50 protein-coding genes and 1 tRNA gene (1 of these 51 cut by a window edge) are annotated in these 57,187 nt (G+C 63.3%); 28 read left to right on the forward strand and 23 right to left on the reverse strand.

Annotation, left to right across the window (positions count from 1 at the left end; translation table 11 throughout):
* A partial coding sequence (gene aceE, locus ACNQOP_RS17085; protein ID WP_416405237.1) for a pyruvate dehydrogenase (acetyl-transferring), homodimeric type occupies positions 1–1,725 on the reverse strand: 1,725 nt, incomplete at its 3' end.
* 291 nt (positions 1,726–2,016) lie between these two features.
* Here aceE and ACNQOP_RS17090 point away from each other — a divergent pair.
* The 4 genes from ACNQOP_RS17090 to ACNQOP_RS17105 all read left to right on the forward strand — a co-directional run bounded on the left by ACNQOP_RS17090 (position 2,017) and on the right by ACNQOP_RS17105 (position 6,871).
* Positions 2,017–3,579, forward strand: a complete 1,563-nt coding sequence (locus ACNQOP_RS17090) for an NCS1 family nucleobase:cation symporter-1 (RefSeq protein ID WP_416405238.1) — start codon at positions 2,017–2,019, stop codon at positions 3,577–3,579.
* Between the two features lie 92 nt (positions 3,580–3,671).
* Positions 3,672–4,430, forward strand: a complete 759-nt coding sequence (locus ACNQOP_RS17095; protein ID WP_416405239.1) for an aspartate/glutamate racemase family protein — start codon at positions 3,672–3,674, stop codon at positions 4,428–4,430.
* 32 nt (positions 4,431–4,462) lie between these two features.
* Positions 4,463–5,230, forward strand: coding sequence for an SDR family oxidoreductase (locus ACNQOP_RS17100; RefSeq protein WP_416405240.1), 768 nt, complete (start codon positions 4,463–4,465; stop codon positions 5,228–5,230).
* 153 nt (positions 5,231–5,383) lie between these two features.
* Complete coding sequence (locus ACNQOP_RS17105) at positions 5,384–6,871, forward strand: cation:dicarboxylate symporter family transporter (RefSeq protein ID WP_257370953.1); 1,488 nt, start codon at positions 5,384–5,386, stop codon at positions 6,869–6,871.
* A 46-nt stretch (positions 6,872–6,917) separates the two neighbouring features.
* On the opposite strand, the gene ACNQOP_RS17110 is transcribed toward ACNQOP_RS17105, so the two are convergent.
* Together ACNQOP_RS17110 and ACNQOP_RS17115 are read right to left on the reverse strand one after the other, a co-directional pair.
* Positions 6,918–7,322 carry a sterol carrier family protein gene (locus ACNQOP_RS17110; RefSeq protein ID WP_416405241.1) on the reverse strand — a complete coding sequence of 135 codons (405 nt, stop codon included), beginning with the start codon at positions 7,320–7,322 and terminating at the stop codon, positions 6,918–6,920.
* A 25-nt stretch (positions 7,323–7,347) separates the two neighbouring features.
* Entirely contained in the window at positions 7,348–8,364 is a 1,017-nt protein-coding gene (locus ACNQOP_RS17115) for an asparaginase (protein WP_235517436.1), read from the reverse strand.
* A 100-nt stretch (positions 8,365–8,464) separates the two neighbouring features.
* Here ACNQOP_RS17115 and purD point away from each other — a divergent pair, with 100 nt between their 5' ends.
* Positions 8,465–9,775, forward strand: coding sequence for a phosphoribosylamine--glycine ligase (purD, locus tag ACNQOP_RS17120; protein WP_257370951.1), 1,311 nt, complete (start codon positions 8,465–8,467; stop codon positions 9,773–9,775).
* 1 nt (position 9,776) lies between these two features.
* Positions 9,777–10,715 (forward strand): phosphoribosylaminoimidazolesuccinocarboxamide synthase, encoded by a 939-nt coding sequence (locus tag ACNQOP_RS17125; protein ID WP_257370950.1) that lies wholly within the window; start codon positions 9,777–9,779, stop codon positions 10,713–10,715.
* 77 nt (positions 10,716–10,792) lie between these two features.
* Here ACNQOP_RS17125 and ACNQOP_RS17130 read toward each other — a convergent pair whose 3' ends face one another.
* Complete coding sequence (locus ACNQOP_RS17130) at positions 10,793–12,067, reverse strand: helix-turn-helix domain-containing protein (protein ID WP_257370949.1); 1,275 nt, start codon at positions 12,065–12,067, stop codon at positions 10,793–10,795.
* A 126-nt stretch (positions 12,068–12,193) separates the two neighbouring features.
* Here ACNQOP_RS17130 and ACNQOP_RS17135 point away from each other — a divergent pair, with 126 nt between their 5' ends.
* The gene (locus tag ACNQOP_RS17135; RefSeq protein WP_211710492.1) at positions 12,194–12,409 is read left to right on the forward strand and encodes a hypothetical protein; all 216 of its coding nucleotides are present in this window, start codon (positions 12,194–12,196) and stop codon (positions 12,407–12,409) included.
* A 115-nt stretch (positions 12,410–12,524) separates the two neighbouring features.
* Here the strand turns inward: ACNQOP_RS17135 and ACNQOP_RS17140 are convergent.
* The 5 genes from ACNQOP_RS17140 to ACNQOP_RS17160 form a co-directional block, all read right to left on the reverse strand.
* Positions 12,525–12,601: transfer RNA gene (locus ACNQOP_RS17140), tRNA-Pro, on the reverse strand.
* Between the two features lie 98 nt (positions 12,602–12,699).
* Positions 12,700–14,532 carry an ABC transporter ATP-binding protein gene (locus tag ACNQOP_RS17145; protein ID WP_416405242.1) on the reverse strand — a complete coding sequence of 611 codons (1,833 nt, stop codon included), beginning with the start codon at positions 14,530–14,532 and terminating at the stop codon, positions 12,700–12,702.
* Positions 14,529–16,328, reverse strand: a complete 1,800-nt coding sequence (locus ACNQOP_RS17150; protein WP_416405243.1) for an ABC transporter ATP-binding protein — start codon at positions 16,326–16,328, stop codon at positions 14,529–14,531. Before ACNQOP_RS17150 ends, ACNQOP_RS17145 begins: the two co-directional genes overlap by 4 nt.
* A gap of 152 nt (positions 16,329–16,480) precedes the next feature.
* Positions 16,481–17,428: a metallophosphoesterase gene (locus ACNQOP_RS17155; protein ID WP_416405244.1), complete on the reverse strand. Its 948-nt coding sequence runs from the start codon at positions 17,426–17,428 to the stop codon at positions 16,481–16,483.
* Between the two features lie 4 nt (positions 17,429–17,432).
* Positions 17,433–19,754, reverse strand: a complete 2,322-nt coding sequence (locus tag ACNQOP_RS17160) for a transglycosylase domain-containing protein (RefSeq protein WP_257370945.1) — start codon at positions 19,752–19,754, stop codon at positions 17,433–17,435.
* On the opposite strand from ACNQOP_RS17160, the gene ACNQOP_RS17165 reads away from it, so the two are divergent.
* From ACNQOP_RS17165 to ACNQOP_RS17175, 3 genes are read left to right on the forward strand one after another with little or no spacing between them, the layout of a single operon-like run.
* Entirely contained in the window at positions 19,753–19,908 is a 156-nt protein-coding gene (locus tag ACNQOP_RS17165; protein ID WP_011775990.1) for a DUF4177 domain-containing protein, read from the forward strand. The genes ACNQOP_RS17160 and ACNQOP_RS17165 overlap by 2 nt on opposite strands.
* Before the next feature lie 2 nt (positions 19,909–19,910).
* A complete protein-coding gene (locus ACNQOP_RS17170; RefSeq protein WP_257370943.1) occupies positions 19,911–20,447 on the forward strand; it encodes a RidA family protein in 537 nt (178 codons plus the stop codon).
* A gap of 17 nt (positions 20,448–20,464) precedes the next feature.
* A complete protein-coding gene (locus tag ACNQOP_RS17175) occupies positions 20,465–21,376 on the forward strand; it encodes an NUDIX hydrolase (protein WP_257370942.1) in 912 nt (303 codons plus the stop codon).
* Between the two features lie 197 nt (positions 21,377–21,573).
* On the opposite strand, the gene ACNQOP_RS17180 is transcribed toward ACNQOP_RS17175, so the two are convergent.
* On the reverse strand, positions 21,574–22,251 hold the full coding sequence (locus tag ACNQOP_RS17180; RefSeq protein WP_011775987.1) for a Crp/Fnr family transcriptional regulator: 678 nt from the start codon (positions 22,249–22,251) through the stop codon (positions 21,574–21,576).
* Between the two features lie 233 nt (positions 22,252–22,484).
* Between ACNQOP_RS17180 and ACNQOP_RS17185 the strand changes: the two genes are divergently transcribed.
* Both ACNQOP_RS17185 and aroQ read left to right on the forward strand, forming a co-directional pair.
* Positions 22,485–23,669: a MarP family serine protease gene (locus ACNQOP_RS17185; RefSeq protein ID WP_416405245.1), complete on the forward strand. Its 1,185-nt coding sequence runs from the start codon at positions 22,485–22,487 to the stop codon at positions 23,667–23,669.
* A 130-nt stretch (positions 23,670–23,799) separates the two neighbouring features.
* Entirely contained in the window at positions 23,800–24,276 is a 477-nt protein-coding gene (gene aroQ / locus ACNQOP_RS17190) for a type II 3-dehydroquinate dehydratase (protein WP_257370940.1), read from the forward strand.
* 75 nt (positions 24,277–24,351) lie between these two features.
* Here aroQ and ACNQOP_RS17195 read toward each other — a convergent pair whose 3' ends face one another.
* From ACNQOP_RS17195 to ACNQOP_RS17210, 4 genes are all read right to left on the reverse strand, one after another.
* Positions 24,352–26,532, reverse strand: coding sequence for an alpha-galactosidase (locus ACNQOP_RS17195; protein WP_416405345.1), 2,181 nt, complete (start codon positions 26,530–26,532; stop codon positions 24,352–24,354).
* A 118-nt stretch (positions 26,533–26,650) separates the two neighbouring features.
* The gene (locus ACNQOP_RS17200; protein ID WP_257370939.1) at positions 26,651–27,991 is read right to left on the reverse strand and encodes an ABC transporter substrate-binding protein; all 1,341 of its coding nucleotides are present in this window, start codon (positions 27,989–27,991) and stop codon (positions 26,651–26,653) included.
* Positions 27,992–28,028: 37 nt separating this feature from the next.
* On the reverse strand, positions 28,029–28,940 hold the full coding sequence (locus tag ACNQOP_RS17205) for a carbohydrate ABC transporter permease (RefSeq protein ID WP_257370938.1): 912 nt from the start codon (positions 28,938–28,940) through the stop codon (positions 28,029–28,031).
* Positions 28,941–28,966: 26 nt separating this feature from the next.
* On the reverse strand, positions 28,967–29,929 hold the full coding sequence (locus tag ACNQOP_RS17210; RefSeq protein ID WP_374111542.1) for a carbohydrate ABC transporter permease: 963 nt from the start codon (positions 29,927–29,929) through the stop codon (positions 28,967–28,969).
* A 213-nt stretch (positions 29,930–30,142) separates the two neighbouring features.
* Between ACNQOP_RS17210 and ACNQOP_RS17215 the strand changes: the two genes are divergently transcribed.
* Both ACNQOP_RS17215 and ACNQOP_RS17220 read left to right on the forward strand, forming a co-directional pair.
* Positions 30,143–31,342, forward strand: a complete 1,200-nt coding sequence (locus ACNQOP_RS17215; protein WP_257370937.1) for a Gfo/Idh/MocA family protein — start codon at positions 30,143–30,145, stop codon at positions 31,340–31,342.
* A 14-nt stretch (positions 31,343–31,356) separates the two neighbouring features.
* A complete protein-coding gene (locus tag ACNQOP_RS17220) occupies positions 31,357–32,376 on the forward strand; it encodes a LacI family DNA-binding transcriptional regulator (protein WP_257370936.1) in 1,020 nt (339 codons plus the stop codon).
* 99 nt (positions 32,377–32,475) lie between these two features.
* Here ACNQOP_RS17220 and ACNQOP_RS17225 read toward each other — a convergent pair whose 3' ends face one another.
* The 4 genes from ACNQOP_RS17225 to acs all read right to left on the reverse strand — a co-directional run bounded on the left by ACNQOP_RS17225 (position 32,476) and on the right by acs (position 37,632).
* On the reverse strand, positions 32,476–33,831 hold the full coding sequence (locus tag ACNQOP_RS17225; RefSeq protein ID WP_416405346.1) for an FtsX-like permease family protein: 1,356 nt from the start codon (positions 33,829–33,831) through the stop codon (positions 32,476–32,478).
* A 7-nt stretch (positions 33,832–33,838) separates the two neighbouring features.
* The gene (locus ACNQOP_RS17230; RefSeq protein ID WP_284986255.1) at positions 33,839–34,579 is read right to left on the reverse strand and encodes an ABC transporter ATP-binding protein; all 741 of its coding nucleotides are present in this window, start codon (positions 34,577–34,579) and stop codon (positions 33,839–33,841) included.
* A gap of 91 nt (positions 34,580–34,670) precedes the next feature.
* Complete coding sequence (locus tag ACNQOP_RS17235; RefSeq protein ID WP_257370933.1) at positions 34,671–35,468, reverse strand: DeoR/GlpR family DNA-binding transcription regulator; 798 nt, start codon at positions 35,466–35,468, stop codon at positions 34,671–34,673.
* Between the two features lie 160 nt (positions 35,469–35,628).
* Positions 35,629–37,632, reverse strand: coding sequence for an acetate--CoA ligase (gene acs, locus ACNQOP_RS17240; protein ID WP_416405246.1), 2,004 nt, complete (start codon positions 37,630–37,632; stop codon positions 35,629–35,631).
* Between the two features lie 472 nt (positions 37,633–38,104).
* On the opposite strand from acs, the gene ACNQOP_RS17245 reads away from it, so the two are divergent.
* Genes ACNQOP_RS17245 through ACNQOP_RS17255 form a run of 3 tightly spaced genes read left to right on the forward strand, consistent with a single transcriptional unit; the run spans position 38,105 to position 40,961 of the window.
* The gene (locus ACNQOP_RS17245; RefSeq protein WP_416405247.1) at positions 38,105–39,481 is read left to right on the forward strand and encodes a hypothetical protein; all 1,377 of its coding nucleotides are present in this window, start codon (positions 38,105–38,107) and stop codon (positions 39,479–39,481) included.
* Between the two features lie 11 nt (positions 39,482–39,492).
* A complete protein-coding gene (nth, locus tag ACNQOP_RS17250; RefSeq protein WP_257370930.1) occupies positions 39,493–40,287 on the forward strand; it encodes an endonuclease III in 795 nt (264 codons plus the stop codon).
* On the forward strand, positions 40,284–40,961 hold the full coding sequence (locus tag ACNQOP_RS17255) for an NUDIX hydrolase (protein ID WP_257370929.1): 678 nt from the start codon (positions 40,284–40,286) through the stop codon (positions 40,959–40,961). The genes nth and ACNQOP_RS17255 overlap by 4 nt, the downstream gene beginning before the upstream one ends.
* 57 nt (positions 40,962–41,018) lie before the next feature.
* Here ACNQOP_RS17255 and ACNQOP_RS17260 read toward each other — a convergent pair whose 3' ends face one another.
* Positions 41,019–42,710: a bifunctional 3'-5' exonuclease/DNA polymerase gene (locus tag ACNQOP_RS17260; RefSeq protein WP_416405347.1), complete on the reverse strand. Its 1,692-nt coding sequence runs from the start codon at positions 42,708–42,710 to the stop codon at positions 41,019–41,021.
* A 152-nt stretch (positions 42,711–42,862) separates the two neighbouring features.
* Between ACNQOP_RS17260 and ssd the strand changes: the two genes are divergently transcribed.
* The 7 genes from ssd (at position 42,863) to ACNQOP_RS17295 (ending at position 48,029) form a co-directional block, all read left to right on the forward strand.
* The gene (gene ssd, locus ACNQOP_RS17265; protein WP_416405248.1) at positions 42,863–43,975 is read left to right on the forward strand and encodes a septum site-determining protein Ssd; all 1,113 of its coding nucleotides are present in this window, start codon (positions 42,863–42,865) and stop codon (positions 43,973–43,975) included.
* Complete coding sequence (locus tag ACNQOP_RS17270) at positions 43,972–45,234, forward strand: TadA family conjugal transfer-associated ATPase (protein WP_416405249.1); 1,263 nt, start codon at positions 43,972–43,974, stop codon at positions 45,232–45,234. The genes ssd and ACNQOP_RS17270 overlap by 4 nt, the downstream gene beginning before the upstream one ends.
* Positions 45,231–46,007: a type II secretion system F family protein gene (locus ACNQOP_RS17275; protein ID WP_416405250.1), complete on the forward strand. Its 777-nt coding sequence runs from the start codon at positions 45,231–45,233 to the stop codon at positions 46,005–46,007. The genes ACNQOP_RS17270 and ACNQOP_RS17275 overlap by 4 nt, the downstream gene beginning before the upstream one ends.
* Positions 46,008–46,120: 113 nt before the next feature.
* Entirely contained in the window at positions 46,121–46,615 is a 495-nt protein-coding gene (locus tag ACNQOP_RS17280) for a type II secretion system F family protein (protein ID WP_416405251.1), read from the forward strand.
* 306 nt (positions 46,616–46,921) lie between these two features.
* Positions 46,922–47,248, forward strand: coding sequence for a DUF4244 domain-containing protein (locus ACNQOP_RS17285; RefSeq protein ID WP_284986264.1), 327 nt, complete (start codon positions 46,922–46,924; stop codon positions 47,246–47,248).
* Positions 47,245–47,631 (forward strand): TadE family type IV pilus minor pilin, encoded by a 387-nt coding sequence (locus tag ACNQOP_RS17290; protein WP_416405252.1) that lies wholly within the window; start codon positions 47,245–47,247, stop codon positions 47,629–47,631. The genes ACNQOP_RS17285 and ACNQOP_RS17290 overlap by 4 nt, the downstream gene beginning before the upstream one ends.
* An 8-nt stretch (positions 47,632–47,639) precedes the next feature.
* Complete coding sequence (locus ACNQOP_RS17295) at positions 47,640–48,029, forward strand: Rv3654c family TadE-like protein (RefSeq protein WP_416405253.1); 390 nt, start codon at positions 47,640–47,642, stop codon at positions 48,027–48,029.
* Between the two features lie 8 nt (positions 48,030–48,037).
* Here ACNQOP_RS17295 and ACNQOP_RS17300 read toward each other — a convergent pair whose 3' ends face one another.
* Entirely contained in the window at positions 48,038–50,380 is a 2,343-nt protein-coding gene (locus ACNQOP_RS17300) for a DEAD/DEAH box helicase (protein WP_416405254.1), read from the reverse strand.
* Between the two features lie 99 nt (positions 50,381–50,479).
* Positions 50,480–51,175: a GNAT family N-acetyltransferase gene (locus tag ACNQOP_RS17305; protein ID WP_284986268.1), complete on the reverse strand. Its 696-nt coding sequence runs from the start codon at positions 51,173–51,175 to the stop codon at positions 50,480–50,482.
* Positions 51,176–51,321: 146 nt separating this feature from the next.
* Between ACNQOP_RS17305 and ACNQOP_RS17310 the strand changes: the two genes are divergently transcribed.
* Complete coding sequence (locus ACNQOP_RS17310; RefSeq protein ID WP_416405255.1) at positions 51,322–52,218, forward strand: rhodanese-related sulfurtransferase; 897 nt, start codon at positions 51,322–51,324, stop codon at positions 52,216–52,218.
* A gap of 9 nt (positions 52,219–52,227) precedes the next feature.
* Here the strand turns inward: ACNQOP_RS17310 and ACNQOP_RS17315 are convergent, their stop codons facing one another.
* Together ACNQOP_RS17315 and ACNQOP_RS17320 are read right to left on the reverse strand one after the other, a co-directional pair.
* Positions 52,228–52,752: a hypothetical protein gene (locus ACNQOP_RS17315; RefSeq protein WP_284986269.1), complete on the reverse strand. Its 525-nt coding sequence runs from the start codon at positions 52,750–52,752 to the stop codon at positions 52,228–52,230.
* Positions 52,753–52,817: 65 nt separating this feature from the next.
* Positions 52,818–53,261 carry a DUF6023 family protein gene (locus ACNQOP_RS17320; RefSeq protein WP_284986270.1) on the reverse strand — a complete coding sequence of 148 codons (444 nt, stop codon included), beginning with the start codon at positions 53,259–53,261 and terminating at the stop codon, positions 52,818–52,820.
* Between the two features lie 94 nt (positions 53,262–53,355).
* Here ACNQOP_RS17320 and ACNQOP_RS17325 point away from each other — a divergent pair, with 94 nt between their 5' ends.
* The 3 genes from ACNQOP_RS17325 to topA form a co-directional block, all read left to right on the forward strand.
* Positions 53,356–55,023 (forward strand): DUF7059 domain-containing protein, encoded by a 1,668-nt coding sequence (locus ACNQOP_RS17325; protein ID WP_284986271.1) that lies wholly within the window; start codon positions 53,356–53,358, stop codon positions 55,021–55,023.
* A complete protein-coding gene (locus ACNQOP_RS17330) occupies positions 55,020–55,721 on the forward strand; it encodes an ArsR/SmtB family transcription factor (RefSeq protein WP_284986272.1) in 702 nt (233 codons plus the stop codon). Before ACNQOP_RS17325 ends, ACNQOP_RS17330 begins: the two co-directional genes overlap by 4 nt.
* 125 nt (positions 55,722–55,846) lie before the next feature.
* A protein-coding gene (gene topA / locus ACNQOP_RS17335) for a type I DNA topoisomerase (RefSeq protein ID WP_284986273.1) crosses the window boundary here: on the forward strand, positions 55,847–57,187 show its 5' end (the start). It continues 1,383 nt past the right edge of the window; 1,341 of the gene's 2,724 nt are visible here — the first part of the coding sequence; it begins with the start codon at positions 55,847–55,849; the stop codon falls past the right edge of the window.

The raw sequence follows: 57,187 nt of genomic DNA on the forward strand, positions 1-57,187 counted from the left end.
TTTGTAGGCCAGGACGAGGTCGCGGTCCACGGAGAGGTAGTTCTGGCCTTTGGGGTTGTAGATTTTCGCGGTCGGGAAGAACGCGTCCATCCCGAAGGTCCGGGATTCGTCGGGGACGACGGGCACGAAGCGTGCGCCGAAGTTTTTGTCGCGCATGAGGTCTTTGAGGAGCCTCACGAAGGCCATGGTGGTCGCGGCTTGTTGTTTCCCGGACCCGCGTTTGGCGACGTCGTAGGACTTCGGGTCCGGGAGGGTCACGGGGGTGTGGGTGCGGCGGCGTTCGGGGACGAACCCGCCAAGCTCGGCCCGGCGTTCCATGAGGTATTGGATTTCCGGGGCGTCCATGCCGGGGTGGTAGTACGGGGGCCGGTAGAGGTCCGCGTCGAGTTGTTCGTCGCTGATGGGGATCCGGAGGTGGTCACGGAAGGCTTTGAGGTCTTCCATGGTCAGTTTCTTCATTTGGTGGGTCGCGTTGCGGCCCTCGAAGTGCGGCCCGAGTCCGTAGCCCTTGACGGTTTTGGCCAGGATCACGGTGGGTTTGCCCTTGAACTCGGTCGCTGCCTTATAGGCGGCGTAGACCTTGCGGTAGTCGTGGCCGCCGCGTTTGAGGCCCCAGATCTGTTCGTCGGTCAGGTCCGCGACCATGTCCTTGGTGGCCGGGTTCTTCCCGAAGAAGTGTTCCCGCACGAACCCGCCGGACTCGGCCTTGTAGGTCTGGTAGTCACCATCGGGGGTTTCGTTCATGATTTTCACCAACGCCCCGTCGGTGTCGGCCTCGAGCAGGGAGTCCCACTCCCGGCCCCAGACGACCTTGATCACGTTCCAGCCCGCACCGCGGAAGAACGCTTCGAGTTCCTGCATGATCTTGCCGTTACCGCGCACGGGACCGTCCAGGCGCTGGAGGTTGCAGTTGACCACGAAGTTCAGGTTGTCCAGGTTCTCGTTCGCGGCGAGCTGCAACAAACCACGGGACTCGGGCTCGTCCATTTCCCCGTCACCAAGGAACGCCCAGACCTGCTGGTCCGAGGTGTCCTTGATCCCACGGTTCTGCAGGTACCGGTTGGACTGGGCCTGGTAGATCGCGTTCATCGGGCCGATACCCATCGACACGGTCGGGAACTCCCAGAAATCAGGCATCAGGCGCGGGTGCGGGTACGAGGACAGGGCATGCCCTTCCTTGGACTTCTCCTGACGGAACCCGTCCAGATCCTCTTCGCTGAGGCGGCCTTCCATGAACGCCCGCGCGTACATCCCCGGGGACGCGTGACCCTGGAAGAACACCTGGTCCCCGCCGGAGGGGTGGTCCTTACCGCGGAAGAAGTGGTTGAACCCCACCTCATACAGGGTCGCGGCACCGGCATACGTGGAAATATGCCCGCCCACACCAATATCGGAACGCTGCGCACGATGAACCATCACCGCAGCGTTCCACCGCATATACGCCCGATACCGGCGCTCGAACTCCTCGTTCCCCGGGAACGGCGCTTCCTGGTCCACCGGGATCGTGTTCACATAATCAGTGGTCGTCACCATCGGCACACCCACCGACCGGGCACCAGCACGCTGCAACAACGAACGCATAATGAACTGCGCACGCTCAGTACCCTGCTCGGCGATCAACGCATCAAGGGACTCAATCCACTCAGCAGTCTCTTCCGGATCACGATCAGGCAGCTGGGCAGTCAACCCGCTGAGGATGTGTGAGGTCTCTTCTCCTACAGCCACGTCCAACCTCTCTTCATTGAATGTCTGGGCGCTTGCTCTGTGGGGGCGCTCAAGGAATTTCGTATTGTGAGAATAAAATTCTGCAATTCGAGATTACGTCTGTCGATGGGCAGCGTCAACACGGATCGCCTGTCCGCAACAGTCAACTGGCAATCCTGTCGCCAGGCAACCAAATGTGACCCTGCATACACCGGGAGCACCTTGACCATGAGTGACCTGCGTCATAGAGTGCTTTCACTATTCAATAACTAGTTTCCGCAATGTGGAAGCAGTACGAAGTGGAGATCCACGATGCAGACGACTTCATCAGTCGGCGTCACTGAGACTCCGGACGAACCGCAGGGTGGCCCCAACCATCGTGTGGTTGGCAATACAGAATTGTGTGCAATCGCGTCCGAAGCATCAGGCCGTACCATCAGCCCAAGCCTTTACAACATCGACCTGGCCCCCACCAAGGCCAAAGGCCGAAAGTGGACCAGCTACAGCATCTTCACCCTCTGGGCCAACGACGTCCACAGCCTGGGTAACTATGCTTTCGCCATTGGTCTTTTCTCGCTCGGATTGGGCGGGTGGCAGATCCTGGTGGCCCTGGGGATTGGTGCGGTCCTCCTCTTCGCCCTCCTGAACTTCTCCGGGTTCATGGGCCAGAAGACCGGCGTCCCTTTCCCCGTGATGAGCCGCATCAGTTTTGGCATCCGCGGTGCGCAGATTGCCAGCTTGATCCGCGGCGCCGTTGCCGTGGCGTGGTTCGGAATCCAGACATACCTGGCATCCGTCGTCCTGCGCGTCATGCTCGTTGCCATGGCGCCAGGCCTGAAGGACCTGGACAGCAACTCCATTCTGGGACTTTCCACCTTGGGCTGGTTGTCCTTTGTGGCCCTGTGGATCGTCCAGCTTGTCATCGTCAGTTTCGGCATGGAAATGATCCGTAAGTACGAGGCGTTCGCGGGTCCGGTCATCCTGGTCACCATGGCCGCCATCGCTGTGTGGGTCTTTGTCGAAGCCGGTGGAGCCATCCAGTGGTCCGGGATCAAGGGCCTTGAAGGTGGCGAGATGTGGTTGACCATCTTCGCAGGCGGAGCCCTGTGGGTTTCCATTTACGGAACCTTCGTGCTGAACTTCTGCGACTTCACCCGCTCGTCCACCACCAAGAAGTCGATCGTCAAGGGCAACTTCTGGGGTATCCCCATCAACATGCTGGTCTTCGGCGCCATTGTCGTGGTCATGGCCGGCGGGCAGTACAAGATCAACGGCACGGTCATCGAAAGCCCCTCCGATATTGTCCAGAGCATCCCCAACACGCTCCTGTTGGTGCTGGCATGCCTGGCGCTGCTGATCCTCACCGTGGCCGTGAACCTGATGGCAAACTTCGTGGCGCCGGTGTACGCACTGACCAACCTCTTCCCGCGGCACCTGAACTTCCGTAAGGCAGCCTGGGTCAGTGGCACCATCGGCTTGGTCATCCTGCCCTGGAACCTTTACAACAACCCGATCGTGATCGTGTACTTCCTGGGCGGACTTGGCGCCTTGCTCGGCCCGCTGTTCGGAGTGATCATGGCCGACTACTGGCTGGTACGCCGGGGTAAGGTCAACGTCCCCGAGCTGTACACCGATGATCCCAAGGGTGCCTACTTCTACAAGCGCGGCGTGAATCCAAGGGCCATCATCGCTTTGATCCCGGCCGCCGCCATCGCCGTTGCCATAGCGTTCATCCCGGCGCTGGCACCAGCAGCACCCTTCGCGTGGTTCATCGGAGCAGGCGTCGCCGCCCTCACGTTCTTCGCAGTTGCTGACAAGAAGCAACGTCACGACGACGTGTCCGGTGAGCCGATCGCCGTCGCAAGCACCCACTAGCAACTCAGCACCAAGGCCAGGCCCATCCTCATGGGCAGCCGGACTCCGGTCCAGTTGCCCCGGGGGTGGGCGTCGCCGTTGAAAGGATTTCCATGCGCATCCTTGTCGCAAACGTCAACACCACCCAGTCCATGACGGACTCCATCGCCGCCCAGGCGCGGGCGGCGGCTGCTCCGGGCACCGAAATCATCGGCATCACACCCCGCTTCGGCGCCGATTCCTGCGAAGGAAACTTCGAAAGCTACCTTGCAGCGATCGCCGTCATGGATGCCGTGGTCAACTATCCCGAGCCCTTCGACGCCGTCATCCAGGCCGGCTATGGCGAACACGGCCGCGAAGGCCTGCAGGAACTCCTGGACGTGCCCGTCGTCGACATCACCGAAGCCGCTGCCAGTACGGCGATGTTCCTCGGCCACAAATATTCGGTGGTCACCACCCTTGATCGCGCGGTGCCGCTGATCGAGGACCGCCTCAAGCTGGCCGGCCTGGACGCCCGCTGCGCCTCTGTCCGGGCCAGTGGCATGGCAGTGCTGGAACTCGAGGAGTACCCCGAGCGGGCCGTCGAAGCGATCGTTGGCCAGGCCGAAGAGGCCGTCCGGAATGACAAGGCCGAGGTCATCGTCCTTGGCTGCGGCGGGATGGCGGGGCTGGATGAGCAGATCCGCCAGCGGACCGGGGTTCCCGTGGTGGATGGCGTAGCCTCGGCCGTCACCATCGCCGAGTCACTGGTCCGCCTTGGCCTGTCCACGTCCAAGGTGCGAACCTACGCCACGCCGCGCCCGAAGACTGTCATAGGCTGGCCGATAACCGCAGCCCGGCATTCCACAGACCAGCCCGAAGCCGCACGCTGACGCTGCCCAAAGCATTTTCCGAAAGGCAACAAATGACTGAGTCCAGCCTGCCCGCCCACCCGAGGATCGCCGTCGTCACCGGGGCCGGTTCCGGCATAGGGCGGGCGGTCGCCCGGCTGATGCTCGCGGAGGGTTACCGGGTGGCGCTGGCCGGCCGCCGGGAGGCGCAGCTGCTTGAGACTGCGGGCGATCATCCGCACGCGCTTGCGGTTCCTTGCGACGTAACAGCGCCCGACGACGTCGCCCGCCTTTTCGCGGCGGTTCGCCAGCGCTGGGGCCGGGTTGATGTGCTGTTCAACAACGCCGGTATCTTTGGTCCTGCGGGCGACGTCGGTGAGATCAGCGTGGACGAATGGGAAGCGACCCTGCGGGTCAATGTCACCGGTTCCATGCTGTGCGCGGCTGAAGCGGTACGCACCATGAAGGCCCAGGAACCCCAAGGTGGGCGGATCATCAATAATGGTTCCATTTCGGCCCATTCGCCCAGGCCGCGGTCCGTTGCCTACACGGTCACCAAGCACGCGATGACCGGCCTCACCAAGAGCATTGAGCTCGATGGGAGGGCTTTTGGCATTACGTGCGGGCAGATCGACATCGGCAATACCCGGACCGAGATCATGGACACCATCGGCGTGGGCTCCGGTGCCCTGCAGGCCGATGGAACCCGCAAGGTGGAACCGATGTTCCCGGTGGACGACGCAGCCCGTGCCGTGCTGATGATGGCCAACATGCCGGCGTCGGCCAGTGTTGGATCCCTGGTGGTCACGGCTGCCGGCATGCCGTTCGTGGGCCGCGGCTAGCGAGTTAGGGACGCCCGTCCGCGGCCTTCCAACCGATTGTGACTTCCATAATATGGAAACTCATTTTCCCCTTGCGGAATGATGTGACCCGGCTTACATTGAAAACATCCCCCCAAAACGAGGGGCTGTTCCCAAACTGATTGGTTCAGATCAATGAAGATCCCAGACTCCGCGGCGCTGAAGGCGAGTTCGGCCCCGCAGAAGAAAAAGCGGCTGTATCAGTCGCTCTTTTTTCAAATTCTGATCGCCGTCGTCGCAGGTGTGCTCATCGGTCATTTTTGGCCGAATATCGGGTCCGCCCTCCGGCCACTGGGTGATGGATTCATTCAACTCATCAAAATGATCATTGCCCCGCTGATTTTCCTCGTGATCGTCACGGGGATCTCGGCAGTGGGCGACGTCAAGGCGGTCGGAAGGGTTGGGGTCAAGGCGCTCCTGTACTTCACCGGTGCCACGCTTTTCGCCCTCGTTTTCGGGCTCATCGTAGGAAACATCGTCCAGCCGGGTGCCGGGCTGAACATCGATCCCTCAACGCTTTCCCAGGAGGCGCTCGACGCGAAGACCGGCCACGCAGTCCCCAAGGACGCGGCCGCCTTCATCCTGGACGTCATTCCTTCAAGCGTCATCGGTGCCTTCGCCAGCAACAGCCTGCTGCAGGTCCTGTTCTTCTCCGTCTTCTTCGGCGCTGCAATCGTCGTCATCGGCCGGGAACGTTGCTTGCCGGTCATCAGCCTCATGGAGACTGTCCTGGAGCTGATCTTCAAGATCATGTCCTGGATCATGAGGGTGGCCCCGATCGGTGCCTTTGGTGCCATGGCCTTCATCATCGGCCAGTACGGCGTGGGGACCTTGGGAACGTACGCACTGTTGATCGCATCCTGCTACGGAGCGGCGATCATCTTCATCGGCTTGCTGTTCCTGGTGGCGTGGGGCTTCGCCCGGGTTCCGCTGTGGCAGTTCCTCAAGTACACCCGCGAAGAATTCCTGCTGGCGCTTGGCACGGCATCCACTGAAGCCGTGATGCCGCGCATCATGACCAAGCTGACCAACGCCGGGTGCTCCCGGGCAACCACCGGCCTGGTGGTTCCCACCGGCTACTCTTTCAACCTCGACGGCGCCGCGATCTACCTTTCGATCTCACTGCTGTTCCTGGCCCAGGCTTTCGGTCACAACCTGGACCTCGGCCAGCAGTTGGCTGCCCTTGGCGTGCTGCTCCTGACCTCCAAGGGAATGGCAGGTGTCCCGGGCTCATCCTTCCTCGCACTTTCCGCAACCGCTGCAGCCTTGGGCATCTTCCCGGTCGCCGGTGTGGCACTCCTCCTCGGCGCCGACCGCCTCATGGATTCCATGCGCGTCGTCGTCAACCTCCTCGGCAACTGTGTGGCAACGTTCGTCGTCGCCAAATGGGAGGGCCAATTCGACCGCAGCGTCATGGTCCGCGCGTTCAACGGTGAGATCACCAATGAGGACACCGCAATCATGCTCGGCAAGGAAGATGTCTTTGAGCAACAGGAACTGGAACGCATCAGCAGCGGCCAGAACCCGTCTCCGAAATTCCGTGGCGGCCCCACCTCCGATGAGATCCCGCAATTCGAGATGAGCAAGCCGGGCAAATCACAGGACCCGATCTGCCCCGACTGACGTAATAGGTGATGCCCTCCGGAAAGCTCCGGAGGGCATCCTCCATTTAAAGGGGCAGCAAGCCGGAAAGATCGGCGCGCAAGCCGGAGGCTGTCACTTTGTGTGACGACACCGCATCCGCCCACGAGATCCGGCCCGTCACCAGCGAAAGCCAGGTGTCGGCGTCGCACTCAATGACGTTCGGGGGAGTGCCTCGCGTGTGGCGGGGCCCTTCAACGCACTGGGTCACGCCGAACGGCGGCACCCGGACCTCCACCGAATTGCCGGGCGCGCGGGCGGTGACTTCCTCCAGCGAGTAGCGGACCGCCGTCGCAATCAACGTGCGCGACGGCGGCGTCCCGGCGTCGGCGGTTGTCCCACCGGCGGTTTCGGAACGTTCGACGGCGGTTTGCCAGGTTGCCAGGGCGGCGCGGCCTTCTTCGATGTTGACTCGGCGTCGTGCAACAGCCATGGGTATTTCCTTATCCTGTGCGGGTTTAGTCGAGCAGTGCGGAGACGGCATGGCCCAGGCGGATCCTGCCTACCGCACGTCCGCCGCCGAGCACCGGCTCCACTACGCGTTCCAGGACGTTGGAAACCGCGGGGATGTCCACTGCCCCGCTGACGGCAAGCAGCGTCAGCCCAACCAGGGTGGTGGCACGGAGGTTGCCGTCCAGAACCTTGACCGCCACGGTAGCGCCGGTGGGCGTTGCCAGGACAAGGACGCCCTCGGCGCCGATCTTCGCCAGGACCTCCAGTTCCTCCATGACCACCGTGTTGGACTCGCCCTTGCCCTGGACGGCCCAGGGGTAATCCAGCATGGACGTGGCGATGGTGGCTGCGCGGGCGTTGGAAGAGGAGTCGCCGGGCGACTTGGCCAGCTTGGAGTAGGCGCGCGCAAGACCGGTGAGCGACAGCGCTGCTACCGGCGCGCCGCACCCATCGATGCCCAGATGGGAGATCGTCTCTTCGCTGTATTCCTCTATGACGGAACGAACGCGCTGCTGCAGCGGGTGGTTCGGTTCGAGGTAGCTGCGGAGGTCCCAGCCGTTCTCGGTGCAAGCCCACAGGAAGGCTGCGTGCTTGCCGGAGCAATTGAAAGCGAGCTTGGATTGGCCCCGCTCGGACCGTACCAGCCAGTTACGGGCCGTCTCATCCTGCGGCCACGCCGTGGGGCAGTGCAGGTTTTCCTCGCGGACGCCGGCGGCCTTGAGCATCCCTTCCACCACATCCATGTGTTCCAGGGAGCCGGTGTGGCTACCGCACGCCACGGCCACCTGCGCGCCACGCAGCGGGACGCCGGACTGCATGGAAGCCAACGCCTGGAAAGGTTTGAGGGTGGAGCGGGCGAAAACGGGGGCATCGATGTCACCCAGCCGGGTCACTACGGAACCATCACCGGCCAGGACCACGGCAGCACCAACATGCCGGGACTCGATGAAGCCGCTGCGTTCGATCACTGCCAGTTCCACTGCGGAGTCTACGTTGAAGGTTTCGTGCGAACTCATTGGCATGCAGTAAGTCTATGGGGCGCCGTGGTTACTGGGGTTCTCTCGGGGTCCGGTGCGTGACACAGCTTAGGATGCTCGCCCTTCACAAAGTACCCTTGAAGCCGTGAAGGTACTCGTCATTGGCCCAGGCGGCCGCGAACACGCCATTGTCCGCTCTCTGCTTGAAGACCCGAACGTGTCGGAGGTCCACGCGGCCCCGGGCAACGCGGGCATCAGCAAACTCGTTCCCACCCACGCGATCGACGGGAACAACCCGGAAGCCGTGTCTGCCCTCGCCACCAAGCTGGGCGTGGACCTGGTAGTCGTAGGACCCGAGGCGCCGCTGGCTGCCGGTGTTTCAGACGCTGTACGTGAGGCCGGGATTCCGGTGTTCGGTCCCAGCAAGGAAGCGGCCCAGCTGGAGGCCTCCAAGGCTTTCGCCAAGCAGATCATGGCCGAAGCCAACGTTCCCACGGCCATGGCCCGCGTTGCCACCACCGCAGAAGAAGCCGCGGACGCCCTGGACACTTTCGGTGCGCCGCACGTGGTCAAGGACGACGGACTGGCTGCCGGCAAGGGTGTGGTTGTCACCAACGACCGCGACGAAGCACTGGCACACGCCCAGGCGTGCTTCGATGCCGGTGGAACCGTGGTCATCGAGGAATTCCTTGACGGCCCTGAAGTTTCCCTGTTCGTCCTGTGCGACGGCCGCACCACCGTTCCGTTGTCCCCGGCGCAGGATTTCAAGCGCATCTTCGACAACGACGAAGGCCCCAACACCGGCGGCATGGGTGCATACACCCCGCTTGAGTGGGCGCCCGAGGGCCTGGTCCAGGAAGTCATCGACCGCGTGGCGCAGCCCACCGTGGACGAGATGGCCCGCCGCGGCACGCCCTTCATCGGCGTGTTGTACTGCGGCCTCGCCCTGACCTCCCGTGGCACCCGCGTCATCGAATTCAACGTGCGTTTCGGCGACCCTGAAACCCAGGCGGTCCTGGCCCGCCTCAAGACCCCGCTCGGCGCGCTGCTGCTGGCAGCTGCCAAGGGCGAACTGGACACCGCCGAAGAGCTGCGCTGGTCCAAGGACACGGCAGTCGCCGTCGTGGTTGCTGCCGAAAACTATCCGGACGCGCCCCGCACGGGTGACCGGATCCGTGGCCTGAAGAAGGTTGACGAATTGGACGGCGTCCACGTGGTCCACGCCGGAACCAAGCTGGATGATGAGGGCAAGGTGGTTTCCGCTGGCGGCCGCGTCCTGGCCGTTGTGGCGCTCGGTTCCGATCTGGTGGAAGCCCGCGAAAAAGCGTACGACGGCGTGGAGCTGGTTCAGCTTGAAGGCTCGCAGTTCCGTACGGACATCGGAGGCAAGGCCGCCCGCGGCGAAATCCGGGTTCCCTTCGCGGGTACTGGAACCATCCCGAAAGTGAAGGCCTGACATGACCGATTCCCTTCCCACCGGCGGCCTGGAAACCGAGGCCCTGCAGCTTCCTGGTTGGACGCACGTCTACTCCGGCAAGGTCCGTGACCTCTACGTCCCGGCCGACGAGTCCATCACCGAAAAAGTGGGCCAGGAATGCGTCCTGGTGGTCGCCAGCGACCGCATCAGTGCTTACGACCACGTGCTGAGCAGCGAGATCCCGGACAAGGGCCGTGTTCTGACCCAGCTGAGCCTGTGGTGGTTCGACCAGCTGGACGTCGAGCACCACGTCCTCGCTTCCACCGTTGAGGGCGGCGTCCCGGCCGAGGTTGAAGGCCGTGCCATGATCTGCAAGAAGCTGGACATGTTCCCCGTGGAGTGCATCGCCCGCGGGTACCTGACAGGTTCAGGCCTGGCCGAGTACAAGGCATCCGGCACGGTGTGTGACATCCCGCTGCCCGAAGGCCTGGTTGACGGCTCGCGCTTGGAGAAGGCGCTGTTCACGCCCTCGGCCAAGGCCGAGGTTGGCGAGCACGACGAAAACATCACCTACGACGACGTCGTGGCCATGGTGGGTGACGACATCGCCGCCCGCCTGAGCGAGCTCACGTTGAAGATCTACACCCGCGCCGAGGAGATCGCACGCGAACGCGGCATCATCCTTGCCGATACCAAGGTGGAGTTCGGGATCGACGCTGCCACCGGCGTGATCACGTTGGGTGACGAGGTCCTCACCCCGGACTCTTCACGTTTCTGGGATGCATCCACGTACGCGCCGGGCCAGTCCCAGCCGTCGTATGACAAGCAGTACGTCCGAGACTGGTTGACCTCGGCGGAGTCGGGCTGGGACAAGTCCTCGGACACCCCGCCGCCGGCGTTGCCCGCCGACGTTGTTGAGCGCACCCGCGCCCGCTACGTCGAGGCCTACGAAAAGCTCACGGGCCGCACCTTCGCGTAGCCCACCCAACTGGGGGACAGCACCTGCTCTACTGAATATGCAGTAGAGCGTGTGTTGTCCCCTGGTTTTTTGGTTTATCAGGCCTGAGAATGTTCCGGGTGTGTTGCAGCGGCGCGGCGCTCGGCGAGCCGGATCTCCAGCACCGCGTCCATGGCCTGCTGAACCCGATCCGAGGCTCCGGCGGCACTGAAGTCGTGCTGGGCCTCTTCCAGGTAATGCAGTGCCTCGGTGGTTTCGCCTGCGGCTTTCAGGGACTTGCCCAGCAGCAGCGAAACCTCGCCTGCAGTGTGCCGGGCCAGGACTTTGCGGTCGGCGTAAATTTCGCGCAGTTTCTCCACCGCAGCGAGGATGTCGCCGGTCAGGTAGAGCCAGCGGGCCCTGATGAAAGCCACTTCGAGCTGGTCTGTCTTGTTGCCGCCCACGATGGACAGGGCCAGCTCCGCACGCTCGATGGCGGACAGTGTTTCCGGCTCCACAATCCCGGAGGACAACCGCACCGCGGCCGAAGCCTTATTGAACCGGGCCCACAGCTCGATGTCGTTGGCGGGGGAGAGGAGCTTGGCTGCACGCTCGTGGTGCTTGATGCCTTCCACATAGTCGTGGCGCATGAACGCTACGTTGCCCACAACCCACGCGACCTCGCCGGCAAGCTGCGACATGGAGTGCTCGTCCATGTGCTCAATCATGGCCAGGCAGTACGTCCATGCCTCGTCCAGCTTGCCGCTCTCTGCGAGGGCACCGATCAGCGCGCGGTGCGCACCAATGATGAGAGTTGAGCCCTTGGGCAGCTGCTCACACAGCTTGACCGCTTGCTTGGCATGCTCGACGGCGGTGGCCAGCTGACCTTGTCCGTGGCACACAGCGGCAAGCATCTGCCATGCGCGCACTCCCAGGCCTGCCGACTCCGTGGCCATGGGGTGTTCCAGGAGGTGCTCAACAATCTGCTGGCATTCCTTGAGGTGGCCTTGCTTCATCACGCACTCGGCCTGCATGTAGGTCATGTTCCACCAGGCGCTGTTGTTCTTGGCTTCAAGGGCGATCTGCGCTGCGGTGGCGGCGTGGCTGGCTGCGAGTTGGTAGTCGCGGAGGTCCCATGCCTGCCGGGCGTAGAGACCGGCCAGGACATATTCCGCGTCGCTCACGGAGACGGGCTGGCTCCACGCTTCCAGGGCTTTGGGAGCAAGTTCCAGCCGCCGGGCAAGCTCTTCGATGACCTCGGCAGTGGGTTCCCGGCGTCCAGTCTCCAACAGCGAAATGTAGCTGGGCGAATACAGGTTCTTGCCGAGCTCGGCCTGCGTTAACCCACGTTCGAGCCGTTCGGCACGTAGCTTCTCGCCGAATCCGTTTCCCACGGGGTTCCTCCTACAGGTGTCTTTTGACCAAAACCTTGACAGTCTCTGTGGAAAACATTTTACAATGTATGTCAACAGGGACCACGCAATTTCCGTAACGAATCCGACTCGCATTGGGGAAATACCATGTTCAAGAAAATCATCGCTTCAGCGGCTTTGGCAGGCGCGCTGTCGCTGGCAGTCGCGGCTCCCGCAGTCGTCTCCGCTGCTTCGGCAGGAGACTCCAGCACGGTAAGTGCTATCGGCAACTGGCCCGATCCCATGCGCGTGGCGGCGCCAACTAAGTCAGCGGATACCACGTACACGCCGATGTCCATTGGCAACTGGCCGGATCCAATGTAAATCCAGTGTAGTGAAGAAACCCCCGGGGCGTGACGAGCGAGGCCCCGGGGGTTTCTTCTTGCCCTCGTTTGGGCAAACAAAAATGGCGCCGATTTCTCGACGCCATTTTCGTGTTTGGTCGGGATGACAGGATTTGAACCTGCGACCTCTTCGTCCCGAACGAAGCGCGCTACCAAGCTGCGCTACATCCCGATCCGCTGCGAAAGCAACTGTTCAAGGATAGCTGAATAGCCCCGTGATGCGAAATCGAGGACCGGGTGTCGCTCCTCACAGCATCCAAGCAAGGAGGGCTACACCAGCGAGTCCCGCCAAGCCCCGTGCAGTTGGGCGAACCGGCCACCGCCGCTGATCAGTTCGGCGGGTGTTCCGTCTTCCACAATTCGCCCGTCGTGCACCACCAGGACCCGGTCGGCTGTTTCCACGGTGGAGAGTCGGTGGGCGATGATGATGGCTGTACGGGCTCCTCTGCCACCGGCCACTCCCTCCAACAAGTTGGACAGCCCTTGCTGGACCATGCGTTCCGAGGGGATGTCCAAGGAAGACGTTGCCTCGTCCAGGATCAGCACGGCTGGTGCCGCCAGGAAAGCGCGGGCAAAGCCAATGAGTTGGCGCTGGCCTGACGACACACGTCCACCACGCTTGTTGACGTCAGTGTCGTAGCCTTCGGGGAGGCTCATGATGAACTCGTGCGCCCCCACCGCTGCGGCGGCGGCTTCGATTTCAGCACGGGATGCTTCGGGCCGACCCAAAGCGATGTTGTCGGCCACCGATCCGCTGAACAGGAAAGCCTCCTGGGTGACCATCACCACGGCACGGCGGAGATCGGTGGTGGCAAGGTCCCGCAAATCGACACCATCCAGGGTGATCGCTCCCGACGTGACGTCGTAGAAGCGCGCCACGAGCTTGGCCAAAGTGGACTTTCCGGCACCGGTCTGCCCCACCAGGGCCACGGTCTGTCCGGCGGGGATATGCAGGTCCAGGCGCGGGACAACAATGCTGCCGTCGTTATAGCCGAACTCCACCTCGTTGAAATCGATCTCGCCGCGGGGGCTCTTCAACGGCACGGGGTTCTTTGGCGGCCGCACGGTTGGAACTTCCTCCAACAGGCCGGACACCTTCTCCAGGGCCGCCTGGGCACTCTGGAACGAGTTGTAGAACATGGCCATCTGGTCCACCGGCTGGAAGAAGCGCTTCGTAGACAGGATGAGTGCCAGCAGCACGCCAACGGCCAGGTCGCCGTCCAGAACCCTGAAGCCGCCAAACAGCAGCACAACGGCCACGCAGACGTTGCCGATCAACACCAGGCCGGGCTGGAAAATGCCGTTGAGGTTGATGGACCGGACAGTGTTCTTGCGGTAATCCTCAGCCAGCTGGCCGTACTGGGCGGCGTTCTCGCGCTCCTTGCGGAAGGCCTTTACGGCACGGATGCCGGTCATCGTTTCCACGAAATGCACGATCAGCCGTGCTGAAACCACCCGTGATTCGCGGAAAGCTATCTGTGAGTGCTTCTGGTACCAGCGGGCCAGGAAGAACATGGGGACGCCGGCTGCAAGCATGATCAGGCCACTGCGCCAGTCCAACGCAAAGACGGTGACGGCTGTGAAGACCATGAACAGCATGCCGGAGGCGAGAGAGCTGACACCGGAATCCAACAGTTCCCGCAGCGCCTCCAGGTCGGAGGTCTGCCGGGCGATGATGCGGCCTGAAGTGTATTTCTCGTGGAATTCCAAGCTCAACCGCTGGGTATGCCGGAACACTCGAAGTCGAAGATCGAGGAGCATCGCTTGGCTCAGCCTGGCCGTGGACGTGACATACAGTGCCGTCATTCCAGCCGTCGCAATCGCCGCTGCCAAATACAGCGAACCGGCCAGAACCAACGGTCCGTTATCGCCGGATTGCAATGCCGGCAGCGCATGGTCGATCCCGAAAGCGATCAGCGCAGGCCCGGCCACGCGGGTGAGCTGCGAGACCACCACCATCACGATCGTCATCCAGAAACGCAACCGTACCGGGCGGATCAGCGAGGCAAGCAAGGCGAGGGACCGGCGTCGTACGGCTTTGCTGTCCGCTTTGGTGAGGTGCGTGTTGTCCTCGTTGGCGGTTCCAAATGTTGTGGCGCTCACCGGCGGGCCTCCTCAGCTTCTTCGAGCTCGTCCAGTTCGGTGTCCAGGTCCTTGGGACCGGCATCCAGGCTGGCGATGACGTAACGGTAGTGGTCGTTTTCGGCCAGCAGTTCCGTATGGGTCCCGACGGCGGTAATGGTTCCGTTTTCGAGCAACGCGACCCGGTCAGCCAGGGCCACGGTGGAAGGCCGGTGCGCGACGATCAACGTCGTAGTGTCGCGGAGGACCTCGCGCAAGCGGGCTTCCACGCGTTCCTCGGTATTCACGTCGAGCGCGGAAAGGGGGTCATCCAGGACCAACACTTTGGGTTTTGCGGCGATGGCCCGCGCCAAGGCGATGCGCTGGCGCTGGCCGCCTGACAGGCTGAGCCCTTCCTCGCCGATCAGCGTGTCCACACCGTCCGGCAACGAGTACGCGAACTGTGCCTGGGCAACGTCCAAGGCTTCATCCAGCGCTGCATCACTGGGATCCGGAGCGCCAAGCAGCACGTTGTCCCGCACGGAGCTGGAAAACAACGTGGTGTCCTCGAAAGCCACTGCCACGATCCTGCGGAGCTCGTCAATGTCGTAGTCCCGTACATCCACGCCGTCGATGGTCACGGCGCCCTCGGTCACGTCGTACAAGCGCGGGACCAGCTGGAGCAGTGCACTCTTTCCGCTGCCTGTGATCCCCACCAGGGCCATGGTCTCACCCGGGCGGATATCAAGGGTGACATCGTGCAGCAGGCTGCCACCGTCGTCGAACCCGAAACCCGCATGCTCAAACCGGAGGGCGCCCTTGACGGCTTCCGGCACCACGGCTTTGTTCGGGGAGGTGATGGTGTTTTCGGTATCCATGACCTCGAAATGGCGATCCAGCGCAGTCTTGGCCGTCAGTGCCATGGCCAGCAGCATCCCGGAGAATTCCACCGGCGTTGCCACCACAGCGGCGGTTGCGAAGAACGCCACCAGTGAGCCAATGCTCAGCTGCCCGCTGGCCGCCAGCATGATGCCGACCACCAGTCCGACGCCCAGGGCAAGCTCCGGCAGCAACGTAACCACCAGGGTGAACCCCGCTTGCTGCTTGGCCTTAGCGATCTCGGTCTGGCGCAGTTCCTCGGCTTGGCCGTTGAAGTTCTCCAGCGCTTCCCGGCTGCGGCCGAACGCTTTAAGCACGCGGATGCCGTGGACGGATTCTTCAACTGTGGTGGCGAGGTCGCCTGCCTGGTCCTGGCTGAGGCGTGCCACCAAGCTGAAGCGGCGGCGGAAGCGGAAGGAATTGATCATGATCGGCACAGCAGCGGCGAGGAAGATCAGTGCGAGCTGCCAGCTCATTGAGAACATGACGCCGACGCCAATAATCACGGTCAACGTCGTGACAACCAGCATGATCGCGCCGAACGCCATCCAGCGGCGAAGGAAGCTGAGATCCGTCATGGCCCGCGAAAGGAGCTGGCCCGAACCCCAGCGATCGTGGAATGCAACTGTGAGCTCCTGGAGGTGCCCGTACAGTGTCACGCGCATCCTGGTCTCAACAGTGGTGGCCGGGTTGATGACGAACTGGCGGCGCAGCGCCACCAGCCCGGCTTCGGCAATACCCAAGCCAAGGATCACGACGGCGGCAATCCAGACTGCGTCCGTGGAACCGCCCGGCTGCAGGGAGTTGTTGACGAGTACCCGCAGCACTTGCGGGATGGTCAAGGCGACAATGCTCGCGAGCAGGGCGCAGATGAGGCCCATAAGTAGTCGGGGGATGATGGGCCGCACATGGGGGTACAGGCGGCCGACGGAGGTGAAAAATGAGGTTTGCTTGGACATGCCCGCTTCTCAACAGCTGGATCTTCAGATGGTGCGGAGGTAGTTTCCCGTAGCAACTACCCTATGCCATGCCGTGATTCGTTTCACAGAAGCGCGGAGGTCCGGTGAAATGTTTGACCCAGTTATTGAGGATCGTAATGGTGGCCCGGGGTTTAGCTGCGCGCCGTGAGGGTCAGCAGGACAGCTTCCGGGCGGCACGCGATGCGGACCGGTGAGAAGCGCGAGGTGCCGATGCCGCCGGAGACGTTCACCGGCGTCGTGAATCCGTTGCTTTCCCAGTCGTGGAGGCCCTTGGCGCGCCAGGTTGGCAGGTCGCAATTGGAGACCAAAGCGCCGTAGCCGGGGATGCAGATCTGTCCGCCGTGGGTGTGGCCGGCGATGATGAGGTCTGCTTGGGCCTGGGTGAAGTGGTCGAGTACACGCTGATACGGTGCATGGACGACGGCGACCTTCAGGTGCGGGCGGGCGTCCTGGTTAACCGTGCCGCGCGGCCAGCCCGCGTAGCGTTCGCGCTTCAGATGGGGGTCATCGACCCCGGAAAAATCGAAACGCAGGCCATTCAACACAACAGACTGGGCACGGTTGGTGAGATCGATCCAGCCACTCATGCCAAACGCGGACCTGAGCTTGGGCCAATCCAGCTTTTTCGGCTCATTCTTCGGCTTGGAAGGACCGCGGAAGTAGCCCGCAGGGTTCTTGATCCTCGGCGCATAGTAGTCATTGGATCCTGGGACGAAGACGCCCGGGAACTCCAACAAGGGCCTCAGTGCCTGGACCAGGGGATCGATCGCTTTTGCGTGGCTCAAGTTGTCGCCCGAGTTCACAACCAGGTCAGGCTTGAGCTCGGCGAGGGACTTCAGCCATTCGGCCTTTTTCTCTTGGCCGGGCACGAAGTGGATGTCGCTCAAGTGCAGGACTTTGAGCGGACCGAAGCCCTCCGGGAGGATGGGAAGGGTCTCGTGGCGAACCTCGAATTGGTCCTTCTCCCACCAGCCGTAAGCCGCTGCAGCCGCGCCTGCCGCTGCGCCGATTGCTGTGGTGACGGCGAAACCGCGCCCGACACTGCGGACGCGGTTTGCCAGTGAATCTCCGAACGACACCTGGTTAGTCCTTGCCCGGACCGTTGCCGTTGCCGTTGTTCCCGTTATCTGTAGCGGGAGGCGCGTTCTGCGTGGTGGGTGCCGGCGTAGTTGTGCGCTGGGGCGCTGCACCACCCAGAAGGTTGGAAGGCGGTGCTTGGAACGGGTTGGTTCCGTAGGCCGGAGCCACGGACAGCATGTAGTTGGTGAACTGCGGACCAGCGATCATGTAACCGTCGATGGATGGGTAGAACTTGCCGTTGACGGTGATGTTCCGGCCCGGACGAAGCTGGTTGTCCAGCGGATCGCCGAACCAGGAAGCAGTTGCAAGGCCGGTGGTGTAACCGACAACCCAGGTGGAGCCGTTGGAGTCGTTGGTACCGGTCTTTGCGGCAACGGGGAAGTTGTTGCGCGTTGAAAGCGCGGGCCGGATCAGCGAACCAGAACCAGCGTTGAGCACTTCCTGCATCGCGTAAGCCACACCGCGGGCAACCTCGGGCTTGATGGCGTCCTTGCAGTTCGATGATTGGGCCGGCAGATCAGCACCCGATTGGTCCTTCACTGACGTGATGGCAATCGGCTCGCAGTACTTGCCGTCAGCAGCGAACGTAGCGAACGCAGCGGCCATGGTCAGCGGAGCCGTCTGAGTAGAACCAATCAGGTTGGCCAGCGTGGTCATGGTGACCTTGGGGTTCGGGTCCGTGATCTTGCCGTTTTCATCGCGGGCCGGAAGTCCTCCGTGGATGCCGGTAGCGTCAACGATGCCTTGGATACCGCAGAGGTCCACCTGTGATGCCGACGCGAAAGTGGCCGTGTTGATGGAGTTCATGAGGCCGTACAGGACGGTCATGTTCTTGTAGTAGCCATCGTCGGAGTTCTGCAGGTCGAAGCTGCCGGGAACGCTCTTGTCGTAGAAACCATTGACCGGCGTTGGACAAGTGTTCCGCCAAGGGAAATTCTGTGGGTAGGTCCGACGGGACGCGTTGATGGTGGTGTTCATCGACTTGCCCTCGTTCAGCCATTCAGCGAACGTGAAGGGCTTCATCGTGGAACCAGGCTGGAAGCCGCCGATGCCGTTGAGGTCGTTGCCATTGGCGTCCAAAACATCAACGTTGAAATTCTGGGTCTGATCAAACTTGCCCTCTTGGGGCAGCCACACGGTGTTTTGGGCCATGCTGACAATCTGGCCGGTGCCCGGCTGGACGGAGGTGATGGAGGCGCCCCACTTGTCCGGGTTCGCGCCTGCCGTAGCGTCAACCTGCTGCTGGGCCACTGCCTGTGCGGTGGGATCCAGGGTTGTCTTGATGGTGAGGCCACCGCGCTGGACGCGCTTGATGCGCTCTTCCTGAGTGTCACCGTAGGCCGGGTTGTTGAAGAGCAGGTGCAGCACGTAGTCGCAGAAGTACGGGGCCATGGTGGCGTAAGCGCAACCCTGGCGGGCCGGGGTGACCTTGGTGGTCACCGGCGTAGCCACAGCGGCGTCGTATTCGGCCTTGGTGATCTTGTTCTGGTTGACCATCGCGGCAAGAACCAGGTCACGGCGGACCTTGGCGTTGTCCGGGTTGGTGATCGGGTCAAAAGCGGATGGGCTGTTGACCAAGCCCGCCAGCAGTGCAGCCTGGGGGAGGGTAAGGTCCTTGGCCGAGGTGCTGAAGAAGAATTTTGCCGCAGCTTCGATGCCGTACGCGTCGCGGTTGAAGAACACGATGTTGAGGTAGCCCTCAAGGATCTGTTCCTTGGAGAACTTCTTCTCCAGTGCGATGGCCAGCTTCATTTCGCGAAGCTTGTCGCCCACGCCCTTGTTAACACCGTTGAGCTTGACGTCGGAGTCGTTGCCCGAGGCCACCAGTGACTCGTTGATGACGTTGTTCACATACTGCTGCGTGATGGTGGACGCACCCTGCTTGTTGCCGCGCGCGGTGCTGACGATGGCTCGCAGGATACCGGTGGTGTCGATGCCGCCGTGCTCGTAAAAGCGGCTGTCCTCGATAGCGATGACAGCGTTTTTGATATACGGGCTCATCTGGTCCAGCGGAACCTTGGTCCGGTTCTCTGCGTAGATCGAGGCGATCGGCGAACCGTCCTTCGCCAGGATCGTCGTATTCTGGCTGGGCGGATCCACCTGGAGTTCCGCCGGCAGAGTGTCAAAGAACTGGATTGAACCGCTTGCGGCACTGCCTGAGACGGCCGCGGCGGGGACCAAAAGGCCCGCTACCAGGACGCCACAGATCGCACTCACGCCAAGGAAACCTAGAATCTTTCCGAGGGTGGTGGCAGTGTCGAATAGTGGGTTCTTGCGAGTCACCATGTTTTCCACTTTACCGGCAAGGGCTAGGCTTTCTGTCATGACCAAATGGGAGTACGCCACGATTCCGCTCATTATCCACGCCACGAAGCAGATCCTGGACCAGTGGGGCGAGGACGGCTGGGAGCTTGTTCAGGTCGTCGGTGGACCCGATGGCAAAGGCCTTGTTGCATACCTGAAGAGGGAGAAGCAGTAACTATGACCACCCCCGCAGAAACCACGTCTGCCGCGGAATCCGCCGCCCCGACGTCTGCCGTTGAGCAGCGGATCGCCGAGCTCGGTTTGACCCTCCCCGAGGTCGCCGCCCCGGTAGCTGACTACGTACCCGCCGTTGTCTCCGGCAACTACGTTTACACGTCCGGACAGCTGCCCTTTATTAATGGCAAACTCGAAGCTACGGGCAAGGTCTCTCTCGGCGAGTTGGGTACCTCCGATGAACCCACCGTCGACCCCGAGGACGCCAAGCGCTACGCCGCCGTATGCGCCATCAACGCCCTTGCGGCCGTCAAGAGCGTCATTGGCGATCTCGACCGCATCACCCGCATCGTTAAGGTGGTCGGCTTCGTTTCGTCCGACCCCACGTTCACCGGCCAGCCCGGCGTCATCAACGGTGCGTCCGAACTCCTCGGCCAGGTTTTGGGCGAGGCCGGCAAGCACGCACGTTCCGCCGTCGGCGTTTCTGTGTTGCCGCTCGACTCTCCCGTAGAGGTCGAGCTCATTGCTGAATTCAGCTAAGGAACCGGTTCACCCAATTGCCGCAGCTTGCACGCCGTCTGTTCGTTCTGCCCCCCGAACTCGAAGGGGCAGCACGAAACTGGCTTGATCTCGGCGAGCGGACCCCCAGGGCCGCCCGCTACGCCTCATCTGTTGTCCTTTTGCGGGACTCGCCCACCGGTCTGGAGACCTGGCTTGGTTACAGGCCAGGATCTTCGCCGTTGGGTGTTGTCGCTTTCCCGGGCGGTTCCTTGGACCCGTCCGACGACGACCCCGTGGGTTGGTTGGGCCCCTCACCCCAGCATTGGGCTGAGCAGATGGGAACGGACGACGTCGGACTCGCCCGCCGCCACGTGGTGGGCGCCATCCGCGAACTCTTTGAAGAGACCGGCGTCCTGCTCGCTGGGCCGGACGCCTCCTCCACAGTTGAGTCGAACTCCACGGTGGACTGGATGCGGGCCCGGGAAGCAGTAGCGGCGCAGGAGAAGTCCTTCACCGAGATGCTGTCCAAACGTGGACTCTCGCTGCGGACCGATCTGTTGAAGCCCTTGGTGAATTGGCTGAGCCCGGACTTTGCGCACACCCGCTTCAACACCCGGTACTTCGCCGCCACGGTCCCAGTGAACCAGCAGCCTTCGATCCTTGGAAGCAAGGGTGTCTGGGGCCGTTGGGTGTGCGCTGCCGAGGCTATCTCCCTGCGGGACACTCCTGCGCTCGGCGACGAAATCGGGCAGCCGAACACGGTTGGGCTCACGTTGGGCCAACTCCTGGTGCCTGGCTCCGAAATCATGCTCGAGAAAATGGCCGCCGCTAATGGCTGCATCGCGTACCTGAGCTACAAGCGCAAAGCCCACGTGTACCAGGCGAAGCTTGTGGACGAGGGCGGAATCCTGATGCTCGAAGTCGAAGCCGCCAAGACCATAGCCGGAGAGCCCCAGCGCGAACGCTGACGAACGCTCATTCACGTTCCGCCTGCTTGAGCCCAACGCTCACTCAGGTTCCGCCTGCTTGAGCCGAACGCTCATTCACGTTCCGCCTGCTTGAGCCCAACGCTCATTCACGTTCCGCCTGCTTGAGCCGAACGCTCACTCACCAAGGCAACAAAAAGCCGCCCCGGTCATCAACCGGGGCGGCTTTTTTGAATGCTCTAGCGGGAGCGCTGGCGGAGGCGCTGCATGTCGAGGATGACCACGGCGCGTGCCTCGAGGCGGAGCCAGCCGCGCTGGACGAACTCGGCCAGTGCCTTGTTCACGGTCTCGCGGGAAGCGCCAACCAGCTGGGCGAGTTCTTCCTGCGTGAGTTCGTGGGCAACCAGGACACCGTCGGTGGCCGGGCGGCCGAAGCGGTCAGCCAGGTCCAGGAGCGCCTTGGCGACGCGGCCCGGAACGTCAGAGAAGACGAGGTCCGAGAGGGAATCGTTGGTGCGGCGGAGGCGGCGGGCCAGGGCCTGAAGAAGCTGCGCGGAAACCTCGGGGCGAGTGCGCAGGAGCGCGTTGAGGCTCTCGTTCTTGAGGCCAGCCAAGCGGGTCTCGGAGACGGCTGTGGCCGTGGCGGTGCGCGGGCTGGGGTCGAACAAAGCCATTTCGCCGAAAAGCTCACCCGGGCCGAGGATGGCGAGCAGGGACTCGCGGCCGTCGGGGGAGGTGCGGCCGAGCTTCACCTTGCCGGAAACGATGAAGTAGAGCTGGTCACCCTGGTCACCTTCGCGGAAAACGGAAGCCCCGCGTGAAAGGTCCACCTCGGTGAGTTCGTCCGTCAGCAGGCGGAATGCGTCGTCGTCAAGGGTGGCGAAGAGGGGTGCGCGGCGCAATACCTCGATGTCCATGAAATCTCCTGAGTATAAGTTTCGGTCGTGGCGCTTCAGCCATTGTTTCAGAATTTTTGGGCTTCTGTGACGTACTTGGCATGCGAAACGCTGAAACGGCGCGGCTTTGGGGCGTTCAGCACCCATCTCTGGCCAGTAATCAGTCCAAATGCGTCATCCGGCGTGATGTGACTAACGGTTGGCTGTCAGGGTCCGCAACTAGACTTGTCGCTACCCGGCTATGAGGAGCATTGGTGTTTGGCTTGACGATATTGGATTTGGCATTGATCCTGATGCTGCTCTCGTACCTGATCTACGGCCTACGCAACGGCTTCATGGTCACGTTGGGCGGAATTGCCGGTTTCGTGGTGGGTGCCATCGCTGCCTTCGTGGCGGTCCCGCTCGTCAGCGGCTGGGTGAGCGACAGCGGCTGGAGGCTTACCGCCACGGTGGGTGCCGCCGTCGTACTTATTGCTGTCGGCCATGGGCTGGGAACCATGATTGGGCGCCGAATCCGCCACGCCGTGCGGATCAAGCCCCTGCACGCGGTTGATCGGCTGATCGGCGGCCTGGTGAGCGTAGTGGTCGCGGCGCTGGTGATGTCCATGCTCGCGTTCAGCATCAGTTCGCTGGGCGTGCCGTTCGTGTCGCAGCAAATCGCGGAGTCGCGAGTCATTCGTTCCATCGACAATCTGACGCCGACGCCGGTCAAGAGCACCATGGCGCAACTCAGGTCGACGGTGATCGGCGATGGGATTCCCAAGCTCATCGAGGGCATTGGGCCCGCCACCCCGCTGACCATCCCGAACGAATCAACCGACACTCCGGCGCTGAACAAAGCCGCCCAGTCTGTCCTGAAGATCGCCGGCACGGCCTACGAATGCGGGCAAAACCAGACCGGTTCCGGATTCGTGGTCTCGCCCGGGCGCGTCGTCACCAACGCGCACGTCGTGGCGGGCGTATCGCAGCCCGTGGTGGAGATTCCCGACGGCGGTGCGCTGCCGGGTCGCGTGGTCTACTTCGACTCTCAGCGGGACATCGCAGTCCTGGCCGTTGACGGCCTTAGGTCCGCACCGTTGCCGCTCAGCGCCGACCTGCCAGACGGCTCTTCGGCGGCTTTCGCAGGGTACCCGCATGGCGGTCCGTTCCAGTCGAAACCAGCGACTGTGCAAGGTATTTCCACCATTCTGGTTCCGGATATTTACGGCAATAACCCGTCACCGGAGCTTGTGTACAAGCTCGCCGGCGACGTCCAGCCGGGGAACTCGGGCGGGCCACTGCTGACGACGCAGGGGCAAGTGGCGGGGCTGATCTTCGCCAAGACAACCACTAATGACGCACTTGGTTTTGCACTCACCATGGAAGACCTGGAGCCCGTTGCAGCTCAGGCTCCCGGCCTCAACAACGCGGTTTCGGCCGGCCAGTGCACGCGTAAGTAGGCCATCGCTTTCTCACATCCCGGCCGTCTTTGGCCAACGCTCTCTCATATGATGGCGGTTTTTGAGGAACGCTCGCTCACCTGGTGGGCGGAGTTCCCTGAGACTTCTGCCCGGCTATAGATTGGGAGCCATGACTGAAGCCACTCCCGCCACCGAAGCCGGTCGCGGCACCATCCTTGTGATCAACGGCCCCAACCTGAACCTCCTGGGTACCCGGGAGCCCGAAAAGTACGGCACGTCCACGTTGGCCGACGTCGAGCAACTCGCCATGACAGCCGCGGCCGCCCATGGCCTCACCGTGGATTGCGTGCAGTCAAACCATGAGGGCGACCTTCTCGACGCCGTCCACGCAGCGCGAGGAAGTGCAGTGGGCATCGTGATCAACGCCGGAGCGTACACGCACACTTCCGTGGCACTTCGTGACGCCCTGGCGGCGGTGCAGCTCCCCGCCGTCGAAGTCCACATCACCAACGTCCACCAGCGCGAGGAGTTCCGGCACCACTCGTACCTGTCGGGCGTTTGCCAGGCGATCATCGTGGGTGCCGGCGTACTCGGGTACAAGCTGGCCATCGACTACCTGGCGGACGCGGTACAGAGCACGCGGTAGGTGAGCGAGCGTTCCCGGGAAACCCTTCGTTGGTGAGAGGGGATCCCCGGGAACGCTGCGGTAGGTGAGAGAGCGTCAGAGGGCTGTGAGGCGCAGCAGGATGGCGTGCTCCGGGTTCAGGACGGGCATCGGAAGGCCCACTTCGCCCAGGAACCGGCCAGTGGCTTCCGCCCCGGACGCCAACCAAGGCGCCGCCTTCGCTTCGATGAACGTGTGCTCGTAGTCGGCGTCACCAGGTGTGGGGAAGATTGCCTCCACCCGGTATGAACGCGACGGATCGAGCCCCGGGAGCGCTACGCGACCCACCTGCTCGGCGAAGCCCGTTCGCGTCTTCACGACAGCAAAAAGCGCGGCCGTGGCTCCTGCGATGCCGCCGTCGTGGATGTCCGCAACAACGCCGTGCACCATCAGCGACTCGTCCAGCGCATCGGCGCGCACCACCCGTCCGCTGTGGATCAGGGCCCGGTGTTCCTTATACAGGCCGATGAAGCGCTTGAGTTCCTCGCGCTCCGCGCCAGTGACGGAGCGGACGTCCCATTCCATGCCGAAGTGTCCGAAGAGTGCAGTGATGGCGCGGAAGGAGAGGTCGTGCGTCCGCCCAGTGGTGTGTGATGTGGTCGGTCCGATGTGTCCGCCCACCAGCTCGGGCGGAACCACGATTCCCGTCCATCGCTGAATTGTCTGCCGTTCCAGTGCGTCGTTGCAGTCAGATGCCCAAATACGGTCGGTACGCTCAAGGATCCCCAGGTCAACGCGCGCACCGCCGGAGGAGCAGCTTTCGATCTCTACGCCGGGGTGTGCCGCATGGAGCGCGTCAAAAAGCCGGTACGCCGCCAAGGTCTGTTCGTGGACTGACGCCCGGCCGGCATGCCCATGCTCCAGGAGATCCCGGTTCTGGTCCCATTTGAGGTAGCTGATGGTGTTCTCACGCAGCAAAGTGTCGATGCGGTCGTAGATGTACTGCCACGCTTCCGGGTTCACCAGATCGATGACGTGTTGCTGCCGCCACTCGAGGGGCAGCCTGCCGCCGTCCTTGTATGAATCAGCGGAGGGGCCAACAATCCACTCGGGGTGTGCCCGGGCTGCGTCGGAATCAAGGTTGATCATTTCCGGCTCCACCCAGAGCCCGAATTCCATGCCCAGGGACGTCACGGCATCGATGAGCGGCGTCAGACCGCCGGGCCATATGGTCTCATCGATGTACCAGTCGCCCAGCCCGGCCCGGTCGTCGCGGCGCCCGCGGAACCAACCGTCGTCGAGCACGAAACGCTCAACGCCAAGGTCGGCAGCAGACTCAGCGAGCTCGACGAGTGCGTCCAGGTTGTGGTCGAAGTAAACTGCCTCCCACGTGTTGAGGACTACTGGACGGGGCTTGCCGGAGAGCGCTCCCACGTGGTGGGGGCGCGAGCGGAACCAGCTGTAGAAGGCTGCAGAGATCCCGTCCAGACCCTGGTCCGAATAAGCGGCAAAGAGCGCAGGAGTGGTGTAGCTGTCACCGGGTTCCAGGACTACTTCAGCCGGCCCCAATAGTTCAGATCCGCCGATCATCGTGCGCCCATCAGCGACGCTGTCCGCGAACTCCTCATGGTTGCCGCTCCAGGCCAAGTGCGTAGCCCAAACCTTGCCGTGCCTGTTGCCGAAGCCGGCGGTTCCCGCGGCGAGCAGAAGCGACGAGTCGTGCCCTGTACGGCCGTGTCGCCCGGTGCGGACCCACGTTCCCTGCTGGATCGCCCGGCGCTGCGGGTGACGTTCGCGGCACCAGCGCCCCGTCAGGTCCAAAAGCTCGACGGCGTCCGGCGCCACCGGGAGCATCGTCGCCAGTTCATCCACTTGGAAAGGTGACGGGCCGTCGTTCGTGGCCGTGTGCCGCAGTTCGAGGAGCCCGCCCGGGTGCAGGGTGAGGTTGCTGGTCACGGTGATACCGGCATCGGGATCTGCCTGGACGATGGCCGCTGTGGTGCCGTCCGTCGTCGCGCTCACTACGCGAAGGCTGACTGAGAAATCAAAGCCGGGTACGCCGTCGGTAATTCGATGGCCGCGAAGTCCGGGCCTGCCCTGCCACGACGACGAAGCCTGGGGGAGGAGCCCGGCGGGGACGTTGGCGTCGATCGAAGACGGAGGGATGGGCTCGTTGAGGATGGCCAGGTCCGGAAGGGTGTCGCCCAGGTCAGCTCCCCAGTGGCTTATCTCAGCCTCGCCGCGGTGGGTGCTGATCACCAGGCTGGTACCTGCGGAACGGAGATGGAGCGGGTGCATGTGTGAAGTCGCTTTCATATCGGATCGTATGGGGTGTTGTGTGGCCCGCTCTGCGGGATTCGCGAAGGAAATAACGCGCAGAGCAGGCCTCACAACGAGTGGGTGAGAGCGGGTTGTCCTACTTGAAGAGGTTGTTGACCTGGTTGTTCGCCTCGGTCAGCGAGGAGGCGGGCTTCTTGCCGGCGAGGACTGCATCCATGGCGGGCTTCATGATGCCGTCAACCTTGGCAGCCTTGTCTGCGATCGGGAAGAGGAACGTGGTGCCATCCTTCACATGGGTGGTGAAGGCAGAGACGTCCGTGCCCTTGTCAGCGAAGGCCTTGGCTGCGATCTCAGAGGAACTGGCAATGGCCGGGAACACAACGGCCTTGCTGGCCACGACATCCTGGCAAGCGGTGGACCCGAGGTATTCCACCCACTTGATGCTGGCTCCGGGGTTTTTGGTGCCGGCCCAGACGGAGTCGGCCAGACCATTGAACATAGACGCGCGCTTGCCGTCGGTGCCCTTTGGAGTGGGTGCGAAGGCCGTTTCGATGCCCTTGTAGGTCTGGTACTGGCCGATCAGCCAATCGCCGTTGGTGTTGATGGCAGCCTTGCCGGCTCCGAAGCTGTCCGGCATGCTGGCGCCGACGGTGGTCTCCAGCTTGGGCATGTAGCCCTTGTCCACCAGGCCCGCCCACCAGGCGATGGTTTCCTGGAAACGGGGGTCGTCGTAGTTGAACTTGGTGCCCCACGGATTCTTGTCGGTTGCGGTCCAGCCCGTGGTCGCCGTGAGGAAGCTCCACTCGGTTTGGCCTTGGCCCGCACCGCTGCCCGTCAGCCCCAGTCCGTAGGTGGCAACGTTGTTCTTATCAAAGCCCGGTTCGTCGCCGCGCTTGCCGTTCTTGTCCACGGTCAGGTGCGCAATGGTCTTCTCGTAGCTGCCACCGTCCTTGGGGTTCCACTCCAGGTTGGCCATCTGCTCGGCGGTGATCCCGGCAGCGTCGGTCATGGCCTTGTTGTAGAAGAGGCCTACGGTGTCCCAGTCCTTCGGGAGTCCATAGCGCTTGCCGTCCTGGCCGACCCAGAGCTCGGGGAGGCCCTTGGTGTAGGCGTCCAGCTTGATACCGTCTTTCTCCACAGCCTCGTCCAGCGACAGCAGCTGTTTCTTTGCTGCGTACTCCGGGTACTTGGAGAGGTGGTTGGTGAAGACGTCAGGCGCTGTTCCGGCCACGAAGCCGTTGGTCAGCGTCGTCCAGTAGTCGTCCCACCCGCGCTGGGTGATCTTGATCTTGATGTCCGGGTTGGCCTTGGTGAAATCGTCCGCGCATTGCTGGTACGCCGGGAGCTGATTGGCGTCCCAGAGCCAGTAGTTGATGTCACCCTTGGCTTCGGAAGAAGCGGGGGAGGAGCCGCCACAGGCGGACAGGGTCAGGGCGATGGCGGCGGCAGCAGCGGCGACGCCGAGGGTTTTCTTCATAGCGAACCTTTCGGGGATGAATTTGCAGAGGGTGCGGTTATTTGATTCCGGAGAATCCGATGGAGTTGACTACCTTCTTGCCGAAGGCGATGAACAGCAGGAAGATCGGCAGCGCTGCCACGAGGGTCCCGGCCATGAGCCCGGACCAGTCGAGGGCGCCTTGCGGGGACTGCGACTTGAAGACACTCAGGCCAACAGTGAGGACACGGACGTTCTCGTCCTGGCCCACCAACAGCGGCCAGAAGTATTCGTTCCACTGGCCGATAAAGGTCAGCAGCGCCAGGGTGGCGATGGGGGCGGCGGCGTTGGGAAGCACAATCTGGAAGAAGATGCGCAGGTGCTTGGCGCCGTCGAGCATTGCCGCTTCCTCAACTTCGCGGGACATGCTCAGGAAGAACTGCCGCAGGAAGAAGATGGCGAAAGGGGTCATGAACAGGAAGGGCAGGGACATCCCGGCCATGGTGTTCAGCAGCCCGAGGTTCTTGATCATCAGGAAGTTGGGCAGGGCCGTGAAGATCGGGGGAACCATCATGGTGGTCAGGAAGACGGCGAACACTTTGTTCCGGCCTGGCCAACGCAACCGTGCGAAGGCGTAGGCGGCCATCGCGCTGAAGAACACCTGGCCGGCCGTGGTGATGGTGGCGAAGATGATGGAGTTGCGCAGGTAAAGCCAGAAGTTGATGGCCGCACCGGAGCCGCCGTCGGCTATCGCTTCTTCGGTGGTTTGCAGGCCAAGTACGCGTTTGAACGCGCCCCAGCTGAAGTCAGCCGGGAGGAGGTTTCCGGCGTTGGAGGCCAGCGCGCTGTTGCTCGACAGTGCCGTCCGCAGCATCCACAGGAACGGTGCGATGGTGATGGCGAGGGCGACGGCGACCAGCACCCACGCGCCGATCCGGCGCCAGTTGAGGGGCTTCTTGCGGTCTTTTCGGGTCAGGGTTGACGTAGTCATGGCGGTGTCCTTGGTCCTTTTCCGGCTTAGTCCAGGTCCGATTCGTTGCCCTTGAGGAACTTCATTTGCACGAAGGCCACAAGGGCGAGAATGACGAACAGGATCACGGACAGGGCGGAGGCGTAGCCGAAGTCGGACTCGCCAAAGGCTTTCTGGTAGATGTACATCTGGATCACGCGTGAGGCGTTGACGGGGCCACCGTTGGTGGTGACGGCGACGGTGTCGAAGACTTGGAAGGAACCGATCACGGTGACCACCAGAACCAACACCAACACGGGGCGGAGCAGCGGCATGGTGACGCTCCAGAACGTCCGGGTGGGGGACGCGCCGTCGAGGTTGGCTACCTCGTAGAGGTGGTTCGGGATGGATTGCAGCCCGGCGAAAATCAGGAGCGCGGTGTAGCCCATGTGCCGCCACACGTTGACGAACGCGATGGTGGGGATGGCCCATTGTTCGCTGCCGAAGAAGGCGACGCGGGGAAGGCCAACCCAGCTCATGATTTCGTTGACAATGCCCAGTTGGTAGTCGAGCATCCAGAACCAGAGCAGGGCGACGATGACGTTGGCCACCAGGAATGGGAGCAGCAGTGCTCCACGGATGAACGTGGACTTGGCCACCCGGTGCATCAGCAGGGCCAGTCCCAGCGCTATGACCGTCTGGAAGCCTATGTTGAGGGCGACGTACTGCAGGGTGACGCCCATGGCATTCCAGAAAAGTTCGTCGGCGAAAATGGTGGTGTAGTTCTTGATCCCGATCCATGTGGGCTCACCCAGGATGCTGTACTCGGTGAAGCTGAGGTAGATGCCGCGGATGGTGGGGATCAGAAAGAAGGCTACGAAGCCGATAACGGCCGGGAAGATAAAGAACAGGGCGATTTTCAGGTCACCGAGACGGCTGGTCATGCTGCGTTTGGCTGGTTGAAGCTTGCGTCCGTGGTTGCTCCTGGAACGCCCCGAAGCTTTCCCGGGTTGCTTGGTTAGCGTGGTCATCGTCGACCCTTTCCTGACTGTGATGGGGGTAACAACTGTTGGCGAATCTACACGAGTAGATTCGGCAAGCACAAGACATGACTGCAAAATGTGGTCAAAAATGTTCGGATCTGTTCTTTCTGTTGACTCGTGTAGATCACGGTGGAAGACTCATGTGGAACCCAACAAGGGACGCTTCGCAAGCTGCGCCTGCAGCTTCAGGAAAGGCAAACAATGACGTTTTCGATCGGTGTTGTGGGTGTCGGGCAGTTCGGCAGCCAGTTCGCGCACTTGTTCAAGCTCCACCCGGGCGTCAGTGCGGTTTACGCAGTGGATGAACTCCCCGAACGTGCAGCTGCAGCCCAGGAACGCTGGGGCCTGGACGGCGTCAGGGGCAGCTTCGAGGAGTTGTTGGAGTCCGACGTCGATGCTGTCGCCATCTTCACGCAGCGGTGGACCCATGGGCCGCTGGTCGAGCGTGCTCTGCGCGCAGGGAAACACGTATATTCAGCTGTGCCGATGGCCATTTCCGAAGAAGAAATCGCCCGGATCATAGAGGCCGTACGCGAGACCAAGCTTGTCTACGCCATGGGGGAGACCAGCTACTACAACCCCGCCACGGTCTTCGCCCGACAACAGCATGCGGCAGGCAAGTTTGGCCGTATCTTCTACACCGAGGGCGACTACGTTCATGACATGGACCTGGGGTTTTACGAGGCCTATCAGTACAGCGGCGGAGAGCGGTGGAAGGAAACCGCCAGCTACCCACCCATGCTGTACCCGACCCACGCCATCGGTGGAGTCCTCGGCGCTGTACCGGGGCACGCGGTCAGCGTCAGCTGCATCGGCGTGAAGGACCAGCGCGGTGACGGCGTCTTCGACAAGGACGTCAGTATGTTCGCCAACGACTTCTCCAACGCCACTGCGCTGTTTGAAATGAACGACGGCGGCGCGATGCGCACCAACGAGATGCGCCGAGTGGGGTACCCCTCCCATATCCGGGAATCGCGCTTCCGTTTCTTCGGCACCGAGGCCAGTTTTGAGCAGCTCGCCACCACCACCGTCTGGCAGGACAAGTCTTCCGTTGAGGACGTGTCCGAGCAGGTGGAAACCAAACCGACCATGTCCGCAGACGATCCCTCCCTTGCAGATGTAGCACCGGAGCTGCGGGATGCTTTCATCTCCGGGCTGGCCCCGGTACATGACCAGTCCAGGCTTCCCCAAGAATTCCTGGGAGCCCCCAACGGGCATGAAGGCAGCCACCAATTCCTGGTGGATGACTTCGTGACGGCCGTGAACGACCGCAGCCTCCCACCCGTTAATGCTTGGGTTGCGGCCCGGTTCACGCTGCCGGGAATCATCGCTCACGAGTCTGCGCTCCGTGGCGGGGAGCGCCTTCCCATCCGCGACTTCGGTGATGCCCCCGTGGAGTAGCTAGCATTTACCCCATGACACCTTCGGCGCTACAAACCTCGCGCGGCCCGGTAACACGCAAAGACGTGGCCCGGTACGCCGGGGTGAGTACCGCCGTCGTGAGTTATGTGGTGAACGGTGGGCCCAAAAACGTGGCCCCAACCACGGAAGCCAAGGTTCGCGAGGCCATCCGTGTCCTCGGATACCGGCCCAACGCTGCCGCCCGTGCCCTGAAGCTTGGATCCAGCGAGACCATTGGAGTGGTGGTTCCTGATAACACCAACCCGTTCTTTACTCAGCTGGCCCACGCCGTGGAGGATGCGGCCGCGGAACTTGGCTTTGGCATGGTGCTCACCAACTCGGACGGCAGCCTGACACGCGAACGCAAGAACATCCGCACCTTGGCTGCCCGACAGGTGGACGGGGTGTTCCTGGCCAGCTGCGTGTTCGATCCCGACGTCACGGAGCTTGAAGCCTCGGAGATCCCTTCCGTGCTCTTGAACAATGCAGGCTCGCCGCCGGGTTTCGCCAGCGTTGGCGTGGACTTGGAAGCTGGCGGCCGTGCTGCTGTCCAGCACCTGATAGGCCATGGACACACGAACATCGGCCTGGCCATCGGCACCAATACCGGCAATCAACTGGACGGACGCGAAGTGGGATGGCTGGCCACGCTGCGTGAAGCGGGCCTGCCGGATGGTCCTATGCTGCACAGTCCGTTCACCCGGCCTGGCGGCTACGAAGTGGGCAAGCGATTCCTGTCCATGGCCAACCGGCCCACTGCGATCTTTGCCAGTAACGACATGCAGGCCATCGGAATCCTCCGGGCCTTCCACGAGGCCGGAGTCCGTGTGCCCGAGGACATGGCGCTGGTGTCCTTCGACGGGTCCTTGGATTCCGAATACAGTTGGCCCGCACTGACCACGGTGGCGCAGCCGGTCCAACTGATGGCCGAAGCCGCCGTTCGTGCGTTGGTGGGCAAGGGGCGCGCGGAGGAGCCGCAACACCACATCCTTCCCACCGAGCTGATCATCCGGCAGTCCTGCGGCTGCGACTAGCACCCTCCATCACCGACTCGCCTGTTTGGCCGGACGCTCGATCACCTTTCACGGCCCACTGAGAGGGGTTGGTCGGGAGGGGCCATCGGTGGGAGGGGGCTAGGAGTCCATGCTCGCGTAGCGCTCCGGGCGGGACAGCACCTGGCCGATCTGCGCCGTACCCGCAGCGACGGCCAAACGCACCAGCAAGAACCCTGCCGCGAACACTCCGCAGATGGTCACAAACACCACGGGCTGGGTCAGCAACACGGCACCCGTGAGCGGGAGGACCAGGACAGCTGCCGCTGCCGCCGAAATGCCTGCGACCAGGAAGAGCGGCGACATCACGGCCTTGACCCTGGCCGCCACCATCAGCTTCCGCGGCATTCCCACCCGGTCCAGTGCCACCAGCATCGGGGCCCGGTCGAGCACGGCCGCGGCCTGGTTTACGCCCGCGGAGCACGCCACCATGAGGAACGAGCCCAATAGGGTGATCATCACACCGGTGTTGATGTCCCGCACCAACAAGGCGGTTTCATCGCCGGCGCTGCCGCCCATGGTGTCCGCCACGGCCATGCCAACCCCAACAAACACACCCACAAAACTGGTCATCGCGACGCCCCCAACTTGCCGCCACGATTCCTTGGGACTTTCCAGCACGGTCCTGGCAGCCAAAAGTTGCTCAGGACGTTTGGCGCGCTTGAGCTGCGACGATGCCCGCAACCGCAGGATCCACGGGCCCATGAGGTTCAACGCCAGCAACGCCAGGCCAAAGCAGCCACCCATGACTCCGATGATCACGATGAACGCGCCGAAGCTGCTCAGCATCCCCATCGCCACCACGCCGATGACCACAACAACAGCGGCGATGAGTCCGCGAACCCAATGGGCGCCGTCGGCCGTTTGCCTTGTCCGGACACCCAAAGGCGTCACCACAACCTTCCGAAGTCCAAGGGCCGCACTCGCTGCTGCCAGAACGCAGACGGCAAGAACGCAGCCGAGGATGGAGGGCACGGAGAGCCAGGCGTGGCTCGCTATGGCTTGGCCGCGGAACTGGATCAGGCCGAGGAACGGTGCAACGCACGCGTACAGCCCCGCGCCCGCCAGCGCTCCGACCGCCGCGAGCACTGTCGACTCGATGACGGTCATCCATACGACGGTGGCGCTGTTCGCGCCCAAAAGACGCAGGGAGGCCAGGCGGTCATCACGACGCCGGGCGGCCAGTCGGGCGGCCGAGGCGCCAAGGGTCAGCAACGGGATGATCAGCAGCACCATCGCGACGACGGCCAAGGCCTGGTAGGTGCCGGCGATGTCGTCGGTCCAGGACCAGAAAACCTGCGAGCCGCCTGCCACAGTCAGCAGCAGTGCGGTGACTGTGCCGAACGCAAGAACAGGCAAGCCGGCGTCCCGAAGGCCCGTTTCCCGCAAGCTGCTGCCATTGCTCCGGGCGAGATAGGGGGCGAGGCGTAGCGCCATGGTGAGGCTAGACATTGAAGGCACCTTTGAAGTTGGTTGCTGCGGGCGCGGCTGGGGTGGAGGGTCCGCCAGTGTCGGCCACGATCCGGCCGTCCCGCAGTTCCACGACGCGCCGGCAACGGGCAGCGACGTTGGGATCGTGGGTAACCACCAGCAGGGTCCGGCCATTTGCTGCAACAGAACCCAGCAGTATGTCCAGCACTTCGCTGGACGTGGCTGAATCCAAGGCTCCAGTGGGTTCATCGGCAAAGACCACCCGCGCGCCGGTCACTTGGGCCCGGGCGATGGCGACGCGCTGGACCTGGCCGCCGGAGAGTTCGCCCAGGCGTCGCTGTTCCATCCCGCCGAGGCCCAGTGCGGCCAGCCATTCCGCGGCCCGGGATTCGGAGGTGGCCCTGTCAGTGCCGTTCAGCATCAGCGCGAGGGCCACGTTTTCGATGGCCGTCAGCTCAGGAAGGAGCATGCCTTGTTGGAAAACGAAGCCGAATTCTTCCCTCCGGAGCCGCGACAACGCAGCGTCACCCAAGGTGTCCAGGCGCAGCGGCGACGAGGGAGTGTTCAAGGTGACCGAACCGGCGTCGGGCCTCAAAATCCCGGCGAGGCAGTGCAACAGAGTGGTCTTGCCCGAACCCGAGGGTCCAATGATCGCAATGGATTCGCCGGTGTTCGCAGTGAAGTCGACGTGGTCCAGGGCGAGGCTGCCGGGATAGTGCTTGGTGAGCTGCTGGGCGTGGAGGATGGCGTTCATATATCCAGCATCCCGAAACGGGACATCTCCCCGCGTCAGTCCACCGGTTGAACTCCACGGCCAGCCATCCACCCGCGGTATGAGAGCCGGCCTAGCTGTGTTGGGTCTCCGCGATCCGAAGCTTCGCCACGTTCTCTTCCAGCACCCGCCGGGCGTCTTCACCCAGCAATGAGTCTGTGATGAGTTCGTCGGCCTCCTCCAACTGGGCGATCGAAGCGATGCCCACGACGCCCCATTTGCTGTGATCAGCCACAACTACCGTGCTCCGCGCGGAGGCCATGAACGCGCGGTTGGTCTCGGCTTCGAGCAGGTTGGGGGTGGTGAAGCCCGCTTGGGCATCCATGCCGTGAACGCCAAGGAACAGGACGTCCAGGTGGAGTTGCTTCAAGGATGCGGTAGCAATGGGTCCCACCAACGCGTCCGACGGCGTCCGCTCGCCACCGATCAGGATGACGGTGGAACCGAACCGGGCAGGACCGGAGGAGGCGCCGTGATGAAAAAGGTCGGCGATCCGGACAGAGTTGGTCACGACTGTGATGCGGGGACCGTTGACGAGTTCCTTCGCCAGTGCCCAGGTGGTGGTGCCGGCGCCGAGACCGATCGCCATGCCTTCCTGCACCAGGGAAGCCGCTTCTACGGCGATCGCGTGCTTCTCGGCGGTCAGCTGCGTGGACTTGAGCTCGAATCCGGGTTCGTGGGTGCTGGCATCACCTGGCAGTTTGGCGCCACCGTGGATTCGCTCCACCCGGCCGGATTCCTCGAGGGCTTCGATATCGCGCCGCACGGTCATGGGGGAGACGCCAAGGAGTTGGGCGAGGTCAGAGACCCTTACGACGCGTTCGCGCTGGACGGCGTCGATGATGGCGGAGTGGCGTGCTGCCTGAAGCATCAGGGCCTTTCTGGGAACCTCGTCAAAAGTGGGGCTGGGTCTGGCTCCAGTCTAGGCCGCGGGACTCGCCGAGGCCGGTAAGGCACCACGCCCAGCTGGAACGCACGACGGCGCCACTCACCCCGTGGGGCGAGCGGCGCCGTCGTTGATCCTGGTCGGGCTACTTGCGGAGCGACTCCGCGATCTGGGTCATGATGCCGGGGTCTGCCAAGGTGGTGGCATCGCCGGTGTCGCGTCCTTCTGCGATGTCCTTGAGCAGGCGGCGGACGATCTTGCCGGAACGGGTCTTGGGCAGTTCCGGCACGATCAGGAGCTGCTTGGGCTTGGCGATCGGTCCGATTTCCTTGCCCACGTGGTTGCGCAGTTCCAGCACGGTTTCGTCGCCGTTGTTCACGGCGTCACCGCGGAGGATGACGAACGCGACGACGGCCTGGCCGGTGGTCTCGTCAGCGGCGCCCACCACGGCGGCTTCGGCGACGGACGGGTGCGAAACCAGGGCGGATTCGATCTCGGTGGTGGAGAGGCGGTGGCCGGAGACGTTCATGACGTCGTCAACGCGGCCAAGGAGCCAGACGTCGCCGTCCTCGTCCTTCTTTGCACCATCGCCGGCGAAGTACATGGCCTCGAACCGGGACCAGTAGGTGTCCTTGAAACGCTCGGGGTCGCCCCAGATTCCGCGAAGCATGGAGGGCCACGGTTCGCGGACCACAAGGTAGCCGCCTTCGCCGTTGGCCACCGAGGCGCCGTTCTCATCCACGACGTCCACGGCGATGCCGGGCAGCGGAACCTGCGCTGAACCGGGCTTGGTGGCCGTCACGCCGGGCAGCGGTGCGATCATTTGCGCGCCGGTTTCGGTCTGCCACCAGGTGTCCACGATCGAGGCCGGGTGTTCCTTCTTCTCGCCGTTCTTGCCGGCGTTCCCGCCGATCACGTCCCGGTACCACATCCACGCTTCGGGGTTGATGGATTCGCCCACGGAGCCCAGGACACGGATGGAGGAGAGATCGTACTTGTCCGGGATCTCACGACCCCACTTCATGAACGTCCTGATCGCGGTGGGGGCGGTGTAGAGGATGGAGACCTTGTACTTCTCCACGATCTCCCACCAGCGGCCCTGGTGCGGGGAGTCGGGCGTGCCTTCGTACATGACCTGGGTGGCGCCGTTGATGAGTGGCGCGTAGGTGACGTACGAGTGGCCGGTGACCCATCCGACGTCGGCCGTGCACCAGTACACGTCCGTTTCCGGGTGGAGGTCGAACACGGCCTTGTGGGTGTAGGCGCCCTGCGTGAGGTAGCCACCGGTGGTGTGCAGGATGCCCTTGGGCTTGCCGGTGGTGCCGGAGGTGTAGAGGATGAACAGCGGGTGCTCGGAATCATGCCCGACGGCGGTGTGTTCGGTATCTGCCTTGTCAACCGTCTCGGACCACCAGAGGTCGCGGCCTTCCACCCAGTTGACGTCCTCGCCGTTGCGCTTGACCACCACGACGTTCTGGACAGTATGACCTTCCTTGGAGAGGGCTTCGTCCACGGCGGGCTTGAGCGGGGAGGGCTTGCCACGGCGGTAGGTACCATCGGCAGTGACAACGAGCTTGGCTTCGGCATCCTCGATCCTGGAACGCAGGGCATCTGCGGAGAACCCGCCGAACACCACGGAGTGCACGGCACCGATCCGGGCGCAGGCAAGCAGCGTGATGACGGCCTCGGGAATCATGGGCAGGTACACGGCCACGCGGTCGCCCTTGGCCACGCCGAGGGCTTCGAAAGCGTTGGCGGCTTTCTTGACCGCTTCTGTCAGCTCCGCGTACGTGTAGGTGCGGGTGTCGCCGGGTTCGCCTTCGAAGTAGATGGCAACGCGGTCGCCCAGTCCGTTCTCCACGTGCCGGTCCAGCGCGTTATAGGCGGCATTGACCTCGCCACCGACGAACCATTTGGCAAACGGAGGGTTGGACCAGTCGAGGGCTTCAGTGAAGTCCTTGTCCCAGGTCAGCAGCTCGCGGGCCTGCTTGGCCCAGAACGCGGGGCGGTCCGCCTCAGCCTCTGCGTAGGCGTCAGCACTTGCGACGGCGTTGGCCGCGAACTCTGCCGACGGCGCGAACTTGCGGTTCTCGTGAAGGAGGTTTTCAAGGGCCTCGACGTGTGTGGATCCGGTGGTGTCCTGGGACATGGTGAACCTCATTATTCATCGATCTTTGCTTCGCGGATCCTTTCCATAGGTCCGTGCGCGAGCCGTTCCCCGGCGTCGCGCAGGTCCCGCGGAAGGTCCGCAGAGTGCTGTCCGCCAACAACACTATCTCTTTGGAAGGTCCTACGTGTGCGTGGTCACAAACCCGGCCGTGAGCGGCGCACATTTAGCGCCGAATGGCGGCTGGTGCCGTGAGGAACCGTTTACATGACGACGACGGCGGGCCCTGGCTCACGCTGTTGGGGCGGGAGTTTGGCGGCGAACACTGTAAGGGACCTTGGAGTTTGCTGTGGGCGAAGCCGTATGACCGTTTTCCGCTGGAACCCTGTCAGTGGGGTGGCATAGGCTGAAGAAGCCTTGGAACCCATCTTCTGGCGTGTCCGGTTTCCTGCAGATTCCTGCGGAGATAACCGGGCCGGACTGTCCAAGGCGCCGCCGTACGAAGGAGAAACAGATGAACCAGCTGAGCCCAGGCCCGCACGACTCACAACCGACGGGACCGGACACCACGGCTGGAACGGCCACCCCTGCAAGCGGCACCGCTGACGGGAAGCCGTCGAAGTTCGACGCTGTCGCCGGTCCTTTTACCATCCGGGACCTCACCGTGTTCGGCTCCACCCTCCTGATGTTCGTGGCATCCCTCCTGCCGATGTTCGGAGAGCGCTACAACCTCTGGAACCTTGGGAACCTGTTCTTCCTGCTGCTCGGCATCATCCTGCCCTTGGTCGTGACGGCACTGTTCGTAGCCCGCAGGTTGCAGCCAAAAACCGTTGTGCGCATCGGCTCCCTGTCCATTGACCAGTTTGCGTCGGTCACGGCTTCCTTCGCTTTCCCGCTGTTCTTCCTGACGATCGCCGACTCCTTCAACGGTGGTGTGCTGCTGGGGTTGGTTGGTTCGGTGGGCCTGCTGGCTGCGACAGTTCTTGGCCCTCATCTTCCGTGGCTCTCCGCCGATTTCAAGGGGCGTGTCGAGACGCCGGCGCACGTTGTTGCCCGTGAAGCGGTTGTGCCTAGCCGTAAGCCTGCCGCTCCCAAGGCGCCGAAAGCGCCCAAGCCGGCCGCAAGTCCGTCCACTCCGGGCTTTGAAGGATCGGCTGCCGGATACCAGGCTCCGGGTCCCGTAGTTTCATCGGGAACAGCCGGCGCTGCCGCTGGTTCCAGTGCTGCCGCAGGTTCCGCCGCTGCCGCGGGTTCCAGCCCGTTGGCGCCGGCCGCTTCCGCAAGTACAGAGCCGTCAGCTGCGACCGCGGCCTCCGCCGTCGTTCATTCAGCCGACGCCGGCTCCGGTTCGGCGCCTGCTGCCTCCGGTGCTGGTGCTTCGCCCGCAACACCTGTGGCTCAACCGGCCGCCTCAAACGGCGCAGTTGCGTCCAGCGAAGATGGCAAGGCCCCGGCGTCTGCTCCGGAGCCGGCAACTACCCAGCACGCCGCTCAGCCCGCGGCGCAGCCGGGGCCCGCGGAGGCAGGACCGGCCCAGCCAGCGGCGGCCCAGCCAGCGGCGCAGCAGCCGGCCGCGCAGCAGCCGTGGGCTGCCACGATGGCTACTCCCATCGTTTCCGGTGACACCCGGCGCGTCAGCGACTCCATCGGTGCCACCGTGGACCCGGCAAGCCGTCCGGAGGAATCCGATTCCCCCGCGTATGAGGCCTTCTGGTTCGCTGTCGCACAGCCACGCACGGCGTACGACGAACACTCCGGCGCTCCTTCCTTCACCATCGAACCCGGCGGATGGGTCCTCGCCTTGGAGGACCGCGGCCACGAGTTCCTGGTTCAGGACACTGACGGCAAGGTTGGGGTCCTCAGGGAGCTCAGCAACATCGAACGCGGCTAGGCGGGGACGCCGTGGCCACCGCCGAAGCTGGTTCGCTCCTCGCACTCAAACGCCGGGCACGCAAGATCAACAGGGTTCTCGCCGAGAAGTACCCTTACGCGCATGCGGAGCTGGACTTCCGGAACCCGTTCGAACTGGTCGTGGCCACAGTCCTTTCCGCCCAGACAACCGACGTCCTGGTCAACCAGGTCACCAAGATCCTGTTTGCCCGTTACCCGGACGCACGGACCATGGCTGAAGCGGACCCTTTTGAACTTGAAGCAATCCTTCAGCCCACGGGTTTCTTCAGGGCAAAGGCCCGCAATGTCCTGGCGCTCAGCACCCGTTTGGTGGACGAGTACGACGGCGAGGTCCCGGGTCGGTTGGAGGACCTGGTAACGCTGCCGGGAGTCGGGCGAAAGACCGCCAACGTTGTCCTGGGCAATGCCTTCGGCGTTCCCGGGATCACCGTCGACACGCACTTTGGACGCTTGGCACGACGGTTCGGCTGGACTGCGTCGGACGATCCGGTGAAGATCGAATTTGATGTAGCCGAGCTGTTTGAGCGTCGGGACTGGACCATGCTGTCGCACCGCGTGGTGTTCCACGGCCGCAGGATCTGCCATGCCAAGAAGCCGGCTTGCGGTGCCTGCCCTGTCGCCAGCCTCTGCCCGAGTTACGGCGACGGCGAAACCGATCCCGTCAAAGCGGCCAAGCTGCTGAAGTATGAGCTCGCCCCCGGAAATGAAGCATTGCTGGAACGGTTGCTGGCTGAGACCCATCGGGCCGCGGAAATCCGCATGGAATCGCAAAGGAGGCCCGGGTGACCGCGCTTGAGGAGTTGTCCGCTCTCGTTGCCCGCTACGAGTCCGGGGAGCAACAGCGCTCAAGCCTGTGGGCCCAGCTGCCCGTCCTTGAGGAGACAAACCGTGCCGCCGCTGTCCTGATGTTGTTCGGCGTGCTGGACAACGTGCCCGCAGAATCCGGGCGTCCCATCGCCCCGGCCGACCTTGATGTCCTCCTGTTGGAGCGGGCGCACACCCTTGACGACCATCCAGGGCAGGTGGCCTTTCCCGGCGGCAGCGTGGACCCGGAGGACGAATCGGTGGTTGCCGCGGCCCTGCGGGAAGCAGTGGAAGAAACCGGTTTGGATGCCAGCGGTGTCCGTGTGCTCGGTGTGATGCCTGAGCTCGGACTTATCCGCAGCAACTTCCGGGTCACTCCGGTGCTGGCCTGGTGGGATGCCCCATCACCTGTTCGCGTGGTGGACTATGGCGAATCTGCCCAGGTTTTCCGGGTACCCGTCCGGGACCTGCTGGACCCGGTCAACCGTGTCAGCGCCACCATCTCGCGGTTCGGCCGCACGTATACCAGCCCTGGCTTCACCGTTAATGGCGTGTTGGTGTGGGGTTTTACCGGAATGGTCCTGAGCGGCCTTTTCGATGAACTGGGCTGGACCGTTCCCTGGGACCAGAACAAGCTCCACGACATCGATCTCTAGGATCACGGCAACCGAAGGTGCCCTTTATGGGCCCGCGCATTCCAGGCCCGGTTCCTGTTACTTTGCCTTGTCGTAGGAATCGACGACGGCGACACTCACCGGGAACTCCACCGGCACCTGCCCGAACATGAGCAGCTTCGCCGCTGCCGCGGCCTCTTCGATGGCCCTGATGCAGTCGTCCACAGCGTCGTCAGGCGCGTGAACCATGACTTCGTCGTGCAGGAAGAAGACGAGTTCACCGGAAGGCGATCCTTCGGCCCGGAAAGCCCGCAGCCGCCGTCGTAATTCAGCGAGCCAGCACGCCGCCCATTCGGCCGCGGAGCCCTGGACCACGAAGTTGCGGGTGAAGCGGCCGCGTGAGCGGGCCAGGTTGTCCGCCCGTCGCTGCTCCTCCGCGGTAGTGGATTGCTGGCTCCGCAACCAACCGGCCGATGGCGGTGGGCTGCTTCGCCCGAGCCTCGTCGTCACGGTCCGCCCTGCTTCGCCCTCGCGGGCCGCCTGTTCCACGAACCCCACCGCGCGGGGATAGGTGCGCGTCAGCTGGGGCATGAGCCTGCCCGATTCGCCGGTGGTAGCCCCATAGATCGCGCCCAGGAGCGCAATCTTCGCCTTGGCTCGGTCACCACCAAACCCTTGCGCCGCTATACCTGCGTAGAGGTCCTTGTCGCGTGCCGCTTCGGCCATTTTGGTGTCCTGCGCCAATGCCACCAGGACGCGGGGTTCCAGCTGGGAGGCGTCAGCGACGATGAGCTTATGACCGGGATCAGCGTGGACTGCTGCCCGGATGTTGCGCGGTATCTGCAGGGCACCACCACCGCGGGAAGCCCAGCGCCCTGAAACTACTCCGCCCACGACGTACTCCGGGTGGAACCGGCCACCACTTACCCAGGCGTCCAGCCAGGCCCAGCCGTTGGCCGTGTGCAGGCGCGACAGCTTCTTGTAGGCCAGCAACGGCTGGATGGCAGGGTGCTTCGACTCCTGGAGCTCCCACTGCCGCGTACTTTTTACTTCGATACCGTTCCGGTGCAAGGCCCGCATGAGGTCCTGCGGGGAGTCGGGGTTCAAACCAGGGGAGTTCAGGATGCTGCGGAGCTCGACGCACAGGGCCTCAAGTGCTGGCGGCCGGTGTCCTGGTTGGGGCCGTGGACCGAGGACATCCGCCAGGATCTGCTGATGGAGTTCCTCCCGCCAAGGGACACCGGCGTGTTGCATCTCGACGGCGATGATGGCGCAGGCTGACTCAGCGGCGAGAAGCAGTTGGAGGCGCTGCCTCTGCTGCTGGTCCGTGGAAACCTGGGCAACGGCATGCTGTTGGGCCGTGAACTCTTCCTTGAGTTCAGCCAGGCCGGCTTTCGGAGCTGAGGTGACGATGTCATCGAAGAGGGCGCCTTGGTCGCCTGGCGGGGGCGGGGGTTGCAGGACGCGGGGAGGTGTCGCATCGTCGTCCTGAGTGAGCTTCACGGCGTTCTTGGCGTAGTCCGTGTGGGCTGTGAACTCCGAATGGGCCAGGATCGCCCCGCACAAGGCCAGATCGTGGCAACGTTCCAGCTCGACTCCGTGAACCAGGAGTTCCGGGTACCAGTCCTGGGCGCGGTGCCACACCCATCGGGGCCGCTGGGTTTCCAGCTCACGCACGACGCCGGGCAGCTCGCCACGGGTGACAAGGCGTGCGTCGGCCGTCGCTTTTCCCGTGGGAGAGATTCTCTGTATGGCTGCGCCTTCCTGGTGGGCGGCGAGCAGCAAATACATGGTTTCCATTCTGCCTTGTGCGGCGGTGTGACGTGGCCTTTCTCCACAGGGCTTGGACCGACCAGTCCTCCACACCGCTGTCGGCGCTGCTTTATGCACATACGGATGATGGGCCCTTCAAGCTGGCGTCTCCTGCAGCCATGGTGGGGTTCATGAGCAAGCACGATCGAAGGCAAAAACGAACCGGGAGCCAGGATGTCGAGGTAGGTGCCAACTGGCTGCCGCAGGATTCCGTCGAAGTCCTCCTCGTATCCAGTGATAACTACCTTCAAGAGGAGGCCAAACGAATCGTTGCGGCCGCAGGGGGAAGCCTGCGGACCGCGGCGGATGTCGGGGAAGCCCTCCACGGGTGGGACAGCGCCGCCGTCGTCCTGGTGGGCAGTGACGTGCGGGAGTTACCACCGCGGCGAAGAGCGCCGACGGTGCTGCTGGGCAGGGCCTCGGACGGGGACGGGCTGTGGAGGTTGGCAGCTGCCCTGGGAGCGGAACGGGTGGCGGTACTGCCTGAAGCAGCTGGCTGGTTGGCCGAACACCTCAGCCTCTCCGGGTCTCCTGACCCGGGCGGGAACGTGGTGGGTGTCATCGGCGGCAGCGGCGGGGCAGGTGCCACTACCACCGCGATCTGGCTTGCCCAGGCAGCCGCCAGCCACGGCATCAGCACCATGCTCATCGACGGAGATCCTTGGGGCGGTGGGCTGGAACTGGCGGTGACGGCAGATGACATTCCCGGCCTTCGATGGCCGGACTTCGCAGAAACCAGGGGAAGCATCGACCCCACCCAGTTCCGGGAGTCCCTGCCGATCGCGGGAGGGTTCGCCTATTTGTCGTGGCCAGGAACACGGGACGCAGTCCCGACTCCCGACGCCGGTGCGGTGGCTGCCGTCATGGATGCCGCGCGCCGGAGTTTCGAGCTCATCGTGGTGGACATTGGGCGAAACGGTGACGGAATGTCGACGCTCGCCTGGGACTGCGACAGGTTGCTGCTCCAAGCCCTGTCCCACCTGAAGTCCGCGGTCGCTGCTGCACGGATCCTGCAAGAACTACCGCCAGTGGATTCGGGCCTGCTCATCCGCGGAAACAGTTCCACATCCGTCGACGCCTCGCTGATTGCGGATTCTTTGGGTTTGCCGCTGGTGGGCCGTGTTCCGGAGCTTCGGGGAGTAGCGTCAGGGACCGAGCTGGGGCGCCTGCTGGAACTGGGCCGTCGTAAACCTGTGAATCGTTTTGCCGCGGATGTCCTTGAACTGGATGGAAAAGGCCAATGAATCGCGTACCCGATTCCGCACGCAGGAGGCATGGCCGGAGGCTGGACTCGGTTCTTCTCGAAACCGTTCGGGAATCAGTGCTCGCGGGTAGTGGGCCCGTGACTCCGTCCACCGTTGCGGCAGCAGTCCAGGCAAGCGGCAGGCTGCTGGGGGCGGCTGGTGCGTTGGAAGCGGCCGAGTCGATCAATGCGGAGCTGAACGGACTTGGCCCCCTCCAGCAACTGGTCCGGGACCCCGCCGTCACGGATATCTTCGTCAACGGCCCGGAGTCAGTATGGGTGGACCGCGGCCAAGGCCTTGAACGTTCAGCCATTCGCTTCGACGACGAGCAACAGGTCCGGTCGCTCGCCTCCCGGTTGATCTCGGCCGGCGGACGCAGGCTGGACGACGGTTCCCCGTGCGTGGACGTCAGGCTGAACGGCGGCTACCGGATTCACGCCGTGCTCCCGCCCATATCGACAGCCGGCACCCTACTGTCCGTTCGCATCCGACGCGAGGAAGTCTTCGCGCTGGAGGAACTGCAGGAGCGGGACATGTTTCCCGAGCACGTGGAGGTAGTCCTTCGCGCCATCATGGCCCGCAAGCTGAGCTTCCTGGTCAGTGGTGCCACAGGCTCGGGAAAGACAACGTTGCTCTCTACTTTGCTCGGGCTCAGCAGTCCGACGGAGCGCCTGGTGTTGATAGAAGACGCGGCGGAGCTCAACCCCGTGCACCCTCACGTGGTGACGCTGGAGTCGCGGCACGGGAACCTGGAGGGTGGAGGCGCGTTGGACCTCGGAGAGCTGGTCCGGCAGGCCCTGCGCATGCGTCCTGACCGGTTGATTGTTGGAGAGTGCCGTGGAGCTGAGGTCCGTGAACTACTGACTGCGCTCAACACCGGGCACACAGGCGGTGGGGGAACCATCCACGCCAACACCGCAGAGGCCGTTCCGGCACGTCTGGTCGCCTTGGGCGCGCTCGCTGGGCTGAACGCGGAGGCCGTCCGGTTGCAGGTTTCGAGCGCCTTGGATGTGGTGATCCACGTGGAGCGGACGCAGTGGGGACGCAAGGTGGCATCCATTGGTGTCCTGGCTGACACCCCTGAGGGCCAAAAGGTAGTGGCTGCGCTCCGACGTAGTCCGTCCGGAATGGAACCTGGGCCAGCGTGGCCGGGACTCGCCGTCCGACTCGGGCTGGACCCTGCCGACCCGAAGAGGGCGGCAACGCATCACGCCCTCCAGGTTCCGGCCCCTTCGACGGTGATGGGCCGGAACGGATGATCGCCGTATTCGTCATCGTCACGGGCTTAGCGGCGTGGGTGAATCTCCGAGGCAGCCGTGCTGACAGCCGGCGGGTCAGGCGCAGCTTGGGAAAGCCGGCCGTGCTGGGTGGGGATTTCCAAGGCTTCACAGTGGGTTTGCTACGCAGGAAGAAGCGCCCGACGCCCCTGTCCCTGGTGGTTTTGGTCCAGCAACTTGCCGCCTTGCTGCGTGGTGGCCGGGGGCCTTCCCGGTTGTGGGAAGAACTCTGGCTGGTCCACGCAGCGCAGCAGGACGAAAACCGCGTCGCACCAACCGAAACGGCGTTGCTTTCTGACAGTTCACAAAGGGTGCTGGCCGCCGCACGTGCAGCGGCCGCCGTCGGAAATTCACCGGCCCACGCCATCCGCAGCTCAGCAGCCAAGTCATACACGGCCCGGGGAAGCAACGAGCGGCGCGTGTGGATGGAGCTCGCCGCGTGCCTGGAAGTAGCAGAAACCAGCGGCTGCCCGCTGGCGGACCTCCTCTCCCGCTTCGCAGCCCAACTCATCGCCGAAGAGGATGCGGAGGCCGCCCGGCAAACTGCGCTCGCAGGTCCCAAAGCGACAGTGAAGCTGTTGTCATGGCTCCCGGTTTTCGGACTGCTCCTCGGGATGGCCCTGGGGGTGGACCCGTTGGGAATCCTGCTGGACAACATCCTTGGTGTTGCAACCTTCGGAGCGGGGCTACTGCTGACCGTTGCGGGCCGCGTCTGGTCGTCACGGCTGGTTGCCTCAGCTGCAGGGGGATACTGATGTCCGGAGTCATGCTGATGGTTGCCGTTCTGGCTTTGGCCTCATTCATCTGTTGGGCCAGACCCGGGCATCATAAGGGCCCGTTGGGAACACCGCATGGAATTCCCTGGGCTTTGGCGGGCACGCCCGGCCCGGAGGCCTCCGATGGGCCGGAGCATCCTCGCTCGCCAACCGACGGTCTCCGCGACACAGCGATGATGCTGGAGCTGGTGGCTTCCATGCTCGACGCTGGTGCGGGCATCGGGCGTGCGTTGGAGCTCATCTCTCGCGCGGCTTCCCCGTCGATCCAGCAGTCGCTGAGACCAGTCGTTGCGGCACTGGCAATTGGAGCCGACTGGGAGACCGCCTGGCGGACTCCCACGCAACCCGCACCCGAAGTGGTGCGGTTGAAAAATGCGCTGGCTTTCGCAGCCATCACGGGTGCTCCGTCGGCATCGATCCTTTATGCCCAAGCGGCCCGGGAACGGCGCGAAGCCTTCCGTGCCGCAGAGAAGCGGGCGGCAGCGTTGGGCGTGAAACTAGTCATTCCATTGGGCCTTTGTTCGTTGCCCGCCTTCATCTGCCTTGGCATCGTGCCCGTGCTGATCGCCATGGTGCCCTCTGGCTGAGCGGGTCAGCCCCTACAGCTACAGCTCCTTGCGGGCCCGTTGTGCCATCGTGACGGCGCTCAGTCGTGCCACCGTCCGCCGTGCCACTGTCCCTCCACAATCCGTGCGAAGCCGGGGTTATCCACTTGCGGGAATCGTTCCCTACCAGCTTCGATCCAGCCACGGAAGAGTCAGGTTTGTCGGCAGAACCGCCGGCATTTTTGAAAGGAAGCAACCATGAAAACACTTCTTCGTGCTCCGTCCGGACGCCGCTCCCAACTTCGCCGAGCAAGTCAGGCATTCGGTACTGCAGAGGAGGGCCATGCAATGGAACCCTTCGGAATCGAGCAGTTCGAACTGGAGCCGTTTATGGATTCCGGATTCGGCGATGTTCCGGCTCCGACCCCTGCAACTGACCTTCACCTCACTGTGCCCTACGGAGTCGGGACACTCAAACGCCGGAGAGGGCGGAACAGGCGTCTCGGGGCTGATGCCCGGGTTTTGGGTTCGGAAGCGGGAATGGCAACTGCCGAGTATGCCATTGCTACGTTGGCTGCCGTGGGCTTGGCCGGGCTGCTGGTGGTCATTCTTCGCAGCGAAGAGGTACGCGGCTTCCTGCTCAATCTGATCCGCACGGCACTGTCCCTGCCATGACGCCAGGGCTGCCTGCCTGCAGGAGTGAGCTCCGCTGGGGCAAACAACAAGGCGCTGTCACTGCCGAGTTTGCCGTCGCTTTGCCGGCGGTGGTGTTACTCCTTGCCCTCCTGTTGGCAGGTGGCGCTGCGGGCGTCACCCAAGTCCGGCTGGAGGAGGCAGTCCGGGCGGGGGCGCGTGCATCAGCAAGGGGTGAGTCCTCCGGGTCGGTGGAAACCATCGTCAAGCGTTTGGCTGGGGAAGCTGCGGTTCCCGGCTTGTCTGAGGAGGGCGGCTGGCGCACGGTCACGGCCTCCTCTCCGGTTGGCGGGGCCTTGGGATACCTGATCCCGTGGAACCTGACGGCCTCTGCGTCGGCCCGGACCGAGTCGGCTTCCCCGTGAAAGCGCCAGTGACGGCTCGCCATCCTGAACCAGGCCAAGTCCAATCCGACCGCGGGGCCGGGACGGTCCTTGCTTTGGCTCTGGGAGCGGTGGTGATGGCCTTGCTGGCAGGGCTGTTGCTTTTGGTCCAGGCTAGCGTCACGGCATCGCGGGCAGCCACTGCGGCTGACCTCGCGGCGCTGGCAGCTGCTGATGCTGAACGGGGTCTTGCTTCGGGAGAACCCTGCGCAGTGGCCGGCGATGTTGCTGGGCGTCACGAAGCCCGGCTCACCTCCTGCAAGGTTCTTGGCGGCGACGAGATAGAGGTCACCACCGAGCTGGCGTATCCCTTCGCTTGGGGTGCTGCCACCGGACGTGCTCGTGCCGGGCCGCCGCCTCAGGCCGGGCCGCCGCCCTAGGGCGGAGCTTAGACGGCGTCCTTCAACAAGACGTCCAGAAGTGTGACGGCGGCTGCCTTGTCCAAGGGGTTGTTCTTGTTGCCGCATTTAGGTGACTGAACACAGGACGGGCAGCCAGCCTCACACTCGCACGCTTTGATGGCGTCCCGGGTGGCCGACAACCATATTTTGGCTTTCTCGTAACCGCGTTCCGCGAAACCGGCACCGCCGGGGTGTCCGTCATAGACGAAGATCGTGGGCACTCCGGTGTCGGCATGCAAGGCGGTGGACACGCCGCCGATGTCCCATCGGTCGCTGGACGCCACCAAGGGGAGGAGCCCGATGGCTGCATGTTCGGCAGCATGCAAGGCGCCAGGGAACTGGGCTTCCACCAGCCCTGCGCCATGAAGCGAACGGTTGTCCACCACGAACCAGACGGCCTTCGTGAACAGGTCCCGGGCCCCGAGCTCAAGGGGTTCCTCTCCGAGGATCTCGTTCGAAATTAATGCCTTGCGCTGGAAGGAAACCACTTGCGTCGTCACTTTGACATCGCCGAAGTGCACAGTGATGTCACCCCATTGGACTGTGCGGGATGTTTCGAGCACTTCGATCTGGGTGACGTCACGGGCCGTGGTGTAGAAGTCGGGATTCACCCGACGCACCATCACGCAATGATCTGCCTCGTTGAGGTCTTCCACCAAGTAGCTTTCTCCTTGGTGCACATAGATGGCGCCGGTGTGGGCCTGGTAGTGGGTCTGCGGCGAATCCATTGTTCCCAGCAGGGATCCGGTTCCGGCGTCGACAATGCTCACAGGTCCGCCGCCGTCGGCCCGGAGGTTGACCATTCCGGCCGCACTCTCGGGGTGGGTCCAGAACCATCCGGCTGGACGTTTGCGAAGGTACCCCTGGGCCACCAAACGATCCAGGAGACCTTCGGCCGTGGCACCAAAGAGCTCCAACTCAGCAGGTCCGATCGGCAACTCGGCCGCGGCCGCACACAGATGCGGACCCAGGACGTACGGGTTTCCCGGATCAAAGACCGTGGCCTCAACGGATACGTCAAAAATGGCTTCCGGGTGGTTGACCAAATACGTATCCAGGGGATCGTCGCTTGCTACGAAAGCCGCGATGGCGTCTTGTCCAGCACGCCCCGCGCGTCCAATCTGCTGGAAAAGGGACGCCCGTGTTCCCGGCCAGCCGGCCACCAGCACGGCGTCCAGACCCGATATGTCGATGCCGAGTTCCAACGCGGATGTGCTGGAGACCCCCAGAAGCTGCCCGGACCTCAATGCTTGTTCCAGGGCCCGCCGTTCTTCTGGCAGGTAGCCGGACCGGTACGCGGCCACCCTTCCCGGGAGGCTGGGGTCGACCTCGTCCAAAAGCCTTTTGGTGATGGAGGAAATGGACTCGGCCCCGCGCCTGGACTTGATGAAGGCAATGGTTCGGACACGGGAGGAGACCAGGTTGGCCAGGATATCCGCGGTTTCGGCCACAGCGGTCCTTCGCTGCTTGGCTCCGTTCTCACCCCTGACGTCGGTCAGTGCGGGTTCCCAGAAAGCCACCGTGGTGGAACCGTGCGGAGAGCAATCTTCAGATACTTCCCTGACGGGGGCGCCGATCAGCCGGCCGAACGAAACTCCGGGGTCCGACGCGGTGGCAGAAGCCGCGATGAATACGGGCTCCGGAAAAGCGGTGCCAGCCCCGTAGTAAGCGCAGATCCGCCGGAGACGTCGCATGAGGTTGGCTACGTGAGAGCCAAAGACGCCCCTGTAGCTGTGCGCTTCGTCCACAATGACGTACCGGAGCCTCCGGAAGAACCGGGCCCACCAGGTGTGGTTGGGAAGAATTCCGAAATGCAGCATGTCCGGGTTGGCCAGGATGAAGTTGGCGTGGTCCCGGATCCATCGGCGGGCGGACACGTCTGTATCGCCGTCATACGTTTCTGCCCTGACTGTGGGCAGCTTCAGCCCGCGTATGGCCGCGAGTTGGTCTGCCGCCAAGGCTTTGGTGGGGGACAGGTACAAGGTGACGGCGCCGTCATCGTGGATCTTTCCCGGATCGGAGAGGACCCGCAGTTCCGATCGGTGGATGGCGTCCAGGGCGGGCAGCTGATATGCGAGAGACTTGCCGGAGGCTGTACCGGTGGCGATGACTACGTGTTGGCCGGAGTGGGCAATGTCGGCAGCCTGGACCTGGTGACGGTACGGCTCCTGGATGCCGAGTGTCCCGTAGGCGTCGACGATGTCTGGATGCACCCACTGGGGCCAGGGCTCGTTGACCGCTTTTCGGGCAGGGATGGTGTGGACATGGCGCAGCTGCTCGGGGTCGGGAGTCCGGCCCAGCAAGGTGATCAGCGAATTTGGTAAAGCCACCGAATCATTCTGTCACTGTTCGTACCGTCGCCCGGCTGGGAGCCGCGAACGGCGGCACGCAGGGGTGCCGCCGTCGTCCATGGCTTCAGGGAGGAGGTGTCAGCTACCCGAAAGGTCCGATCCTTCGGTTCCGCTGGCCGACATCATCAGCACGTGGCCCACGACGTCCCATCCAAGGTGCGAATACAGTTTCTGTCCGTCCAGGGAAGCCAGGAGAAGCCCGTTCTCCACCTGGTGTGAATAGGCCTGGGCCGCGAGGGCTTTCATGATGAAGGTCCCAAGCCCCCTTCGCTGGAAATCCGGTTCGGTGACGATCTTGTCAAAGACAGCGGTTCCGTCCACCACGAAAACACGGCCACTGGCTGCGACTTTCTCGCCGCTGTGGACCACCGCGTGGTGGACGCCGTTCGACTCGGACACTGCAAGCTCCAGGTCGTCATCAGGAAGCCAGGGATCCTCGGCGTCCTGTGTTTCCATGTCCACGATCATCATGGTCTGGGAAGCGGACGTCACCGTGAGACCGTGCTGTTCCGCGAGGAATTTGTACCTTTGGACGTCATTGGTGAGGACCGTCAGGATGCGGGCCGGTGATTCCGCGGTCTTTGCCGCGAGGCCGGCGAACTCTTCATCGGAGGGATCGTGGGCGAAATACTCCCAGTCACCGGTTTTGTCGGCTCGCAGGGCTGCAGGGAAACGACCCTCCTTGCGTTTCTCATAGCCACGGCAGCCGGACCAGCCGGCTACCCAGACCTCCAAGAGGTGCGCAATGTCTTCAACCAAGGCGTCTGGACTCATGTAGAGAGAGTATGCCAGCACCCGGGGAAGCAACAGAGCGATACCAGCCGGAGGAACGTTGCTTATGCAATTGTGACTTCCCGCTGGTAGACGGGCAGCCGGGCGTCAGGAAGGGCCGATTTTACTGCACCAAGTACCCTTGAATAGTGGCTTTGAACCGAATCGTGCTCTTCTATGGATTTACCCCGATTGCCGACCCCGACGCCGTGCGTCTGTGGCAGCGTGCCCTGTGCGAAAAGCTCGGGCTGACCGGCCGGATCCTTATCTCCAAGGATGGCATCAATGCCACGGTCGGTGGCGAGCTCAACAACATGAAGCAGTACGTTAAGACGACCCGTGAGTACCAGGGCTTCCACGACATCGACTTCAAATGGTCGGAGGGCAGCGCCGCGGACTTCCCGCGCCTGAGCGTCAAAGTGCGCGACGAAATTGTGTCCTTCGGCGCACCCGGCGAACTCAAGGTGGACGCCGGCGGTGTGGTTGGCGGTGGCAAGCACCTCCAGCCTGAGGAGTTGCACGCTTTGGTCGACGCCAAGAAGGCCAGTGGCGAAGACGTGGTGTTCTTCGATGGGCGGAACGCCTTCGAAGCGCAGATCGGCAAGTTCAAGGATGCGATCGTTCCGGAAGTGGACACCACCCACGACTTCATCAAAGAACTCGATTCGGGTAAGTACGACCACCTCAAGGACAAGCCCGTAGTGACGTATTGCACCGGGGGCATCCGCTGCGAAGTTCTGTCCAGTTTGATGGTTAACCGCGGCTTCGAAGAGGTCTATCAGCTGGATGGCGGAATCGTCCGATACGGCGAGACGTTCAAGGACAAGGGGCTCTGGGAGGGTTCCCTGTATGTGTTCGACAAGCGCATGCACGTTGAGTTCAGCGACGAAGCCAAAACCCTTGGAGAATGCGTCCGATGCTCAGCACCGACGAACAAGTTCGAGAACTGCTCGAACCCCAGCTGCCGCACCCTGACCCTCTATTGCGCCGACTGTGCTTCCAGCCCCGAAACCCTGCGCTGCCCCGGGGGCTGCGACGCCGCATGACCGGCTGAGCTACAGTTTGCTCACCCGGTAGGCGAAGTTGGCTTCCGACCTGGATCCTACCGTGATGGACAGCACCGCGTCCGTTTCCAGCTGCACCACGTTGACCCGCGCATTTGCGCATCCCAGAGTCAGGTCCACGAGCTCCGCTTCACCCACTTTGACGGCAAACATCACCCGTCGGGTGCCGCGGCATGCCAGCGTCACTGCGTAGGTTCCGCCCGGCAACTGCATCGTCTGCTCCGATTTGGACTCCCCGGCGTTGAGGTAACCACTGCTGGAGAAGAACGACTTCCCTTGGGATTCGGGCAGCGCCGACTTCGCCCATTCTTGAAGCGCATCCCCGGTGACAGTTTCTTCCAGCTCGGGATCGGGCGGCAGAACCACGTTGCCTGCCGTAGCGCTGGGATCTGCCTGCGGGCCGCCGTCGCCGGTGTATTCGCAGCCCGCCAAGCTTCCGCCAAGCGCAATGAGAAGTACGACGGCGGCCCTCGCCGACCGCCGTGCCATCACCGAGCGAGCTGCCTTGCTCCCCATGCACTGACTTTACGCCCGCATGGCTTGCGGCTGAAGGCTTTAGTGCGCGAGGGGGCGGGGCTCGATTAACTGGTTGCGGGAGCCAGGTGATAGGCGAAGATCAGCGGGGCGTCGACACTGCTGGTGGAGATGCTGAGGGGGCCGGTAACGGGCACCTTGATCTTGACGATGTCACGGTTTCCGTTGCATGCGGCGGCCGCGTCGGTGATCTTGTTCCCGCCCGCGGAGACCGCGAAGTAGGCCTTGCCGCTCCCGTCGCACGCCATGGTCAGGGTGTAGGTTCCAGCGGGGACACTTGCCGCTTCCTTCAGCAGCGGGTCCCGGTTCAGTATCTTTCCCGAGTCCTCCAGCACCACACCATTGGCTTCCGGGAGAGCAGTCGCCTTCCACGCTGGGACGTCCGCGTCCGCGATGTTGGCCGGTGCCTGGCAAGCACAGGCTGCCATGAGGACTGCAGCAGTGATGGCAACAAGGCCCGCGTGGCGCCTTGTGGAGGAGAAGTTGAGCATAAACTCAACGCTACCGGCTTCGGACACCGATCTTTGTCCACATAGCGTGGGGCTGGCATCCGCAGCCACGGTTTACCGCACCTACACTTGCAAGGTGACTGAGACAGCTACCTTCTTTACAGCCGGCAACATTGACGACGCTCCGCGCAGCGACCGTCCGGAACTGCTCACGGCGCTCGCCGCTGACCTCCGCGCAATGTCCTACACCGTGGACGGGGTGGCTGAGCTGTTGGGTCAATCCGCGTCAGATGCCCTGGGAAGGGATCAGCTCATCCCCGCATTGTTGGCCAGCGACCGGCTCGCTGTCTCTGAAGATTCGGCGGTGCGGGCGCTGACCACCGTGGTCCGGCTGTGGCTGCTCGCCGTCCCTCAAACCACCGCCGCAATGGAAGACGCTGTCCCCGGGACCGGCGTGCAAGGACTGGTGGAACTGGGGCTGGTCACGGCAGAATCCGGGATGGTCCACGCCAAAGTCGACTTGCGGCCCTACGGCTGGGATGCCAACCCTGACGGCAGCGGGGGCGCTGACCTCTGGGTGGCAAGCGACCTCGCCGCCCACCAGCAGCCGGGCGTACTGAGGCACGACCATGTGCTGGGAATCGGTCGCGCATCGACGACACTTGTCCAAACCACGGTCAGGCACCACACGGAGCGGGCGCTCGACCTGGGTACCGGGTGCGGCATCCAAACCTTTCACTTGTTGCACCATTGCGACCATGTGACCGCCACGGACATCTCCGAGCGGGCCCTTGCCTTCACCCGGTTCAACCTCCTCCTCAATGCGCGGGAGTTGGACCTGGATCCCGACGATTTGGGGAGCCGGGTAAGCCTGCGGTTGGGATCGCTGCTTGACCCTGTGGAAGGGGAACAGTTCGGCTTGGTGGTGTCCAACCCACCGTTCGTGATCACGCCCCGGACTGGCGGCGAATCGCCGTCGGAGCAGTTCACTTACCGGGACGGTGGCCTGCCCGGCGACGAGATCGTAGCTTCCCTGGTCCAGTCCCTGGCGCGTGTCCTCCAACCGGGAGGGACCGCCCAAATGCTCGGTAACTGGGAAGTCACCTCAGGGTCTGACTGGAAGGACCGTCCCACAGCATGGCTGAATGACTCGGGTCTGGATGTCTGGTTCATTCAACGCGAGCAGGTTGGGCCGGAGCAGTACGCGGAAACGTGGCTTCAGGACGCTTCACAAAACCGTGAGGGCGGCCACTATAAGGAGGCCTACGCCGCATATCTGCAGGACTTCGCGTCGCGGAATGTCGAGGGCATCGGCTTTGGCATGATCTGGCTCCGCCGTCCGGTGTCCCCCGAGGGGGCCATCATCAACCGCTTTGAAGAGATCACCTACGCCATCGAGCAGCCGATTGGACCCCACCTCGGCGCCGCCGTGGAACGCGCAGACTGGGTGGCGGCCAATCCGCTGCTGGACGCTCATCTGGTGGTCGCGGAAGACGTCACGGAGGAACGCCACCAGCGTCCGGGAGCAGAGCACCCCGGGGTCATCCTCTTGCGCCAGGGCGCAGGCCTCCGCCGAACCAACTTGCTCAGTACCGAGCTCGCCGGCTTCGTTTCGGCATGCGATGGACAGTTGTCGGTCGGGCAGATCGCCTCGGCGCTGGTAGCCCTCCTGGGCGGCAGCGAAGACTTCGACGAGGGTTCTTTCCGGGAAGGCCTGCTCCGGGAGGTCACCAACCTCGTCCTGGACGGCTTCCTGGTCCCCGACTCGTTCCTTCTTCCCTCGGCCGGGCAGGCCACGGCATGAAAAAGGACGCCGTGCCGCCTGCCGGCCCGCAAGGAAGTGACGCTGACTACACTGATGAAGTGATTGCGAACAACCAGCCATCCCAAGCGTCAGGCGACGTTCCCCGGCGCAAGCGCGCCGAAAAGACGATTGAGATCACCGATCCCAAGGCCATTCGCGCACTTGCACACGCTGCCCGCATCGAGGTCATCTCCGAGCTCTACGCTACCCAGGTCAGCCACACTGCAACCGAACTCGCAGCAAGGACCGGCCTGACCCCCAGCGCAATGAGCTACCACCTCCGTGCGCTCCAAAAGTGGGGGATTGTGGCTCCGGCAGAGAATGCGGGCGACGCCCGTGAACGGCGTTGGAAGGCCGCAGGGACGGACTTCACCATCTCGGGAGGCAGCGTAGCCAGCCCGGAAATCGCAGTGGTTGACCTGGAGCTCGATGCGTTCCGCCGGAGGGCTTCGGCTTTTGCCAGGGCCCGTGGCGAACGCCGCCAGCGGGGTGGCTCCGGCGAAGAGCCTGCTGCCGTGGTTTTGGCGAGCAACCTGCTGTACCTCACCAACCCGCAACGCAAGGAGCTTTCGGACCGGATCCGTGAAATTCTGCGTGAGTACGAACTCGAGGACCCTACCCAAATACCCGAAGGTGCCGAACGTATGGCAACCTTGTGGTCAATGATCCCGGATGACCGCGTAGCACCCGGACAGTAGGAGCCCATCCGGGTCCGCGCACCACCGCCCTGGTTTCCCTGCAACAACGCAGGATTCTACAAACTATGGTGAACTAGGCCAGTATGGGCACCAGCCCAATGACACATTTTTTCTGTAGGAGCACCGTGCCCAGCAAGGCAAAAACCGGCAAGAAACTCGTGATTGTGGAGTCTCCAGCCAAAAGCAAGACCATCGCCAAGTATCTTGGCGAGGGCTTCATCGTCGAGGCTTCGATCGGCCATATCCGTGACCTCCCGCAGCCCTCTGACCTGCCTGCAGAACTGAAGAAGACCTCGCTGGGCAAGTTCGCCGTCGACGTCGAAAACGACTTCAAGCCGTACTACGTTGTTTCCCCGGACAAAAAGAAAAAGGTCGCAGAGCTCAAGGCGCAGCTGAAAGACGCTGACGCGCTTTACCTCGCAACCGATGGGGACCGCGAAGGCGAAGCCATCGCGTGGCACCTCCTGGAGGTCCTGAAGCCCAAGGTTCCCGTTTACCGCATGACCTTCGGCGAAATCACCAAGGAAGCCATCCACCGCGCCATGGACAACCTGCGCGACGTCGATACGGCTTTGGTGGATGCCCAGGAGACGCGTCGAATCCTTGACCGCCTCTACGGCTACGAAATCTCCCCGGTCCTGTGGCGGAAGGTGGCCCGCGGGCTTTCGGCCGGCCGTGTGCAGTCCGTGGTCACCCGCATGGTGGTTGACCGCGAACGTGAACGCATGGCCTTCCGTGCAGCGTCGTACTGGGACCTCACTGGTCAGTTCGGTGCGGATTCCGGCTCTTTCAAGGCCAAGCTCGCCGCAGTGGATGGCTCAAAGGTAGCCAGTGGCCGTGACTTCAATGACAACGGCCAACTCACCTCCTCCAATGTGGTGCACCTCAACGAGGAACTCGCCACGTCACTGGCGTCCGGCCTGGAAAACGCGGACTTCCGTGTTCGTTCGGTAGATACCAAGCCGTATACCCGCAGGCCGGCCGCGCCGTTCACCACGTCCACCTTGCAGCAGGAAGCCGGCCGTAAACTGCGCTTCTCGTCCAAGAGCACCATGCAGGTTGCCCAGCGCCTGTATGAAAACGGCTACATCACTTATATGCGTACGGATTCGTCGGCTTTGAGCGACGAAGCCCTGACAGCGTCCCGGCGCCAGGCAGCTGAGCTTTACGGCCCCGAGTACGTGCCGCAGAGCCCCCGCGTCTATGCCAACAAGGCCGCCAACGCCCAGGAAGCGCACGAAGCCATCCGACCTGCCGGTGACTCCTTCCGGACTCCGGCCCAGGTTGCCAAGCAACTCAGTGGTGACGAGTTCCGCCTGTACGAGCTCATCTGGAAGCGCACTGTTGCCTCCCAGATGGCCGATGCGAAGGGCTCCACGGCCACGATCCGCCTCGGTGCGGTTGCAGCTGACGGCAGGGACGCGGAATTCTCCGCCTCCGGCACGGTCATCACCTTCCCCGGCTTC

Origin of the sequence: Arthrobacter sp. LFS091, assembly GCF_047977885.1 — a bacterium.
In the GTDB taxonomy this organism is placed as follows: Bacteria; Actinomycetota; Actinomycetes; order Actinomycetales; family Micrococcaceae; genus Arthrobacter.

Excerpts from the sequence above, each read along its gene's own strand:
- ACNQOP_RS17090 (WP_416405238.1), top strand. The coding sequence starts at position 2,017 with ATGCAGACGACTTCATCAGTCGGCGTCACTGAGACTCCGGACGAACCG.
- ACNQOP_RS17095 (WP_416405239.1), top strand. The coding sequence starts at position 3,672 with ATGCGCATCCTTGTCGCAAACGTCAACACCACCCAGTCCATGACGGAC.
- ACNQOP_RS17100 (WP_416405240.1), top strand. The coding sequence starts at position 4,463 with ATGACTGAGTCCAGCCTGCCCGCCCACCCGAGGATCGCCGTCGTCACC.
- ACNQOP_RS17105 (WP_257370953.1), top strand. The coding sequence starts at position 5,384 with ATGAAGATCCCAGACTCCGCGGCGCTGAAGGCGAGTTCGGCCCCGCAG.
- ACNQOP_RS17110 (WP_416405241.1), bottom strand. The coding sequence starts at position 7,322 with ATGGCTGTTGCACGACGCCGAGTCAACATCGAAGAAGGCCGCGCCGCC.
- ACNQOP_RS17115 (WP_235517436.1), bottom strand. The coding sequence starts at position 8,364 with ATGCCAATGAGTTCGCACGAAACCTTCAACGTAGACTCCGCAGTGGAA.
- ACNQOP_RS17125 (WP_257370950.1), top strand. The coding sequence starts at position 9,777 with ATGACCGATTCCCTTCCCACCGGCGGCCTGGAAACCGAGGCCCTGCAG.
- ACNQOP_RS17135 (WP_211710492.1), top strand. The coding sequence starts at position 12,194 with ATGTTCAAGAAAATCATCGCTTCAGCGGCTTTGGCAGGCGCGCTGTCG.
- ACNQOP_RS17150 (WP_416405243.1), bottom strand. The coding sequence starts at position 16,328 with ATGTCCAAGCAAACCTCATTTTTCACCTCCGTCGGCCGCCTGTACCCC.
- ACNQOP_RS17165 (WP_011775990.1), top strand. The coding sequence starts at position 19,753 with ATGACCAAATGGGAGTACGCCACGATTCCGCTCATTATCCACGCCACG.
- ACNQOP_RS17160 (WP_257370945.1), bottom strand. The coding sequence starts at position 19,754 with ATGACAGAAAGCCTAGCCCTTGCCGGTAAAGTGGAAAACATGGTGACT.
- ACNQOP_RS17170 (WP_257370943.1), top strand. The coding sequence starts at position 19,911 with ATGACCACCCCCGCAGAAACCACGTCTGCCGCGGAATCCGCCGCCCCG.
- ACNQOP_RS17180 (WP_011775987.1), bottom strand. The coding sequence starts at position 22,251 with ATGGACATCGAGGTATTGCGCCGCGCACCCCTCTTCGCCACCCTTGAC.
- aroQ (WP_257370940.1), top strand. The coding sequence starts at position 23,800 with ATGACTGAAGCCACTCCCGCCACCGAAGCCGGTCGCGGCACCATCCTT.
- ACNQOP_RS17195 (WP_416405345.1), bottom strand. The coding sequence starts at position 26,532 with ATGCACCCGCTCCATCTCCGTTCCGCAGGTACCAGCCTGGTGATCAGC.
- ACNQOP_RS17200 (WP_257370939.1), bottom strand. The coding sequence starts at position 27,991 with ATGAAGAAAACCCTCGGCGTCGCCGCTGCTGCCGCCGCCATCGCCCTG.
- ACNQOP_RS17205 (WP_257370938.1), bottom strand. The coding sequence starts at position 28,940 with ATGACTACGTCAACCCTGACCCGAAAAGACCGCAAGAAGCCCCTCAAC.
- ACNQOP_RS17210 (WP_374111542.1), bottom strand. The coding sequence starts at position 29,929 with ATGACCACGCTAACCAAGCAACCCGGGAAAGCTTCGGGGCGTTCCAGG.
- ACNQOP_RS17215 (WP_257370937.1), top strand. The coding sequence starts at position 30,143 with ATGACGTTTTCGATCGGTGTTGTGGGTGTCGGGCAGTTCGGCAGCCAG.
- ACNQOP_RS17220 (WP_257370936.1), top strand. The coding sequence starts at position 31,357 with ATGACACCTTCGGCGCTACAAACCTCGCGCGGCCCGGTAACACGCAAA.
- ACNQOP_RS17225 (WP_416405346.1), bottom strand. The coding sequence starts at position 33,831 with ATGGCGCTACGCCTCGCCCCCTATCTCGCCCGGAGCAATGGCAGCAGC.
- ACNQOP_RS17230 (WP_284986255.1), bottom strand. The coding sequence starts at position 34,579 with ATGAACGCCATCCTCCACGCCCAGCAGCTCACCAAGCACTATCCCGGC.
- ACNQOP_RS17235 (WP_257370933.1), bottom strand. The coding sequence starts at position 35,468 with ATGCTTCAGGCAGCACGCCACTCCGCCATCATCGACGCCGTCCAGCGC.
- acs (WP_416405246.1), bottom strand. The coding sequence starts at position 37,632 with ATGTCCCAGGACACCACCGGATCCACACACGTCGAGGCCCTTGAAAAC.
- ACNQOP_RS17245 (WP_416405247.1), top strand. The coding sequence starts at position 38,105 with ATGAACCAGCTGAGCCCAGGCCCGCACGACTCACAACCGACGGGACCG.
- ACNQOP_RS17260 (WP_416405347.1), bottom strand. The coding sequence starts at position 42,710 with ATGTATTTGCTGCTCGCCGCCCACCAGGAAGGCGCAGCCATACAGAGA.
- ssd (WP_416405248.1), top strand. The coding sequence starts at position 42,863 with ATGAGCAAGCACGATCGAAGGCAAAAACGAACCGGGAGCCAGGATGTC.
- ACNQOP_RS17270 (WP_416405249.1), top strand. The coding sequence starts at position 43,972 with ATGAATCGCGTACCCGATTCCGCACGCAGGAGGCATGGCCGGAGGCTG.
- ACNQOP_RS17275 (WP_416405250.1), top strand. The coding sequence starts at position 45,231 with ATGATCGCCGTATTCGTCATCGTCACGGGCTTAGCGGCGTGGGTGAAT.
- ACNQOP_RS17285 (WP_284986264.1), top strand. The coding sequence starts at position 46,922 with ATGGAACCCTTCGGAATCGAGCAGTTCGAACTGGAGCCGTTTATGGAT.
- ACNQOP_RS17290 (WP_416405252.1), top strand. The coding sequence starts at position 47,245 with ATGACGCCAGGGCTGCCTGCCTGCAGGAGTGAGCTCCGCTGGGGCAAA.
- ACNQOP_RS17305 (WP_284986268.1), bottom strand. The coding sequence starts at position 51,175 with ATGAGTCCAGACGCCTTGGTTGAAGACATTGCGCACCTCTTGGAGGTC.
- ACNQOP_RS17315 (WP_284986269.1), bottom strand. The coding sequence starts at position 52,752 with ATGGGGAGCAAGGCAGCTCGCTCGGTGATGGCACGGCGGTCGGCGAGG.
- ACNQOP_RS17320 (WP_284986270.1), bottom strand. The coding sequence starts at position 53,261 with ATGCTCAACTTCTCCTCCACAAGGCGCCACGCGGGCCTTGTTGCCATC.
- ACNQOP_RS17330 (WP_284986272.1), top strand. The coding sequence starts at position 55,020 with ATGAAAAAGGACGCCGTGCCGCCTGCCGGCCCGCAAGGAAGTGACGCT.